The sequence below is a fragment of the Catellatospora bangladeshensis genome (genome assembly GCF_016862575.1).
Lineage (GTDB): Bacteria > Actinomycetota > Actinomycetes > Mycobacteriales > Micromonosporaceae > Catellatospora > Catellatospora bangladeshensis.
Window position 1 is genome coordinate 1 of sequence record NZ_BONF01000054.1, and the last position, 57,671, is coordinate 57,671.

Annotated in this window: 36 protein-coding genes (1 of these 36 running past the window's edge); 21 read left to right on the plus strand and 15 right to left on the minus strand. The window is 67.3% G+C overall.

The genetic code is table 11. The annotated features are described in order from the left end of the window. A partial coding sequence (locus Cba03nite_RS35860; protein WP_203756364.1) for a non-reducing end alpha-L-arabinofuranosidase family hydrolase occupies window positions 1-1,175 on the plus strand: 1,175 nt, incomplete at its 5' end. A gap of 123 nt (window positions 1,176-1,298) precedes the next feature. Here Cba03nite_RS35860 and Cba03nite_RS35865 read toward each other — a convergent pair. The 3 genes from Cba03nite_RS35865 to Cba03nite_RS35875 all read right to left on the minus strand — a co-directional run bounded on the left by Cba03nite_RS35865 (window position 1,299) and on the right by Cba03nite_RS35875 (window position 4,558). Continuing rightward, window positions 1,299-2,672, minus strand: a complete 1,374-nt coding sequence (locus tag Cba03nite_RS35865; RefSeq protein ID WP_203756366.1) for an alpha/beta hydrolase family protein — start codon at window positions 2,670-2,672, stop codon at window positions 1,299-1,301. 81 nt (window positions 2,673-2,753) lie between these two features. Continuing rightward, entirely contained in the window at window positions 2,754-3,425 is a 672-nt protein-coding gene (locus tag Cba03nite_RS35870; protein ID WP_203756368.1) for a response regulator, read from the minus strand. Beyond that, on the minus strand, window positions 3,425-4,558 hold the full coding sequence (locus Cba03nite_RS35875; RefSeq protein WP_203756369.1) for a sensor histidine kinase: 1,134 nt from the start codon (window positions 4,556-4,558) through the stop codon (window positions 3,425-3,427). The genes Cba03nite_RS35870 and Cba03nite_RS35875 overlap by 1 nt, the downstream gene beginning before the upstream one ends. Window positions 4,559-5,047: 489 nt before the next feature. On the opposite strand from Cba03nite_RS35875, the gene Cba03nite_RS35880 reads away from it, so the two are divergent. The 3 genes from Cba03nite_RS35880 to Cba03nite_RS35890 all read left to right on the plus strand — a co-directional run bounded on the left by Cba03nite_RS35880 (window position 5,048) and on the right by Cba03nite_RS35890 (window position 7,379). After that, window positions 5,048-5,632 (plus strand): hypothetical protein, encoded by a 585-nt coding sequence (locus tag Cba03nite_RS35880; protein ID WP_203756370.1) that lies wholly within the window; start codon window positions 5,048-5,050, stop codon window positions 5,630-5,632. Window positions 5,633-5,763: 131 nt separating this feature from the next. Continuing rightward, window positions 5,764-7,104 carry a S8 family serine peptidase gene (locus Cba03nite_RS35885; protein ID WP_203756371.1) on the plus strand — a complete coding sequence of 447 codons (1,341 nt, stop codon included), beginning with the start codon at window positions 5,764-5,766 and terminating at the stop codon, window positions 7,102-7,104. 38 nt (window positions 7,105-7,142) lie between these two features. Continuing rightward, window positions 7,143-7,379 carry a hypothetical protein gene (locus Cba03nite_RS35890; protein ID WP_203756372.1) on the plus strand — a complete coding sequence of 79 codons (237 nt, stop codon included), beginning with the start codon at window positions 7,143-7,145 and terminating at the stop codon, window positions 7,377-7,379. Window positions 7,380-7,491: 112 nt separating this feature from the next. Here Cba03nite_RS35890 and Cba03nite_RS35895 read toward each other — a convergent pair whose 3' ends face one another. The 3 genes from Cba03nite_RS35895 to Cba03nite_RS35905 all read right to left on the minus strand — a co-directional run bounded on the left by Cba03nite_RS35895 (window position 7,492) and on the right by Cba03nite_RS35905 (window position 12,425). Then, window positions 7,492-7,887, minus strand: coding sequence for a hypothetical protein (locus Cba03nite_RS35895; protein ID WP_203756373.1), 396 nt, complete (start codon window positions 7,885-7,887; stop codon window positions 7,492-7,494). A gap of 30 nt (window positions 7,888-7,917) precedes the next feature. Then, on the minus strand, window positions 7,918-9,921 hold the full coding sequence (locus Cba03nite_RS35900; protein WP_203756375.1) for a DUF8224 domain-containing phage-derived protein: 2,004 nt from the start codon (window positions 9,919-9,921) through the stop codon (window positions 7,918-7,920). A gap of 122 nt (window positions 9,922-10,043) precedes the next feature. Then, window positions 10,044-12,425, minus strand: coding sequence for an ATP-binding protein (locus tag Cba03nite_RS35905; protein WP_239126272.1), 2,382 nt, complete (start codon window positions 12,423-12,425; stop codon window positions 10,044-10,046). 464 nt (window positions 12,426-12,889) lie between these two features. On the opposite strand from Cba03nite_RS35905, the gene Cba03nite_RS35910 reads away from it, so the two are divergent. Beyond that, on the plus strand, window positions 12,890-14,005 hold the full coding sequence (locus Cba03nite_RS35910; RefSeq protein ID WP_203756380.1) for a trypsin-like serine peptidase: 1,116 nt from the start codon (window positions 12,890-12,892) through the stop codon (window positions 14,003-14,005). 692 nt (window positions 14,006-14,697) lie between these two features. Here Cba03nite_RS35910 and Cba03nite_RS35915 read toward each other — a convergent pair. Beyond that, complete coding sequence (locus Cba03nite_RS35915) at window positions 14,698-18,363, minus strand: NACHT and WD repeat domain-containing protein (protein WP_203756382.1); 3,666 nt, start codon at window positions 18,361-18,363, stop codon at window positions 14,698-14,700. Between the two features lie 305 nt (window positions 18,364-18,668). On the opposite strand from Cba03nite_RS35915, the gene Cba03nite_RS35920 reads away from it, so the two are divergent. The 7 genes from Cba03nite_RS35920 to Cba03nite_RS35950 all read left to right on the plus strand — a co-directional run bounded on the left by Cba03nite_RS35920 (window position 18,669) and on the right by Cba03nite_RS35950 (window position 29,028). Next, window positions 18,669-18,962: an MBL fold metallo-hydrolase gene (locus tag Cba03nite_RS35920; RefSeq protein WP_203756384.1), complete on the plus strand. Its 294-nt coding sequence runs from the start codon at window positions 18,669-18,671 to the stop codon at window positions 18,960-18,962. A gap of 411 nt (window positions 18,963-19,373) precedes the next feature. Further along, the gene (locus Cba03nite_RS35925; RefSeq protein WP_203756387.1) at window positions 19,374-19,928 is read left to right on the plus strand and encodes an RNA polymerase sigma factor; all 555 of its coding nucleotides are present in this window, start codon (window positions 19,374-19,376) and stop codon (window positions 19,926-19,928) included. Then, window positions 19,925-20,833 (plus strand): hypothetical protein, encoded by a 909-nt coding sequence (locus Cba03nite_RS35930; RefSeq protein WP_203756389.1) that lies wholly within the window; start codon window positions 19,925-19,927, stop codon window positions 20,831-20,833. Before Cba03nite_RS35925 ends, Cba03nite_RS35930 begins: the two co-directional genes overlap by 4 nt. 50 nt (window positions 20,834-20,883) lie before the next feature. Next, complete coding sequence (locus Cba03nite_RS35935) at window positions 20,884-22,446, plus strand: TIGR02677 family protein (protein WP_203756390.1); 1,563 nt, start codon at window positions 20,884-20,886, stop codon at window positions 22,444-22,446. A 53-nt stretch (window positions 22,447-22,499) separates the two neighbouring features. Continuing rightward, a complete protein-coding gene (locus tag Cba03nite_RS35940) occupies window positions 22,500-23,657 on the plus strand; it encodes a TIGR02678 family protein (RefSeq protein WP_203756392.1) in 1,158 nt (385 codons plus the stop codon). Beyond that, on the plus strand, window positions 23,654-27,775 hold the full coding sequence (locus Cba03nite_RS35945) for a TIGR02680 family protein (protein WP_203756395.1): 4,122 nt from the start codon (window positions 23,654-23,656) through the stop codon (window positions 27,773-27,775). The genes Cba03nite_RS35940 and Cba03nite_RS35945 overlap by 4 nt, the downstream gene beginning before the upstream one ends. Window positions 27,776-27,801: 26 nt before the next feature. Next, window positions 27,802-29,028, plus strand: a complete 1,227-nt coding sequence (locus Cba03nite_RS35950; RefSeq protein ID WP_203756398.1) for a TIGR02679 family protein — start codon at window positions 27,802-27,804, stop codon at window positions 29,026-29,028. A 188-nt stretch (window positions 29,029-29,216) separates the two neighbouring features. Here the strand turns inward: Cba03nite_RS35950 and Cba03nite_RS35955 are convergent, their stop codons facing one another. Further along, the gene (locus tag Cba03nite_RS35955; RefSeq protein ID WP_203756401.1) at window positions 29,217-29,906 is read right to left on the minus strand and encodes a DUF559 domain-containing protein; all 690 of its coding nucleotides are present in this window, start codon (window positions 29,904-29,906) and stop codon (window positions 29,217-29,219) included. 67 nt (window positions 29,907-29,973) lie between these two features. Here Cba03nite_RS35955 and Cba03nite_RS35960 point away from each other — a divergent pair, with 67 nt between their 5' ends. Then, window positions 29,974-31,815 (plus strand): PDDEXK family nuclease, encoded by a 1,842-nt coding sequence (locus Cba03nite_RS35960; RefSeq protein ID WP_203756403.1) that lies wholly within the window; start codon window positions 29,974-29,976, stop codon window positions 31,813-31,815. A gap of 10 nt (window positions 31,816-31,825) precedes the next feature. On the opposite strand, the gene Cba03nite_RS35965 is transcribed toward Cba03nite_RS35960, so the two are convergent. Next, on the minus strand, window positions 31,826-32,053 hold the full coding sequence (locus Cba03nite_RS35965; RefSeq protein ID WP_203756405.1) for a hypothetical protein: 228 nt from the start codon (window positions 32,051-32,053) through the stop codon (window positions 31,826-31,828). A 290-nt stretch (window positions 32,054-32,343) separates the two neighbouring features. Then, on the minus strand, window positions 32,344-33,234 hold the full coding sequence (locus tag Cba03nite_RS35970; RefSeq protein ID WP_373315801.1) for an IS5 family transposase: 891 nt from the start codon (window positions 33,232-33,234) through the stop codon (window positions 32,344-32,346). Window positions 33,235-34,072: 838 nt separating this feature from the next. Between Cba03nite_RS35970 and Cba03nite_RS35975 the strand changes: the two genes are divergently transcribed. Continuing rightward, window positions 34,073-35,116, plus strand: coding sequence for a macro domain-containing protein (locus Cba03nite_RS35975; protein WP_203756407.1), 1,044 nt, complete (start codon window positions 34,073-34,075; stop codon window positions 35,114-35,116). Window positions 35,117-35,131: 15 nt separating this feature from the next. Here Cba03nite_RS35975 and Cba03nite_RS35980 read toward each other — a convergent pair whose 3' ends face one another. After that, window positions 35,132-36,181 (minus strand): 5'-methylthioadenosine/S-adenosylhomocysteine nucleosidase family protein, encoded by a 1,050-nt coding sequence (locus Cba03nite_RS35980; protein WP_203756409.1) that lies wholly within the window; start codon window positions 36,179-36,181, stop codon window positions 35,132-35,134. Next, entirely contained in the window at window positions 36,178-37,983 is a 1,806-nt protein-coding gene (locus Cba03nite_RS35985) for an AbeC-like domain-containing protein (RefSeq protein WP_203756411.1), read from the minus strand. The genes Cba03nite_RS35980 and Cba03nite_RS35985 overlap by 4 nt, the downstream gene beginning before the upstream one ends. 632 nt (window positions 37,984-38,615) lie before the next feature. Here Cba03nite_RS35985 and Cba03nite_RS35990 point away from each other — a divergent pair. The 4 genes from Cba03nite_RS35990 to Cba03nite_RS36005 are packed head-to-tail and all read left to right on the plus strand — an operon-like array spanning window position 38,616 to window position 43,195. After that, window positions 38,616-40,400 (plus strand): KAP family P-loop NTPase fold protein, encoded by a 1,785-nt coding sequence (locus Cba03nite_RS35990; RefSeq protein ID WP_203756412.1) that lies wholly within the window; start codon window positions 38,616-38,618, stop codon window positions 40,398-40,400. Next, on the plus strand, window positions 40,400-41,182 hold the full coding sequence (locus Cba03nite_RS35995) for a Qat anti-phage system associated protein QatB (protein ID WP_203756414.1): 783 nt from the start codon (window positions 40,400-40,402) through the stop codon (window positions 41,180-41,182). Before Cba03nite_RS35990 ends, Cba03nite_RS35995 begins: the two co-directional genes overlap by 1 nt. Beyond that, window positions 41,179-42,450, plus strand: coding sequence for an adenine nucleotide alpha hydrolase family protein (locus Cba03nite_RS36000; RefSeq protein ID WP_203756416.1), 1,272 nt, complete (start codon window positions 41,179-41,181; stop codon window positions 42,448-42,450). Before Cba03nite_RS35995 ends, Cba03nite_RS36000 begins: the two co-directional genes overlap by 4 nt. Beyond that, window positions 42,437-43,195, plus strand: a complete 759-nt coding sequence (locus Cba03nite_RS36005) for a TatD family hydrolase (RefSeq protein WP_203756418.1) — start codon at window positions 42,437-42,439, stop codon at window positions 43,193-43,195. The genes Cba03nite_RS36000 and Cba03nite_RS36005 overlap by 14 nt, the downstream gene beginning before the upstream one ends. A gap of 258 nt (window positions 43,196-43,453) precedes the next feature. On the opposite strand, the gene Cba03nite_RS36010 is transcribed toward Cba03nite_RS36005, so the two are convergent. Further along, window positions 43,454-44,437 (minus strand): DUF7669 domain-containing protein, encoded by a 984-nt coding sequence (locus Cba03nite_RS36010; RefSeq protein WP_203756421.1) that lies wholly within the window; start codon window positions 44,435-44,437, stop codon window positions 43,454-43,456. A gap of 171 nt (window positions 44,438-44,608) precedes the next feature. Between Cba03nite_RS36010 and pglW the strand changes: the two genes are divergently transcribed. Beyond that, window positions 44,609-49,012: a BREX system serine/threonine kinase PglW gene (gene pglW, locus Cba03nite_RS36015; RefSeq protein ID WP_203756424.1), complete on the plus strand. Its 4,404-nt coding sequence runs from the start codon at window positions 44,609-44,611 to the stop codon at window positions 49,010-49,012. A gap of 3 nt (window positions 49,013-49,015) precedes the next feature. On the opposite strand, the gene Cba03nite_RS36020 is transcribed toward pglW, so the two are convergent. Beyond that, window positions 49,016-50,038 carry an ADP-ribosylglycohydrolase family protein gene (locus tag Cba03nite_RS36020; protein WP_203756427.1) on the minus strand — a complete coding sequence of 341 codons (1,023 nt, stop codon included), beginning with the start codon at window positions 50,036-50,038 and terminating at the stop codon, window positions 49,016-49,018. 95 nt (window positions 50,039-50,133) lie between these two features. Here Cba03nite_RS36020 and pglX point away from each other — a divergent pair, with 95 nt between their 5' ends. Beyond that, complete coding sequence (gene pglX / locus Cba03nite_RS36025; protein WP_203756430.1) at window positions 50,134-53,688, plus strand: BREX-2 system adenine-specific DNA-methyltransferase PglX; 3,555 nt, start codon at window positions 50,134-50,136, stop codon at window positions 53,686-53,688. 89 nt (window positions 53,689-53,777) lie between these two features. Here pglX and Cba03nite_RS36030 read toward each other — a convergent pair whose 3' ends face one another. Further along, window positions 53,778-55,061: a protein NO VEIN domain-containing protein gene (locus Cba03nite_RS36030; RefSeq protein WP_203756439.1), complete on the minus strand. Its 1,284-nt coding sequence runs from the start codon at window positions 55,059-55,061 to the stop codon at window positions 53,778-53,780. A gap of 117 nt (window positions 55,062-55,178) precedes the next feature. Between Cba03nite_RS36030 and pglY the strand changes: the two genes are divergently transcribed. Beyond that, on the plus strand, window positions 55,179-57,671 hold the 5' portion of the coding sequence (pglY, locus tag Cba03nite_RS36035; protein ID WP_203756441.1) for a BREX-2 system ATPase PglY. It continues 1,209 nt past the right edge of the window; only the first 2,493 of its 3,702 coding nucleotides appear in the window; the start codon lies at window positions 55,179-55,181; its stop codon lies beyond the right edge, outside the window.

A 57,671-nucleotide genomic window follows, 5' to 3' on the forward strand; every position in this document is an offset into this window, starting at 1 on the left:
CGAACGGCCGGGGCACCGCCAACGGCACCGCGGTGATCATCTACGACTGCAACGGGCAGCCCAACCAGCAGTGGAACGTGAACGCCAACGGCACCATCAGCGGCGTTCAGTCCGGCCGGTGCCTGGACGTGTGGAGCACCGCCAACGGTGCGCAGGTGCAGCTCTACGACTGCCACGGCCAGACCAACCAGCAGTGGCGCACCCAGTTCGGCAGCCCCGCGTCGCCGTCCCCGTCCGCGCCGCCCCCGTCGTCGCCGCCCCCGGGTGGCTGCACGCTGCCCTCGACGTACCGCTGGACCTCGACCGGCGCGCTGACGAACCCGCAGAACGGGTGGGTCTCGCTCAAGGACTTCACCAACGTGGTCTACAACGGCAAGCACCTGGTCTACGGGTCGTACGTCAACAGCGGAGGTTCGTACAGCTCGATGAACTTCGGCCTGTTCACGAACTGGTCCGACATGGCCTCGGCCAGCCAGAACGGGATGAGCCAGGGCACGGTGGCGCCGACGCTGCTGTACTTCGCCCCCAAGAACATCTGGGTGCTGGCGTACCAGTGGGGCCCGACGTCGTTCAGCTACAAGACGTCGAACGACCCGACCAACGCCAACGGCTGGTCCGCGGCGCAGACGCTGTCCACCGCCAGCCTCCCCGACGCCCCGTACGGCGTGATCGACCAGACCCTCATCGGCGACGACCAGAACATGTACCTGTTCTTCGCCGGTGACAACGGCAAGATCTACCGGTCGAGCATGCCGATCGGGAACTTCCCGGGCAGCTTCGGCTCGTCCTACACGACGATCATGACCGACTCGACCAACAACCTGTTCGAGGGCGTCGAGGTCTACAAGGTGCAGGGCCAGAACCAGTACCTGATGATCGTCGAGGCCATCGGCAGTCAGGGGCGCTACTTCCGCTCGTTCACCTCCAGCAGCCTGAGCGGTTCGTGGACCCCGCAGGCCGCCAGTGAGAGCAACCCCTTCGCCGGCAAGGCCAACAGCGGCGCCACCTGGACCAACGACATCAGCCACGGTGACCTGGTCCGCAACAACCCCGACCAGACCAAGACCATCGACCCGTGCAACCTGCAGTTCCTCTACCAGGGCAAGAACCCCAACGCGGGGGGTGACTACAACCTGCTGCCGTGGCGGCCGGGTGTACTGACGCTGCAGCGCTAGGCAGCATCACGAAGGCCCAGCGTATGAGTGCTCGATGAACGGCGAGGTCTCCGGTGAAGGGTTCAACGACCAGAAGAACCTGAACACCGGAGACCTCGCCCGCGACAAATACCCGCAGACGGATCAGGGGAGCAGCAAACCCCAGTAGAGAGACCAGGGCAGGAAGAGGACGCCGCCGGTGATCAGCAGACCGAGGCGCAGCCGGTCGCCGGTCGCGGTACGCCAGACGTACGCCGTCATCGCCGTCGCGATCACGGTGATCAGGGCGACGACCTGCAGCGCCAGCCAGAACACCGGCCGCCCGGCGAGCATCGGGCCGGGGGAGATGCCGCGCCAGTCCGCGCTGTCGACGACCGTGACGAAGTAGCCGGTGAAGCCGAGGACGGCCAGCACGCCCACGCCGGCCAGGACCCGGGCGGGACGGGTCACCTCGACCGTACGACGCCGGAACCGGCGGGCCGCCGCGATGACCGGGTAGGCCAGGAAAGTCACGAGCAGCACGGCGAGCACGGTCAACTGCGCCGGCCACGACTCCCACCACGCCGACGGGGCGAGGCTGCTGCTGAGCGCCGCCTGGCCCGGAGCCGGGTCGGCGTGCGCGGGCGGGACGTTCCCGGCGGCCACCGCGCGGACCCACTCGCCGACGATCTCCGCGTACCCCGGGAACAGGGTGTCGGTGTACATCCCGTCCTCATCGAGCACCCGCAGCGTGTGCCCGGCCCCGGGAAGGAACCGCACGGTCAGCGGCGCGGTCACGGTACGGCGCAGTTCGGCGGCGCTCTCGGCGGGCGGGACCTGGGTGTCGGCGGTGCCATAGACGGCCAGGACCGGCTTCGTGAGCGCCGACAGGGCCGGGGCCGGGTCGTGATCGGCCTGCGCGAACATGCCCGCGTCGTTCGCGAGCCGGTAGAGCCGGTCCGACAGCGTGTCGGCGAGGGCGCCGGTGACCCCGGCCGCGGCCAGCTTGTTGCGCATGTTCCAGTTCTGGACGCGCAGCGGGGACTGCGCGGGTGCGGACGCCAGCACCAGGAAGGCGATGCCGGGGGAGCGTCCGGCGGCGATCGGGTCGACCCAGCCGCCCTCGCTGATGCCCCACACCCCGACCGCGGCCGGATCCACGCCGGGCTGGGCCCGCAGCACCCCGGCCGCGGCCACCGCGTCGTCGGCCAGCAGGGAGTATTCGGGCTGGTCGAGCGGGCGCTTGTCGTAGACGAGGACCGCGATGCCCTGCCGGGCGAAGGCGAGCGCCTCCGGTGTGACACCGGCCCGCCGTCCGTTGCCGGAACCGTGCACGAGCACGAGACCGGGCAGCGGGCCGGCCGCCCCGCGAGGGGAGTAGACCGTACCGCCAAGGGTCTTGCCGCCGGAGGCGGGAATCGCGACCTCCACGGTCGTGAGGCCGGCGGTGGGATCGGCCGCCGCCGGACCGGCGGTCAGCGTGAGCGCTGCGGCCAGGACCAGCGGCAGAGCCAGGACTCGAAGGCTTCGTCGGAACATGGAACGATCATCGAAGAACTCGTGTGCCCTGCCATCGCCGCCGAGAGCGGACTCCGATCGGTGCCTAGAGGGATTAAGGTCTCACTCTCCAGAGGGAGACGGCCGGCCGGCCACCACGAGACCCGACTCGTACGCCGCCACCACGGCCTGTGCCCGGTCGCGCAGCCCGAGCTTGGCCAGCACGCTGCTGACGTGCGTCTTCACGGTGTGCTCGCTGACGACCATGGTTGCCGCGATCTCGGTGTTGGCCAGACCGCGGCCGAGCAGCTGCAGGGTCTCGCGTTCACGCGGGGTGAGCCGGTCCAGCCCCGCCCACACCCCGGCCGGAGCGCCCCGCCCGCGGACCGCCGTCTCGATCAGCCGGGTGGTGATCGCCGGAGCGAGCAGCGACTCGCCGGCCGCGACCACCCGGACCGCCTGGATCAGCTCCGCCCGCCGGACGTCCTTGAGCAGGAAGCCGCTCGCCCCGGCCCGCAGGGCGTCGTAGACGTAGCCGTCCTGGCCGAAGGTGGTCAGCATGAGCACCCGGACCGGCTTGCCGTGGAGCCGCCGGGTCGCCTCGATGCCGTCCATGCCGGGCATCCGGATGTCGAGCACCAGCACGTCCGGCGCGTGCTCGTCGACCGCGGCGATCGCCTCGGCGCCGTCGGACGCCTCGGCCACGACCTCCATGTCCGGCTCCGCGTCGAGGATCATGGCGAACGCGCCGCGGACCAGCTCCTGGTCGTCGGCGACGACGATGCGGATGCTCATCAGGCCGGCACCGCCGGCAGCATGGCCCGGACCCGGAAGCCCCGGCCGTCCGGCACGGGACCCGCTGTGGCTGATCCGCCGCAGCTCAGCGCGCGCTCGCGGATGCCGTTCAGCCCGCGGCCCAGGCCGTCACCGGCCGCCGTGCCGTCGCCGTCGTCGACGACCGTGACGGCGAGGTCGCCGCCGCTCCAATCGAGGGCCACGGTCACCGTACGGGCCCGCGCGTGCTTCATCACGTTGGTCAACGCCTCCTGCACGATCCGGTACGCCGCGACCTCGCCGTCGGCGGTCAGCTTGCCGGGGTTGCCGGACACGGTGAGTGTCACCGGCACGGATCCGCTGCTCGACACGCGTTCGACCAGCTCCGGTAGGTCGGCCAGGGTCGGCTGCGGAGCGCGCGGGCTCTCCCCGCCGGCCTCCAGCACACCGAGGATGCGCCGGAGCTGGCCCATGGCGTCGCGGCCGGCGGTGGCGATCGCGTCGAAGGCCGCTTCGGTGCGTTCCGGGCCCTTGCGCATCAGGACCGGGCCCGCCTCGGCCTGGGCGATCATGATGCTCACTCCGTGCGCGAGGATGTCGTGCATGTCGCGGGCGATCCGGGACCGTTCCCGCTCGGCCTCGAGCTCCCGCTCGCGTTCCAGGTGCAGCGCGCGTTCCTGCAGGAGCCGCACGTGCTCCTGGCGAGAGGCCCAGGCGCGGCCCATCGCGTACGCCGTGGTCCACAGCAGCGCGCCGCGGGCGGCCGTCTCCAGCGAGCCGGTGAAGAGGAACGCGCCCCACACGATGATCACGATGGCGCTGATCCGCTGCCACCTCGGCGCCTGCGCGGCGAGGGTGAACATGGCGATCAGCGCGCCGTACCACAGCGGCTGCCTTGGACCGTCCGGGACCAGGGTGTACGCCACCGCGGCGAGTTCGCTGGCCATCAGCACCGCGAACGGGAACCGCCGCCGCAGGATCACCGGCAGGGACACGGCGACCGCCACGAGATAGCCGCCCACCGGCCACGACCGGCCCGCCGGCGGATCCCCCGAGACGAACGGCGCGAGCTGGGCGGCCAGCGCGGCCAGCGCGAGTCCGATATCGACGACCACCCGCGGCAGCCGGCGGAGCCGCTCCGCTACGCCCACCATCGGCCCGGCACCCGGTCTCTGTCTTCCGGGATCCGCAGCCGACGCTCCTCACGCGCCACGCCGACCATGAGCAGCTCGCCGTACGCGGCGTTGCCGTATGGGATCGACGCGATCCCAGCCTCGAACACGTTCACCTGATCCCGGCAGACTCGGTTGCTTCGATCATGGGGGAGATCCTGCCGTCGTGAACCGCCGCGTGGCAAGCCGCGGGCACCACACCCGGCTGGTGCACCGTTTTGTCAGCAAGCTCGTGAAGTGCAGTTTTGTTTCATTTGCTGCGCATAGAATGTTGTTGCGGCCGCACCCGGAGATCCATCGCCATCCGTTTCCACTGATGACAGACAGACGGGATCCGCAATGACTACAATGCCGCACTCGCGACTTCTGAGCGCTCGCGGCCTGGGCCATCCTCACCATGCGGGCACCATCCCGAGCCGTCGAAGAACGCCACTCACGGCGCTGCGCCTGCGCCGTACCGCCTTGCTGGGCGTGGTCGCCGTCCTGACCGCGCTGCCGGCCGCGTGCAGGTCCCCGTCGGACACCCCTGCGGCGTCCAGCGCGGAGGCCCTTGCCGCCTCACCGCCCCGGGCCGCGCCGTCCGTGCCGGCCGCCACCTGCGCCGAGGTCAAGGACGCGATGGTGGCCGGCCCGATGGACCCGTATCTGGCGTTCGGCGACGACGGTGCGCCGCTGACCGACGGCATGTTCTCCGGCCAGGACGGTCTGACGCTCGCCGTGCAGGAGCCCTGCGCCACGGGCGACCTCGACGGGCTCGGCAAGACCACCGCTGCCACCATCATGAGCAGCGTCGTGAACACCACCGGCCGCTACTGGGCGGTCATGCTCTGCGGCAAGCCTGCCGAGCGGGCCCGGTGCGTCGTGCAGTTCGAGCTCGATGATCGCGAGCCGGTCGAGAAGGTCGGCTTCGCGGACGGGAAGCTGACCCTGGTCTACCTGACCCGCCCCAGTGATGCCGGTTCCGCCACGCTCAGCATCCGGCGCACCGCCGTGTACGCCCTGGACGGCGGCACGCTCAACGAGATCTCCCGCACCGACGAGCCCTACAAGCCGTGACCTGAACATCTCCAGCGACATCTGTGTCAGTGGGGCGAGCGGTCCCGGTTGTCTGCTGCCAGGCGGCCGCCGCATGAGGCACACCGGCTGCGATTCACCTGTCGGGCCACAAGGTAGAGAGGAACATCATCATGGCAGATTGGAAGCTTGGCGCATGGGCCGGAAACTCCGTATCCGGCAACGGCGGCAATGGTGCCGCCCATCCATCGACCACAGGGCGATACGTGGTGGTCTTCAACGACGAGGTGCGCGGCGACCACGCGGCGACCGCCGAGGCTCTGCGGGCGGTGACGGGGGTGACGAGCATCGCCAGCACCCGGGACTTCGCTGCCGGCGCGCTGGATTTCGACCAGGCGACCGCCGCGGACGCCATCGTGTTCGCCGAGCTCGGCATCGCGGTGGTGGCAGCCCACCCGGACCAGGCTGTGCGGTTGAGCGCCGCCGGGGCGGCCGACGATCGGATCCTGGCGGTGGAGCCTGAACACATCCTTCACGCGATCACGGAGGCGCCGCCGGTGCCGTCTTCGTACCTGCTCGGGTATCGGGATGCGGTCACCGACCTCTGCGACCGGGTGATCGCCACCGCGGCGGAGACGACCGGGCAGGCGAACGGGCATGGGTTCGCCGACACACCACTCCTGACCTGGGGGCTTCAGGCGACGAAGACCAACACGTCCAGTCGCACCGGCCAGGGCGTCTCCGTGGCCGTACTGGATACGGGATTCGGACTCGGCCACCCCGACTTCGCCGGACGCCAGATCATCGCCCAGTCGTTCATCCCCGGCGAGTCGCCGCAGGACATGCACGGGCACGGCACGCACTGCACCGGTACCGCATGCGGTCCGCCGTCCCCGTCCGACAGCCGCCGCTACGGCGTCGCCGGTGGTGCCCAGATCATGGTGGGCAAGGTGCTGAGCAACTCCGGCAGCGGCACCGACACCAACATCCTCGCCGGCATCAACTGGGCGATGGTCAACGGCTGTAAGGTGATCTCGATGTCGCTGGGCGCGGACGTCCCGACCGTGTCGTTCGCATACGAGCAGGTCGGCCGGCGTGCTCTGGAGGCAGGCTCGCTCATCGTCGCGGCTGCGGGCAACAACGCCCGCCGCAGGTTCGGCGACCCGGGCTTCGTCGGCATTCCGGCCAACAGCCCGTCGATCATGGCTGTCGCCGCGATCGACGAGATGCTGGACATCGCCCACTTCTCCGCTCGCAGCAACCCGGTTCCGGGAGGCCAGGTCGACATCGCCGGACCGGGCGTGAACGTCTACTCCTCGTGGCCCACGCCGCCGCACAATGCCATCTCCGGTACGAGCATGGCGACACCGCATGTGGCCGGTATCGCGGCGTTGTGGGCGGAGGCCACCGGTGAATCCGGCCGCTCGCTCTGGAATGTTCTCACCCAGGCCGCCCGTGAACTGCCGCTGCCGGTGCAGGACGTCGGCGCCGGTCTCGTCCAGGCCCCGCAGTGACCGGGTCACAGCCGCGGCATCGGGGGTGGGGTCAGCTCATGAGTGACCGAGTCACAGTGACCGTAAGCGATGATCACGTCGCCGAGATCGACGACCTCGCAGAACGGTTGCGCACCGTCGGCATGCGTGTCGAGCAGGTCCTCGGCGCTGCCGGGGTGATCACCGGAGTGGTGGACCAGACCGGGCGCGCGTCGATCGCAACGGTGCCGGGCGTCGCCGCGGTCGAGGATGAGACCTCGTTTCAGCTGCCACCGCCCGAGTCGGATATCCAATGAGCTCAGCCATGACACGGTAGCTCGGGCTCAGCTTCGGCAAGAGGCCCTGTGGCGGACACCTTATCCGGGTGTACGCCACAGGGCCTGTCAGCAGACGTCGATTGTCGGCAGGCTAGAGGTTGTTGATTCGGGCAAGCAGTTCTGCCTCGGTCAGGTTCTCCAGGACCGCGTCCTGCTTGCGCCCGAGGACTGCAATCAGCTTCTCCTTCTCCAGCTTCTTTGCCGCCGCTGCCTTCGCCGCCTGGTCCTCCGCGAGGCGGAAGGCGATGACGTGCTTGACGACCTCCAGCTTGGCCTCCAAGGTCGCCTTGGCCGGATTGGCCTCGGTGGCCACGAACGACTCGGTGTCGACGGCCTTGAGCTCGGCGTTGACGGCCTTGGCCACGTCATCGAGGCTGAACCCGGACTTGGCGGTCAGCGGAAGCTCCCACAGCTGTTCCGTGGTCAGCAGGCCCTTGGCCGACGGGTAGCGGAACTTCTCCCGCGTGGCCTTCTCGAAAATGGTCATGGTGGCCTCTCGGATGTCCGGGGTAGGGGATCAGAACTGGATGCTGAAGAGGTGACGCCGACCGCTGGTCATGGTCACCTTGGCGACCACGGAGTTGCGGACCGTGGAGCTGAAGCCGAGGCCCGACAGCTGATCCGGGGACGGCTCGCACTTGGTGCGGTCGCCGAGCACCTCGAACACCTTGCGGTGCGGTTGCAGGTCGCCGCGCAGGAACTCGTTGTAGATCCCCCGGGTCGGCTGGTCGTTCACGCACCCCTTCAGGATGAAGAAGTAGTGCCGGTTGCCGACCTCGCTGTCGTCGAAGTAGTTCGGCGAGTACATGACGGTGGACACCGGCACGAACTGTTCGGTGGTGATGCCCCAGAGGTCCTTGCCGGCGCTGCCCCGCCGCATGTCCTTGCCGGGCCGGAAGGCCGTGATCACTTCGTTGACGACCGTCATCCGGCCCACCTCCACGGTCTCCTTGTGACCGACCGCCCGCTCGTGGCTGTAGTGCTCGATCTTCCCGTTGCTCTCGGTCTCGATCACGAAGCCGACGTCGGTGCTCTCCCGCTTGCTGAACTGGTTCACCTCGATGCGGTACTCGCCGTCGGGGACGTGGCCGGTCCAGGTGACGTTCTCCACCGGCTCGCGCGAGAACCCGCCGCCCGCGTTCATGTCCACGTCCAGCTTGTTGCGCTTGTCCTGGTACCAGATGTGGACCCCGTTGGGTTCGAAAACGTGCAGGTCCAGGTCGTCGTGGTTGGACCAGGACAGGCTCACCCGCAGCTTGCCGGTGACGTTGCCCCCGGCGCGCTTGACCTTCTCCTTGATCGAGTCGGTGACGTTGCCGCGGTAGGACCAGGCGAAATCGTTGTCCCAGGTGAACAGCCGCGGAGCGGCCGGGTGCCGGCCGGTGGTGAGACTGACGAAGTTCGGCTCGTGGCTGTTGGCGACCCACAGGTCGATGGTCGCCGCGCCGGGCAGGATGTCCTTCATGAAGGTGACCACGGGAATCTCCTCCTGCTTCCCGTCACGCGCACCTGCGGGCCGGGTGGTGGCCGCCTGCATGAGCAGTCCTTCGATGCCGTCCTTCATCCGCGCCTGGGTGTCGTTGTCGACCCACAGCACGTTGGTGACCGACACGTCGGACAGCCGGGCGAACCGTCGCTGCAGCGACTCCTCGATGCCCAGCTCGTCGATGGTCTTCATGGCGGCCTTGACCATGGCCGGGGTGATCAGCGTCTTGGGGCGCTGGTAGTTCTGTGGCGCCACCTTCGCCTCGAACGACCGGACCGCCTGCTCCAGGTCGACGCCCGCGGAGAGATCCTGGACGAGGGTGCCGATCACCGTGTTGCGGAATCGGGCCGCCGGGTTCATGGCGTTGGCGAAGATGAAGGCCCGCGCGTCGGCCGCCTGCGTCCACCGGTTCTGCAGCGACCGGAACTCGGTCACCGCCCGCCGGTGCTCGGTGCCGCGGTAGAGCGCGTTGTCGTCGATGAGGTCGACGACGGTGTCCAGGGCAGGCTGGGTCAGCTCGGCCAGGCCACGCTGGAACACCTGCACCGCGGCGTCGAAGGTGGCCCGTGCCGCGCCGACGTCCTTGATGCGGTGCCGCTTCTCCACCCGGCCGTGCAGGTGGTGCCACACCTCGACCTGGCCGTCGCGCAGCGACCGGGTCGTCCTCGTCCCGTACTGCGCCTCGGTCGACCGGAAAACGGTCGACAGCGGCAGCGAGCCGACGAACTCGTCCATCGCGGCGGCGACGACGGAGAAGACCGGGTCGGAGGCAGACACCCCCGACCAGACGGTGCGAATCCGGCCGTCGTGGATCTCGACGACGTTACCGAAGCTCTTGATGAACCCGCGGCAGGTCGAGCAGTCGTACTCGGACCGCTCACGGAACCGGGGATTGGTGCCGGCAGGGAACGAATCGAGAAAGGTGAGCCAGAGTGAGTCCCGGTCGAGACCGTCGCCGACGACGTACAACTCGCCCTTGGACATCACCGACAGACGTGTGGTCACATCCGTCACGAACTGCTCGAAATCGCTCACCGTGTCATCTCCCTTGATCAGCGGAGATCCTATGGGGCGCACGCAATCAGACAAACGCATTTCCAGCCGTACACACGGCCATGGACGGGCGTCCGCGCCCGGCGGTCAGCCCACTCTCATCGTCATCCGGGGTCCGGTCCGGCACTCGTCGTCCTCGCCGTAGGCCCGGTGGCGTGGACCAGCCGGTCGCGCACCCCCTCCGCATCGGGATGGCCGAGGTCGTCGAAGATGCGCAGGGCCCGCTGCCAGGTCCGCACGGCGCCTGCTCGGTCGCCCAAGGACCATCGGCTGTGACCGAGCCGGTTCAAGGTGTCCGCTTCGTCGAATCGGTCACCGATCTGCGTGAAAAGGATCAGGGCCCGGTGGTAGCACGAGACCGCCCGGCGGTAGCGGCCGAGACGGTCGTGGATGAAGCCGAGACTGTCCCAGGTGTTCGCCTCGCCGTGCCGGTCGTCGGTCTGGCGCAGCAGCACCAGCGCTCGCCGGCAGTGGTCGAGCGCCGGGCCGTACTGGCCGAGTCTGGCATGCGCCCACCCCACCCCGTTGTGTGCGCTGGCCTCTCCGGACAGGTGACCGGCGACCCGGTACAGCTCCAGGCCTTGCTGCGCGTGGTACAGGGAATCGGCATGACGGCCGAGCAGGTCCAGCAGCGCGCCGAACGCCCGGTGGGTTCGTGCCTGCCCGGTGTGGTCACCGAGTTCGCTGAAGAGTTTCAGCGCCGCGTGGTAGTGGCCCTCCGCCTCGTCCGGTTCGCCGACTCGGACGAGCGCACGGGCGAGATCGCGGTGGGCGCTCGCCTGCCCGGGCCGCTCGCCCGCCTGCTGCGCCGCGGCAAGGGCGGTTCGCTGCGCGGCGACCAGGTCCGGCCAGTGGCCTCGGCGTTGCAGGAAGTCCACCAGGGTCCGTGCCAGCCGCCAGGCGTGCCCTTCGAACCGGGCGCGTTCCGCGTGGGCGACCGCAGCCAGGAGCACGCGGTACTCGGCGGTGAACCAGCCCAGCGCGTGGCCGTGATCGGCGATCTCCTCGGGTGTTACCCCGGGTGGGGCGTCGGCCAGGCTGATCGGATCCCAGCCAGGCTGCAACAGCAGCGCGGCCGCGTGTGCCGTGTGCAGGTAGTGGTCCAGGCCGCGCTGGATTGCCGTCCGCTGGGTATCGGCGGTGTCGAGGCTTTCCACCAGGTCGGCCGCATACCCCCGCAGCAGGTCGTGGAGGTTGAACCTGCCGGGCACGTGTTCGGTGACCAGGTGCGCATGGGCCAGTTCGGCAAGCAGCCGGTGCACCTGAACCCGTGGCAGCCCGGCCAGGCTGGCAGCGGCGGGGATCGTGGTGTCCGGCCCTGGATGGCAGGCGAGCAGCCGGAACAGGCGCGCGGCGGGCGGGCTCAGATGCTGGTACGACCAGGAGAAGACCGCCTGCACGTCGGTACCGGCGTCGCCACCGTCGAACGCGTCGAGCAGCCGCCTCGACTCCTGCAACTCGGCGGCGAGGGTGGACAGCGGAAACGACGGATGTGCCGCCCCTCGGGCGGCGACCACCGCCAGCGCCAGCGGCAGCCGTACGCACCGTTCGATCATCTCGTTCGCGGCTTGCGGTTCTGCGGTCAGCCGGTCTGCTCCGAGGCGCCGTGCCAGAAACTGCCACGCCTCGTCGAAGGAGAGCAGGTCGACGGTGACCGGCAGGGCGCCCTCGGCGGCGACCAGGCCGGCGAGGCGGTTTCGGCTGGTCACCAGTACGAGGCAGCTCGGGCTGCCAGGTAGCAGGTGTCGCACCTGCTCGGCGTCGCGCGCGTTGTCCAGCACGATGAGCATCCGCCGGCCGGCGAGCAGGCTTCGGTACAGCCCCACCTGCGCGGGCAGGTGTATCGGGAAGCGTTCGGGCGGCACGTCGAGTGCCTCCAGGAACCCGCGTAGCGCCTCGGCGGGCGTCATCATGGAGCCGCTGGGGTCGAACCCGCGCATGTTGACGTAGAGCTGGCCGTCCGGGTAGCGCTCGGCGGCGCGGTGGGCCCAGTGCACGGCAAGGGTTGTCTTGCCGACCCCGGCGGTGCCTGACAGCACCACGCTCGTCGCGGCCGGCTCGGCCGAGCTGCCTGCCCGACCGGTGGTGGCGTCGTCGAGCTGGGCGAGCAGCTCCGCGCGGCCGACGAAGGCGGTCAGGGCCGGTGGCAGCTGCTGCGGCACGGGTGCACCTGACGCCGTGCCGTTGGCCTGACCCGGCGCGGCACCGGCATACCCGCCGGCCGGATTCGTTCGACGTCGACCTTCTTCGACCTGGTCCCGGGCGGTGGCCAACGCGCCTTGCTCAGTGCTGGTGGCCCCGAGCAGCCGGGTCAGGATGTCGAACCGCTCGGTGGGGGGCAGGACGTTTCCCGCGAAGTACTCGCCGATGATTCCGTGGGACCAGCCGGTCTTCGCTGCCAGCTGCCGGTACGTCAACAGGTTGCCGCCTTGCTGGCGCGCGTGGCGCTGCCGCAGCTTGCGCAGCAGCAGGGCCAGGTCCTGCACCGTCTGCAGTTCGCGATCTACCGAGAGCGCGGAATGGTATGCGTCGGATGTCTGGTGCGACGCCCGTCGCGCACCGGGAGGCGCTGGTTGGTCGTACATCGTTTCTCCCCCTGCCGGTCACGCGGCAGCCACACGTGCTGGCAGCGCGAGTAGTCCAGCCTTTCTGGCATCACTGGAACATCGTCGTCTTATCCATCGACGAACGTGGATGTCGCACAGCCCGACTGCCGAAGGCCGCCCGTGGCCGCGGTCGAGTTCATGCGTCGCTTGGTGGACTACCGCAGCAATGCTCGACGGGGCCCCTACCGCCGCCGCCGGCGACGCACCGCGCCAGTGCGGTGGCTACGCCACAAGTCCAGGTGTCCAACTGTGTCCAACATCCCCATTGGACGGTTGTTGCATCGATAAGAGTAACCGTCTGAGCGGATGCCGCACGGGCTCCGCCACAGGTTGGGAGAACATGAATGTCAGTCTCAACGACCAGGCGACAGGCGGCCCGGGTCCTCGCGGCCGTCGCGCTGGCGGCCGGTGCGGCCCTGGCGGTGCCCCAGTCCGCTGCGGCCGTCCTCGATGACTCAGGCCTCTCGGCGAAGTCCGGCGTGACCGGAGGCGCGGTGGGGGTCCACGCCGAAGCGTGGGCGGCCGGACGTGCGAAGTACGGGCAGAACGTCACCGCGGCCCAGGCGATCGACGCGTTCTGGACGCCGGAGCGCATGCGTGCGGCCAGGCCGATCGAGGAGTCGCCCGAGTACGCCCGCGCGATGGCCGTGGGCAGCGAGGCGGCGAAGACCGCGGCACCGCAGGCGGCAACCGACGCCCGTAAACCCACCGTGATCCCGCCCTATGAGGGGGCCCTGGGCACGCCCAAGGGCAGCGGCATGTCGACGCTGGCCGTCAACCCGAACTTCGCGTTCTCCCACCCGACCGCGCGTACCAGCGGCAAGGCCTTCTTCGTGCTCGGCGGGGCCTCCTACCAGTGCTCCGGCACCGTGGTGAACTCCGCGGGCGCCGACACGGTGTGGACCGCCGGACACTGCATTCACAGCGGCGCGGGCGGCCAGGCCGCCTCCAGCTGGGCGTTCGTGCCCGCCTACGACGACGACCTGGCCAACCCGCGGCCGTACGGCACCTGGTCCGCGGTCAGCATCTGGACCATGAACGCGTGGATCAACTCGTCGGCGCCCGCCGAGGACATGGGCGTGGCGATCATGGGCACGCTGAACGGCAACCACATCGTCAGCTACCTCGGCGGCCAGGGCCTGTGGACGTTCGCCGGCACGCAGAACACGCAGAACGCGTTCGGCTACCCCGCCCAGGCCCCGTTCGACGGCGGCAACCTGTGGCGCTGCAGCGGCTATTCCTCGCAGGAGAACCCCAACGTCTGGACCGAGACGATCAAGATTCCCTGCAACTTCAACAAGGGCGCGAGCGGCGGCGGCTGGCTGCTGAACTGGGACGGCAACTGGGGCCTGGTCAACGGGATCAACAGCCGCGCCAACCTGCCCAACCCCACGATCGTGGCGTCGCCGTACTTCGACCAGACGGCCCTGGACCTGTACGACTTCACCAAGAACATGTGACCTGTCCGCAGCCGCGGGCCTATGACGATGCTGTGGGAGTTACCTGACTCCCACAGCATCGCCGTACGCCGGATGAGCATGCTTGTTGATGGAGATCATGCGCCCTAGCTGCCCACTGCCTCGCGTGTCGGAGCGCAGCCGGCCGGCGTCGCTGACCGGCAGGACGCCCGGCGGGCCGTGGACCTTACGCGCGGGAAACGAGCTCTGCGAGGTGTCACACGCGGGCAGGGTCCCATTGCCCGGTGGTTGAGCCGGGTTCCTGGGATGTCTACGCAAAGCGAGCTTAAACACCCACTGGAAACGTCATGAAACGGACACGGGGGGCGTGTGCGCGTCCCGCTTCAGAGTGCGCTACGCTGTACGGCCTGCCGCGGTGAGAGATCATCTCGGCAACGGGCTGTAGCGCAGTTTGGTAGCGCACTTGACTGGGGGGCTGGGCGTCACCGTCGACTGAGGCTCGATCCGATCTGGATAACCGCAGCTCACTCTCCCGTTGATATCGCCCAGTAATGAGCTTGATGACGCCCGCCCCTTACTGTTGGAGCGTTACGGGAGCGCAAGATCATTATCTGTTGCGTGCGCTGCCGACACCTCTGTGGCGATCTCGGCTGGCCCCGGACTTCTTGCGGTTTAGCCGTGTGAGGGGTCCGGAGCGAGCAAGGACGGTGGCCGCGACGTGTTCATGTCGTGGACTACGACCTCGAGGTCGAGGCGGCGGACAGCCCGAAACGTGAGCGGATGTCGTCAGCCGGCGACGCCAGGGTGTTAGGTAGCAAGCCGATGATGCTGTCGATCGACTCAGGCATGTGCCAAGTGAGCAACTGGCCACCATCCAGAGTCGCGTGCAGGCTTTGGCTGGTCGGCCACTGTAGCGCGACTATGACACCGCGCATGCCGTGACGCCGTGGTATGTCTAGCGCGGCGCAGGAGAGTCCGGTCTCAGCATCCCAGATAGTGACCGTGTGGGAGCCGGCAGTGGCCAGGTATGTGCTACACGGACTCCATGACAGAAGTCGACGTGCGCTAAAGAGCATGCCGTCGATGTCGTTGCCACCGATGCATCGCATTCTTATCGAGCCGTCTTCGGCGTTGCGGATGTACACGCCGGCCTTGCCCACCGCAGCGATCGATCGACCGTTCGGTGACCATGCCAGTTGCTCCGTGTGAGGCGTGGGTTCCCCGTTAGCGAAAACCTCGTTCCAGGTGCCGGTTTGCAGGGTAATTATCGTTCTCCGATCCGGAGACAATGCCAGTCGATCGCCGGTTGGTGACCAAGCGACGATGGCATGGCCCAGCCGTCCAAAACTGCGGGTCAGCGCGGGCTGCCCGGTTCTGGCGTCGAATACGACGACTTCCGCAGGGCTTCTGCCCCACCAATCGCTCGCGGCTCGCACGAGGTAGGAGCCGTCGGGAGACCAGGCCAGTTCGTGCGCGCCGGGTTGGAGATCGTCGATCTGTATGATCTTGTGTCGATCGTGTGCGTCCCAGACCGCCAGCGAGTCATGGTTGGAAGCGGCGATGCGATTGCCGTCTTGCTCCCAGCAAACGGTAGTGGGGGCCAGCCGCCAGGCGAACGCTGTATCGAGAACGGCGAATGACGCGGTGCCGATGTCGTGGATCATCGCGGAGTGACGCGTGGTGGTGGCCAGGCGCGTCCGGTCGGGTGACCACGCGAGGTTGCGGAGATCGGTGCTGGGCAGATGCAGAGAGTTGCCGGTGGTGATGTCGTGGATGCATATGCCGGAGGAGTCCGCGCAAGCGATCGCATGGCCGTCGGCTGACCATGCGACACACATGCTCATCGTGAAGACGTCATGCAGGGGGGACGCGTGTCCGGCAATCGGCAAGAGGACGCGGCGGAGTGGTTCGGTGGAGTCCAGAGCGAATAAATGGAATTCGGCTTGGATCGTCTCCGCTGTATCGGCATCCCTGTCGCGGAGGCTGTGGATCAGTAGGGCGACTTGGTCGCTGCCTGGTGACCAGCAGGCGCCGCTGACGCGGAAGCTCGAGTAAGCGGTCGTGTCGTGGCGGATGTGCTGCACCGTACGCCCGGTAAGAGCGTCGAAGACCTGGACATGCTGTGTGATGGGCTGGCTGGCGCGGCGATGAGCCGGGCTGGCGATACACAGGATGAAGCGTCCGTCAGGTGACCACATGAGGGCGTCAATCTCCGCTGCGGCCGCGATCCTGGCCGTGATTAGCGCGGAGCTGCTGAGCCGGACGCGTACCGTGGCGCCCATGACCCAGGCGATCCTGTCGCCCTGCACGGACCAGAACGGTAGGGCGGACTCGCCGCCCGGCACGAACGGTATCTCGGGGAGTTCCGCCTCGGACATGTCACCGACGGCGATCCAGCCGCCGGGCCCACCGAAGGCATACTGTTGACCATCGTGGCTCCAGCCGAGCTGGGCGCTGTGGTACGCCTTGAGGGCGCGACGATATCGGGCATCGCTCATCGGCGCGGTGTCCCAACGAGACAGCTCATCCGACTTAACGATCATGACGGCTGTGCCGCTGCCGGTCAGGCGCCGCCTATCGGTGGGGTCTAGCGGCAACTGTCGACGGTCCAGCAACTCACCCGAGCGCGACCAACGGCACAGCCTCCCTTCGCCGCCCAACGTCACGAGATCCTGCCCATTCCAGGCCAGACTGGCCACTCCCGGCGAGTGCGTCATGCTTAGCAACTGCATGTCAGGAGCATCCAGCAGCGACCATAAGGTCCACAGCGCTACTGGCGGTGTTGAGCCGGGAGCCTCGTCGACCGCCGCCAGAGCAACCGTGATCGCCTCGTCCGGGTTCTTCGCCCGGATCTGCTGTGCCCACAGCGCTGCGGCAGCAGCACGGGAGGCCGCTGACGCTGACGCTGATCGTCGCGATTCGCAGATGAACTCCGCCAGCAACGACGACACCCCCACAGACATGACGACGTCATCGCCGTCAGTGAGCGCTCCGCCGACGAGTAGATCGTCGGCGCGCCGACCGGCGCGATGCCAGTCCCGGGCACGTCGTTCAAGGGTGCTGCGAAGGCGTATCCGCCGGTCGGCGCGTTGCGCAAGGTGATTCAGCCGGTCCCAGCGTCGCAGAAGCGCGTCGTGCACGAACCCGACCGAACTTCCCTGGTCGAGGTCGACCATCAACCGGCTACTGCGGAACGTCGCGACGATGTCGCGATCGTTTTCGCTGAGCTCGGCGAAGGCAACCTGTCGTCGTGTAAGCAGGTCGCCGTCCCAGTCAACGAAACGCAGAAGCAGGTCATCGACCGCATCGGGGTCGTGGGTGCTCCCGGCGACGGCGTAAACCTGTTCGGCGTGAGCAGCGATGGCACCGGCAACCCGCCCGACTCGCTCGTAGTCCCGGTGGGTGATCACATCGGTGCGGTCGTCCCACAGTCGCCGCAAGAGCTGACTCAGCATGGGCAGCGCATCGCCGACGGTGGCCTCTGCGACTATGGTTTCGACGAGATCGGTTTCCAGATGCATGCCCGCGGCGCGGGCCGGGCGGACGATCACTTGACGTATCTGGTCCGGAGTCATCGGACCGACGACGATCGACGTGCCGTGGCGCAGGCCGGGGGAGAGACGATCGAGTGTGATGAGGTCGTCGGGTCGCAACGTGAGCAGGACGTGCAATGCGCGGTGGGACCGCAGCGCCGTTTGAAGATAGTTCAGCAGCATTGCCCCGTCATCCGCGGACAGATCGTGCAGTAGTCCATCGGCTTGGTCGACCGCGAGGAGCATTTGCGGCCTGCCTTCGCTTGCCGCGCTCAGGGCTGCATTCAGAAGGCGCGGCGTCTGGAAGGTCCCCGCGCATGTCTCCACGGCTTCCTGACGCAGCCGTTGCGCAAGGTCGAGCAGGGCACCCGGGTCGTCTGTGCCCTGACGTAATATCTGAGCCAGCGAGGCAAACGGATCTGCTCCCGGGACCATCGGGCCATACACCTTCCACCGCCTCGACAGTCTCGGTAGGACACCAGCACGGAGCAGGGAAGATTTTCCGCTTCCTGAAGGGCCGACGAGCAGTAGCAGTCCTCGGCGTTCAAGCGTTCCGGTTCGGTTGTTGAGGTGTGCCAAGCATGTCTCGGTTTCGCGATCACGTCCAAAAAACACCGCTGACCTGTCACTGTAAAATGGCTCCAACCCGGCATACGGGCTGTCGTCGCTTCGCCACGCGTGGGCGCGCGCTACCCGCCAACGTTGAACCGCCTCCCACACCAGCACCGCCGCGAAGGCAGCCGACAGCCAGATCACGGCCGTGTCGTCGATCCATCGAAGTGGGTGCCACCATGAGTCGGCGTGTGCTGTCACCAGATTTATGCCGGCTCCCATCACGCCGCCGAGCAACAGCGCACGCAGATCCATCGGAATTCGGTGGCGTCGGCCCATGAGAATCAGGGTGACACACGGGGCCAAGGAAAAGTGCTGCCCGATTCCTGGGGTGTGCTGCACCGATAGGTGACAGGGGTAGTCACGCGGCCTTCTGACCATTCGGCGACGAGGTGGTTCGAAGAATTAGGCAAGCCTTAGCCGACAGACAGCTGCGCCGTCGTGGTGACGCATCTCGGCGAGCTGGAAGGCTGGCCACTGGCCAGGGCCACTGGCCAGGGCCACTGGCCAGGGCCAAGGGCGGACTCCGCCATCGAGATCACCGAGCCGAACATGACCTTTTGTGCGCAGAGCACGCTCAACTCGGCAACAGTGCGGTCGAGCTGATCGAGGCCGCGTGGGCGCACGCTGAGGGTGACGTGATCCTCGATGTGCCTAACGAGGATGTCGTGTGCGCCGGTGGCGTGCTGTTGATCGGCGACCATTCGATCGTGTGGGATGGCGACATCGACGGCTGGATCGCCGCCTGCGATCGCATCCTCGTCACCGGCGCCAACACCATCGTCCCGGGCCACAGGCCGATGATCGACCAGGAAAGCGCGCTGGAATTCCGTGAGCGCCCATACTTTCGGTAGCTGAGCGCCCAAGCAGCCTTGGACGTGCTGGATGCGAGGGGTGCTGAGTCTGGTGTTTGCGAGCGAATATAACGAGTGTGTCGCCGCGTTGGTAACGACCCGATGCTTGTAAGAATCGCGACAATCTTCCCCTTTGACGATCATGGGGTTTCTCTCCACTTACATATGAGACTGTGTGGGAGGCCTGATGGATCACCTATGGGTCGCAGCCATCTGCGGCACACCACTGTGCGCCGTGGTTGTGGTGTGGATCCGCCTGCATTTTCAGCTTCGCGGCGAAGCGGCCCGCAGTCGGCATTTGAGGTTGGCGGCCCGTGAACTTCCACCCCGTAGCAAGCTGCGAGAGGTGCGGGCCGACGGAACCTTGCTGACCATCGCGTTGGGCGTCGATGGGAACTCCGGAGGTAGGCAATGACGACTCCGCGCGCGTACGAGCCGGGCCCGGAGACGAGCTGCGAAAGCCAGCCTTCGCCGACGACTGTTCGGTCGGTCGAGGTCGCCGAGTTCACCGCCTTCTACAAGGACGACGTTCACGCACTGGGCGTGTTTTTGCGCAGCCTCGGCGCCAACGCCACAGTGGCCACAGATATCGCGGCGGACGTCATGGGGGAGGCGTACCATCAATGGTCATCCATTCGGATGCCTCGGACGTGGGTGCGAACGGTGGCGCGGAGGAAATACCTCAGAGCGCTGTTCGCTGTCGACCTATCTGGCGAGGTGTCCGACGCGGTGGAGGCGGACCATGGCCGCGACATCGCAGATTCGGTCGCGCCGCATGTAGCGGCATGCGGACTACTTGCGCGCCTGCCGCTGCGGCAGCGCCAGGTCATGGCCTGGCACCTGGACGGGTATACCCCTACTGAGACTGCGCAAGAGTTGCAGATCTCGCCCGGTGCAGTGCGGTCGAGCCTTGCCGCTGCACGGCAAGCACTTGGTGATCTCTTGCGGGAAGGGACAGAGCAGTGAGCGGGAGCCGACCGCCGTACGACCGCGAGGCGGTCGACAGCCTGTTGCGCGACGTCCAAGGGCATCTGCTGGCCGAGATGCGCCAGGCTATCGACGTTGAACGGGGTCTGGCCGCGATTCTAGGCGCAGACGCCACGGCGCCATGCCGCGAGAGCTTCGCTGGCCGTGCCTCGTCGCCAACCACAGCCATGGACGGGCGGATGGTTGCCGACACATTGCCGCACGCTGATGCGCCAGCCTCAAAGAGCGCGCCCTGCCGCATCGCCCAAGTTGGTCAGCACCTGCACGCTTCCCCCGCAGGCTCTGCCAGCGTGGCCTTCTACCTGCTTGCCGCGATCGCCTTGGACGAGGATCTTGACCGCACGGGTGAGATCGCGCAGCTGCTGCGCATCAAGGTCAGCGACGATGAAGCACGTACGCGTCAGACGGTTCAGACCCTCGCGGCGGTGCAATCACGCGGCGCAAAGGGCGTAGGACGTGAGCACGCCAGACTCGTTGCGTCAGCTCATGCCCACGGCGTTCAGCATGTCCGGACCCTCGCTGATGCAGGAGCCGTCTTGCGGCGGCTTCGCTGGCCAGCGGTCATGACCGCCGACGGCGCACATGATCTCGCATCGAACTTGATTGCTGGTCTGGCGCACGCCACAGCACTCGTCTCAATAGTTGACCAAGTTGTCGGCCTTTGGGAGCCTCAAACCTGTCAGCCTTGGCTACCGAGCACGTCGATCGACCAGGTGCACCGCGCATTGCGTGAGGATCTAGCCGAATACGCCGCCCACATGCGTGCTACCGCTCGGCCGCGTCACCTCCACGAGGTCTACCGCCACCTCGAAGACCTGTTCGCCGACGAGGTGGCCGCCAACAGACGAGAACGGCCGTCCATCGCTCTGGCCGTGCCCCGGTAGCGGACAAAGAGATTGCTTGACCCATAGAGCGATCTGGGAGGATGTCACCCATGGCTGATGTGGCGTCGGATGCTGTACGTCCATTCGCGCACTTGCAGTCCGAGCACGCCGACCGATACCGCCTGGTGCTTGCGGCGTTTACCCGGGCCAAGGACCGGTTCGTGGTCCACTTGCGTCCCGAGGACGTACACGCAGACCTGGGGCACCTGCTGGACCTTGACGGTGTTACCAATGGCCTGGCACAGCTCACCACCTGGGGCAACCTTCGGGCGGACCCCGACACCGGACGGGTCACCACCCCAGAGGACTTCAACCGCGCGCGGTACCTGTACCAACTGACCAGCGAAGGGGAGGCCGCCGAACAGGCGATCGCCGTCTACGAGGAGGCAGTGGGACGGCGCGGTGTGCTGCAGTCGGTGGCGTTGACCGACATCGCGTCTCAGCTGCACGCCCTGCTGCACCTGCTGAAGGAAGCCAACGACGCCGGGACCTCGGCCGATGCAGCTAAGGCGCATCTGCTGCTGCTCAGCATCGTGGAGCGCTTCGCCAGTCTGGCCGACAACGCGCAGGCGTTCATGGCGTCGCTGCGGCGCACTATCGACTTCGCCGACAGCGACGTCGATGCCTTCGTCGCCTACAAGGAACGGCTGATCACCTACATCGAGCGATTCATCGCAGATCTAGCCAATCAGGGCGCGGAGATCGCCCGCTTGGCGCACGAGGTGGAGGCCGCCGGGGTCCGTGACGTCCTCGACGCCGCGGCACGACGTGAGGCGGCCGACGCGGTACCCGACGCCGACTCTGACACGGACGCATACGCCCTCACCTTCACGGTCGCCCTCGATCGTTGGCGGGCGCGCTGGGACGGACTGCGAAGCTGGTTCGTCAGCGCCGACGCCCGCCGGCCGTCGCAGGCCAAGCTGTTGCGCTCAGCGGCTATCGCATCGATCACCCAGTTGCTGGCGACGGTGTCAGCGATCAACGACCGCCGTTCGGGCCGCTCGGACCGCTCAGCGGACTTTCGCAGGCTTGCGGTCTGGTTCGCTGAAGCCACCGACGACGACGCCCACCGGCTGTGGCGGGCGGCATTCGCGATGTCGTCGGCGCGGCACCTGAGCGTTACCCCGGCGACGACCGCGGTGTGGGATGAGCAGCGGGTGCCAAGCTCCACGCCGTGGCGGGAGGCCCCCGCGCTGCGCATCAGTCCGCAGCTGCGGCGCACCGGGTCCTACGAGCGCCGGGGCACGCCCAACCGTGTGGCCGACCGCAGCGAACAGCGGCGATTCCTTGCTGAGCGGGCGGCGCGGGAGTCGGCGCAGACCGCGGCCGCGCGCGCCGAGTTGGCAACCGATGGCCCGGTGCTGCTGTCGCAGCTGGCCGAGCTTGATCCGCTGGCGTTCCGTCTGTTTCTCCAACTGTTGGGCGATGCGCTGGCCGCGCGAGGCCGTGACGGCGCCGAGGTCCGGGTGACCTCCAGCGACGGTACGATGCGGGTGCGGCTGACACCCGTGCCCCACGCGCCGGAGGTAGCCATCCGCACAGCCGACGGCGTGCTCCAAGGCCCTGAGCACCTGATCGACATCGCCCAGACCGGCCCGGCGGGGGACAATTGAACCGCAGGCGCGCCAGGCCGCTGTACGACGAGACCGCCCGCATGCAGCGTGCGATGCGGCTGCTGCTGGCACGGCCGCTGCTGGTCGCTGGCCTCACACCTGACGAAGACTTCCGGCTGGTAAGGGCGATGGCCGCTCCGCTGCGGGAGTGGTTCGATCGGGAGACAGGGTGGCGGCTGCACATCGACGCGCAAACCGCGCGCCTGTTCAAGACAACCACCGACCTGGATGATCTCACCCGGCCGGCACGCGATCCGAAGGCCGGCACCCCGTTCGGCCGCCAGCGCTACGTGCTGACGTGCCTGGCACTTGCGGTGTTGGAACGCGCCGACCGCCAGATCACCCTCGGGCGCCTGGCCGAGCAGATCCTGCTTGCCGCGACTGATCCTGAGCTTTTCGCCCTCGGGTTCCGGTTCGAGCTGGACCGCAGGGAGGAACGCGCAGATCTTGTCGCAGTGGTGCGCCTTCAGCTGGACTGGGGGACGCTGCGCCGGGTCGGTGGGGACGAGGAGTCATTCCTCAATGCCGCGGGCGATGTCCTCTATGACGTCGACCGCCGCGTCCTGTCGAACCTGCTCACCAGCGTCACCGGCCCATCGTTGATCCAGCACGACGACACCAGTGCCCGCGTGGCGGCGATGACGGCCGAGGCTGTTCACGACAGCGACGATTTGCGCAACCGTGCGTTGCGCCATCGGCTCACCAGGCGCCTGCTTGAGGAGCCGGTCGTCTACTACGGCGAGCTCACCGAAGCCGAGCTGGGCTACCTGCGTTCGCAACGTGCGCAGATCACCAGCCGTATCACCGAGGCGACCGGCTTGATCGCCGAGGTCCGAGCCGAAGGCATCGCGATGGTCGACCCCGACGACGAGCTGACAGATGTACGCATGCCGGCCCAAGGCATGCGTAGCCACCTGGCTCTGCTGCTGGCCGAACATATCGCCACCCAGCCCGACGGTGTGCCGTTGGCTGACCTGCACGAACTCACCAGGCAGCTGGCTGTCAAACACCAGGCGTACTGGCGCAAGGACGCCACCGACCCCGGCGCAGAGGTCGACCTCGTCGACGCCGCGCTGGCCACCTTGAGCAGCCTGAAACTGGTGCTCGTGCAGCGTGCACCGCAGCACAGGGCCGTACCGCGACCCGCCATCGCCCGATACGCGCTGGCCGAGCCCGAGATCCGCCAGCGTGGGAAGGAAGCGACCGCATGACGCAGAACCCCCAAGCTGGCACACCTCGACCGGACTCGCAGCGCTGGCGGCCACTGCGCTGCGGCCTGGTCGACATCTTCTACTACGACATCGAGGAATTCCATTTCCACAAGGGCGGCCTGCTGCTTCGAGGCAATAACGGCACTGGCAAGTCCAAGGTACTCGCGCTGACCATGCCATTCCTGCTCGACGGCGAGCTGTCGGCCTACCGCGTCGAGCCCGACGGCGACAAAGACAAGCGCATGGAATGGAACCTGCTGCTCGGCGGTAAGCATCCACACCCGGAGCGGCTGGGATACACCTGGATGGAGTTCGGGCGCTGTACCAACGACGGCGCCGAGCGGTATCTGACCATCGGCTGCGGGCTCAAAGCGGCCACCGGCCGGGGAATCGCCAAGCACTGGTACTTCGTCACCGACAGGCGCATCGGACAAGACCTCGACCTAGTGGGCCCCTCGGGCGTCGCGTTGACCCGCGACCGGCTCAAGGACACCCTCGGCGCGCGCGGCACGATCTACGACCGTGCCGCAGACTACCGCCGCGCCGTCGACGAGGCGCTGTTCGGACTCGGCGACCGCTACGAGCCGCTGGTGTCGCTGCTGATTCAACTCCGTCAGCCGCAGCTGACCAAACGTCCAGACGAAGCAGCCTTGTCACGCGCGTTGACCGGGGCCTTGCCGCCACTCGATCCGAACCTGATCGCACAGGTTGCAGAGGCCTTCCGCAGCCTCGACGACGAACGCACCACACTGCAGGGCCTGCAGGAAGCACGCAAGGCCGCCGATGACTTTCTGGGCACCTACACCCGGTACGCGAAGGTCGCCGCTAAACGGCGTGCGACAGGACCTCGACAGGCGCACAGCCGCTACGAAGCCATCGTGCGGGACCTCGCCGAGCAAGATCGCATTCATCAATCCGCGCAGCAGGCACTGGACGCTGCCGAAACGCGCCTGGGCGAGCTTGACCAGCTCGTGAGCACACTGCTCGCGCGCAGGGACGCGCTGCACGACAGTCCAGGCATGCGCGCGGCTAAAGACCTCGACCTGGCCGACCAGATCGCCACCGAACGCGAGCGCATTGCACACAAACAGCAGGACCTGCTCACCGCGGCCCTAAACGCCGGGCAGCGCCTGTCCGCCGCGGTCGAACGCACCGGCCGTGAGTTGACGGCGGCCACAGTCGAACAAGAATCCGCCACCGGCGCTGTTCGTGAAGCAGCACGTAATGCCCGCATCGAGAACGAGCACACCGAAAAGGTGGAACGGGCGCTCACTGACGACCCGCCGTATCAGCAAGGCCGGCAAGCCGCCTCAACACTGGCCCAGTGGCGCGAACAGTCGACCGTCAACCTCCGCTCCCTGCTCGCCAAGGCACGAGCTGCCGACGGGGAGGTCCACCGCGCCCGAGACGAAGCCGACCGCCTCACTGCAGAGCTCGCCCAGGCACAGGAACATGCCCAAGCAGCCGAGGACGACGTAGAACAGCAAACCGGGGCACTGGCCACGGCGCTGCACCAGTACCTCGGCGCAACCGCCGAACTGAAGGTCCCCGACCTCGACGTCGTCATCGCCGAAACCGACCAATGGGGGCGTAGCCTCGATGGCCCGAACCCCGCGACAACCGCTATCACCGCCGCCAGCGCGGCGGCGACCGCCGCGCTCGCGCATTTGGAGTCCAATCTCGGCTCCGCCCGTGCTACGGCACAAGCCGACCACGACCGCATCACCGCGCAACTGCAGCGCCTGACCAGCGGCGACCACGACGCCCCCACGCAGCCCTACACGCGCTCACCGCAAGCACGCACCGGCCCCGGCGCACCGCTGTGGAAAGTCGTGGACTTCGAACCATCCGTAAGCCCCGCGGACCGCGCAGGACTGGAGGCGGCTCTCGAAGCCGCCGGTCTGCTCGATGCCTGGCTACAACCCGACGGCACCGTCCTGGCCGCGGACACCGACGACGTGCTTCTGGTCGGCGGCCCACCCGTACCAGACAACCTCACCAGGCTCCTGCGCCCGGCCATAGACGCCGGCGACGAGCAAGCCGCGTCATTGAGCGACTCCGTGGTCATCTCCATGCTGAGCAGCATCGGTCTCGGCTCGCAGAAAGTTTCGGGCACGTGGGTGACGACCGACGGCCGATTCGCCAACGGGGTCTTGGCTGGGTCCTGGCGCAAGGACGCGGCGACGCATATCGGCGAGGGCGCCAGGGAAGCGGCGCGGCGCGCCCGCATCGCGCACCTGCGTGCCGAGCTGGCCGCTGCCGCCGACACGATCGCGAGCCTGGATACCCGTCTGGACGAGGTCGCCCGCCGCCAACGCGTCCTGGCACACGAAGCGCAGCACGCGCCCGGCGACGGCAAACTGCGGGAGGCGCACGCGGTGCTGCGCGAACGGACCGCAGCAGTGCGGCGCACCACCCGGCGCCAACTGGAAGCCAATGCGCAGGTCGAAGCCGCCCGCGAGAAGGCAACCCTTGCGCACCAGACAACACAGGAGTTCGCCGACGACGTCGATCTGCCCACCGACCCCGGCGAGCTCGACGGCGTCGCTGCCGCAGTCGGCCAGTACCGCACCACGCTTGCAGCGTGGTGGCCGGCTTGCGCCCAAGTCCTGGCCGCCCGTAGACGGGCCGACGAAGCCAGCACCGAGCACGCCACCGCAACAGCTCGCATCGAAGCCGCCCAGATCGACACGAAGGAGGCAGCCGAGACCGCGCGCGCAGCACGTGAACGCCACGCAGCGCTGCTCGAAGCCAGCGGAGCGACAGTTGCCCAGCTACAGCAACAGCTCAAAGACCTTGGCATCAAGATCGAAAATGTTGTCCGTGATCGCAAACGCACCCACGATCAGCAGACTGCGGCGGTAGCCGCACGCGGGCAGGCCGAAGGCCGCCGAAGCACCCTGGCCGACGAACTGTCAAAGGTCACCGAGCAGCGCGACAGCCAAGTCGACGCGTTGCGCCATTTCGCCAGGTCCGGCCTGCTGGAGATCGCCTGCCCTGACCTGGAGATCCCCGATCCCGAGACTCCCTGGTCGCCGACGCCCGCGATCGTCCTGGCCAGGACGATCGACCGGATCCTGGCCGAGACCGACGACAGCGAACGCCGATGGGAACGCGAACAGCAGCACGTCAGCAACGACAGCAAGACATTGACCGACATCCTGTCCAGGCACAACCACCAGACCAGTCTGTCGGTCCGCGACGGGATCATCCTCGTCGATGTCACCTTCCAAGGGCGCACCAGACCCATCGCCAGCCTCGCCACGGCATTGGCTGGTGAGGTCGACGAGCGCCAGCGCATCTTGTCGGCCCACGAGCGCGAGATCCTGGAAAACCACCTCGTCAACGAGGTCGCCGGCGCGCTGCAGGAACTCATCACCACGGCCGAGTCGCAGGTGCAGACCATGAACGACGAGCTGGAGCAGCGGCCCACATCGACCGGTATGCAGCTGAGGCTAGTCTGGCGAACCGCTAAGGACGCGCCCGAAGGGCTGGCCGAGCTGCGCGACCGTCAACTACGCCAGAGCACCGACGTATGGGACGACGATGACCGCACCAAGGTCGGCTGGTTCCTGCAGCGCCAGATCGCCAACGAACGACTGCGTGACGACTCCGGCACATGGCTGGACCAATTGACCAACGCCCTGGACTACCGCACCTGGCACGAGTTCAAGATTGAACGCCGCCAGGACTCGACATGGGTGTCCGCAGCCGGGCCTGCCTCCGGCGGCGAGCGTGTGCTCGCCGCGAGCATCCCACTGTTCGCCGCGGCTGCCTCCTACTACAGCTCCGCGAGCCCTCACGCACCCCGCCTCATTGCCCTCGACGAAGCCTTCGCCGGTGTCGACGACGACTCGAGAGCCAAGTGCCTTGGACTGATGGCAACCTTTGACCTCGACGTCATGATGACCAGCGAACGTGAATGGGGCTGCTACCCCCAGGTGCCCGGCCTCGCAATCGCCCAACTGTCCCGCTACGAGGGCATCGACGCCGTCCTCGTCACGCCATGGCGCTGGGACGGCAGCGGCAGCCGCTACCAAGTGCCACGACCTGCACCACGCGTACCCAGCCAAGCTACAGTCGCCGCCGATACTGACAGTCAGCCGACGCTGCTATGACAACAGACATCGATCGCCTACGCCGCGTGTTGGACAACGAATCGATCACGTGGGTAATCGACCGCGTGCGCGACCGCATGACCCGCGGCGCGAGTCTCACCGGCCTGGTCCGGCTGGCCGACCCCACGCCCGCGCAACGCAGCGCCGTCCAAAAGCTGTTCGGGCGCAAACCCGGTACGGGCGGCGGCCTCACCGTCTCACTCGACGCACTCGACGCATTGCTGCGCGAGAAGCAGCTCGCCGAGGGCTTGGCCGCGGCAGTAGTGACACTACGTGGCCCGATCACGCCGGCGAAGGTCGCCGCCGCGGCACTCGACGACGCCTGGCAGCGGGCCATGGCCCCGCTGGTTGAAGCCGTCAGCCGGCGGCCCGAGCTCGAGGACTGGTACAACAGGACGCAGACACGTGCCCTCATCCGCCGGCTGTTCAATACCCCGGATGCCGCCGAGCCCGAGCTGCGCCAGCTCGCCTCCGTCCTTACCGCGATGCCCGCGTCGGGGGTCTCGCTGACTACGTTCGCGAGCCGCACCGCAGGCAACGCCCACGCCCTGGACACCGGGAAACCTCTAGCGGCACTCGCCGAGTCAGCGATCCGCACGACATGGCTGGCAGAACCACCGCCCGCGACCGGGCGAGCGCAGCATCGACGTCTTCTCTGGGAGGCTGTCGGCATCCAACTCGACGAGCTGTCCTCGACCGTTTTAGCACTCAACCTCGCCGCGGCACCCGGCAGCTACCTGTACCGCTTCACGCAGCCGGCGCTCGAGTCCGGCGAGCCACTCGTACTCACGCTGCGCCAGCTTGCCAGGCACGAGGCGAAGTACCAGCCACAAGCCGTGTACGTGTGCGAGAACCCAACCATTGTGGCGGCGGCAGCAGATGAGCTCGGTCCAGCGTCGCCAACCGTGGTCTGCGTCAGCGGTCAGCCCTCGAGCGCAGCGATCCGCCTGTTGACGGGGCTTAACGACTCCGCTGCGACGTTCCACTACCACGGCGACTTCGACTGGGGCGGCCTGCGCATCGCCAACCTCCTACTCGCGAGGGTGCCGTGGACGCCGTGGCGCTTTCAAACAGTCGACTACCTCGCAGCAGTCGGCGACGCAACACGTCGCCTACGGGGTCGGCCGACAACCGCCACCTGGGACGAACACCTTGCAGAAGCAATCGCGTCCAAGGGCGTATCGGTCGACGAGGAGCTTGTCCTCGAGGACTTGCTTTCGGACCTTCGGCATGTGCAGTACACAGCGTCGTGATCAAAACGTGTAAAGGCAACGACCCTTGAAGCGGCGACTGTGGCGACCTGTCAAAACCCCCCAAGCGCGTCCTTTGAGTCGCCCACCAGCATGCAAGTCGGCGTGACGACAGTTGTGATGGATGCCGATCCACCATGCCATCGCACGAGGCATACCCAGCCGGAATGATCCGGTTCCCGCGGCGGGTCTCAGGCGGAGGCGTGCTGATCCGCAGCGTTGGAGGCTGCCGCTCGCCGCCGCTGTCGCGCCTCCAGGAGTCTCGCTTTACGCTGCGCCTCCCAGCGTTCGGTGGTCAGGAGCCGCCCGTCGAGCAGGCGGCGAGCGATCTTCCAGCAGTTCAGGCAATCGACATCCGCCCTGTCCAGTCGCCGTGAGTCGGACCGCAGCAGGCTCCCCAACGGCCCGTCCCACTCGTTGTAGTAGGGGTGGCCGTCGGGCTTCTCGAACCACATCTGTTCTGCGAGGTGGAACAGATGCAGCGCAGTCAGGCGGGTGATGAGTGCGGCGTCGGCCCGAGCCGGCACGGTGAGGTCCCATTCTCGGAGCCGGCCTAGCGGTGACTCCCGGATCCGCACGACGAAGAATCCGTAGTCCTCGAGGAGCGCGGCCTTACGCTCGTCGCGTTCTTCCTCGCCGGAGTGCCAGTAGGCCCCGTCGTACTCCAGCACCAGTCCGGCCCGCCGGGACAGGGGGAAGAGCATGTCGGCCCGGTAGCGTCCGACCTGCGCGCCGGCCCGACCAGGTCCGAGCGCGAAGTCGAGCGTCGCGAAGATGTTGCCCTCCAGCTTGGAGGTTGCCTCGTTGCCCCGCAGCGCGCAGTGGCCGTTGTCGCAGGATGCCGCGTAACGACCACTGGAGACAGACCAATTCTGGCGCACGCGTGCACCTTAAGCCCTCCGTCGGACACTTCCAGTGACGTTAATATGCGCTGCCAAGGGAGAGCGGATGCCAGGTCATCTGGGCCGCTCGTTTCGCGATTTCGGATTCGTCGGGGCTATGACGGACGATGTGCGGATGGCTCATGACCTGTCCCGTATCGACCCGCACCGCTTCGAGCAGATGGTGCTGGCGCTCGGCGTACGTGTGCTCGGCTACGGCCTTCGATCTTTCGGCGCGGGTGCCGATGGCGGGCGTGAAGCCACGTTCGACGGGCCGGTTCCTTATCCGGCGCCGGGGCCAGGTTCCTGGAACGGCTACATCGTGGTCCAGGCGAAGTGCCGCCGGACCAAGATCGGTGTCAAGGACGCCGAATGGCTGATCGGACAAATCAAGAGCGAGCTGCGGGCGTGGCTGAATCCTGCCAGCAGTCGCGCACGGACGCGCCGCCCCCAGTATCTAATTATCGCCACGAATGTTCAGTTGAGCAGTACCGCCTCCAGCGGCGGCATCGACAGGGTTGAGGCCGCCATGAAGGAGCAGGCTGCCGAACTCGGTCTGCTGGACTGGGCCGTGTGGGACGGCAACCAGCTGTCGACGTTCCTGGACGCCCATCCTGAGGTGGCCAGGACCTACGCCGACGTCATATCGTCGGGCGACGTCCTGACCAAGGCCCTTGAGACCATCGACGCACTGGGCCGGTCGGTGTCACCGACCCCGATCCGGTTGGGCCAGGGCCAGCCCGGCGCCGAGCGAAAGTTCCAGGCTGCGTACGACAAGGCCGGAGGCGCGGCTGTGCTAGGTATGCCGACAACCGAGGCTTATGAGGAGGGGCCGGGCTGGGTGCAGGAGTTTCCCCACGCGGTCATCTGCGCTGCGGCGGAAGGCCCGGCCGTAGCGGTGGACCTGCCGGTCTGGGAAGCGCTCCTGGATGCTGGCGCGGGACACGGTCGCCTGGCGGCGGTCGGCTACCCCATCGTGGACGCCCACACCCCCGCCTTCATCGACGACAGGGCACAGCCGGTCCGGCTGCACGGTGGCACCTGGAACGACGGGCACCTTCTGCAGAAGATGGGAGGCTGGCGGTGGGAACCGAAGATCACCTTCAGTTTCAACATCCGCGACCACGATCGATGGCGCCATGTGGAACCGCTGATGGACCTCAGGCTGCGATGCGCGTTACGGGTGAACTGGCAGGCCAGCCACGAGCTCACGATCGACGCCCAAGGTCGCAGGAACATGAAGTCATTTGTCGCTGGCAGTTGGCTTTCCGGATTCATCGTCCGCCAGGCTAACCGCTGGGGCCTCGACGGCAGCTCGCTGAAGTGGCAGCTTACGCCCGACGACGAGGGCTACAACGACAGCCGTTTCGCGTGCTACCGGGTGATGCTGGGCAGCCCCCCAGGCCCGGCCATCGGGGCGTGGCTACGGCTGAGCCTGCCCGACAGCCTGCGCGGTGAGGTCAGCTGCATCATCGACCTCCGCGTCAACTTTCCCCACCTTCAGCCACCGGACAGCCTCGCGGATGGACTCGCACTTGCTGCGGCGTCGCGGCCGCTCGATGTACAAGACCTCGTCGAATTCTTTGCTGGGGCCTGGGAGGCCAACGCCTGGTTCCTCCCGCGAGCTGCGAGCCCTAACCTGCTCTTCTGCAAGACCGTAGGCGCGCCTGTCATCGAATGCCACATAGTCGCCGAACGCTCGCCAGGACGCGGCCTGCCTTACACGGTCGACCTGCTGCAAGTCGTTGATCTGTCCATGTACGGCGAGGCGCCTGCCAACCCTCGGCCCATGATGGGCGCATCTGTGTCGGCGCCGACGTCGCTCGAGCTTCCCCAGATCACCACCACCGTCATCCAACTCCTGGCTCACATGGCATCCGGGTTTGGGTTCCTCGAGTCCGAGGATTAGCAGCGGCCGATCAAGCCGGTCGCTTCGCAGCGTGGTCTGTGCCGGCCGTCGGCTTGGACCGCCGCCCGTGCCGCAGCTGTGCGACGAAGACGGGCAGCGCGTCGGCGTGCGGTGAGTGGATGTGCAGGAAGTGGATGCCGAGCCCGTCGAGACGTGCGAGGGTCGCGCGCAGGCGGCGAGTCACCATCGCGCTCGCCGAGCAGGCTGCCCGCAGGCAGGCCGAGCACCTTTCCTTCATGTCCGCTCCTGGCACGCCGTCGCGACACCGATCACGCCGATCGCAGGTGACCCGACCCGGACTGTAACGATCTGCCCACCCTGCATCGAGGCCGCCTGTTGCGCCTCATTACCACGGTCGTAGGGTGTGGCCATCATCGAGTTGTCCGCGGCCACTCGCTGTCCCGGCTGGGCATCCGTTGGCCGGACAAACAGAGGTAGGCCGGGAAGTGATGGCCGACCAACCGGTCATCCAGATGCGCGACACCATACCCGAGGAGAGCAGGTGCTACCGCATCCCGGCCTCGACGCCTAGGTCGTGTATCGAAGTGCGTGTAGCCATTCGTTGATCGCGGTGATGTGGATCGTCGCCAGGTTACGGACGGCGAGCTTGTCGTACCGGGTGGCCATCGCACGATGGCGTTTGAGCCGGTTGATGCCGCACTCGACGGCGTGGCGCTGCCGGTATATGACCGGGTCGAACATCGGTGGTCGGCCACCGGCCTGGCCGCGTCGACGGCGGTGCCCAGCCTCATCGGCCGGGATCGGGATGGTGGCCTTGATCTTGCGTCGGCGCAGCAGGTCACGGTTGGCGCGGCTGCTGTAGGCCTTGTCGGCCAGGACCCGGTCCGGTCTCGTACGGGGCCGGCCGGGCCCTGGCCGCGGGACACGGATAGCGCCAAGCACGGCCGCAAACTGGGGACTGTCACCGGCCTGTCCGGCGGTGACCAGCATCGACAACGGCTTCTGTGCCTGTTCGCAGGCCAGATGCAGCTTGGTGGAGTAGCCGCCACGGGAGCGGCCCAACGCGTGATCGGCTGGTTCGCCGACGGGCGGCTCGAGCTGCGCATCGCCGTCACGTCGGGCACCGGCGGCGTGCTGATGAGCGCGCGCGGTCGTGGAATCGACGCTGACATCCCAGCCGATCAACCCGGCCGCGTCAGCCGTGGCCTGCAGCGCGGTCACGATCCCGAGCCAGACTCCGGCCCGCTGCCACCGCCGGAACAGCCCGTACACCGCCGACCAGGATCCATAGCAGTCTGGCACGTCCCGCCACGGCGCACCTACCCGCACCCGCCAACGGATACCGTCGATGAGCTGCCGTTTCGTCCACGCCGACGGCCGACCCGCCCCCACGCTGATCGGTAGCAACGGCTCCAGGACCGCCCACTGCGCGTCGGTGAGATCGTGCCGCCTCGTCACCGCTAAGGTGGCCGCGAGATCTCCGATATTGCAGGTTCTGCTTGGTCGCTGAACCCTTTACCGGAGACCTCGCTCCATATCGATCATCGACACCTAACGACTTCGACACACGCTCTAGTCAGGTGACAGCGTCCATGCCACCGGCGCCCCGTAGGCGGGCTCATCGGTTCTCGTGCGCTGGGTGTGCGAACGCCCATCCACAGGGGTACGGACATCTGCGTAGCCCTCTGTCACCCGCCGACCTCACCGTCCTGGCCGGAGGCGACTTCGCCGTGGTCGTGGTGCAGGGCGGAGACCGGTGGACCGGCCAATGGGACGATGAGGGGCTGGCTGCGGCGGTTCCCGGGCAGTGCGGAGCAGGTCCGGACATGTGATGGCTGCGGAGCGACCGCTGCCGCCGCCGAAGCGTTCGTCGGCGCGGCTGAGTACACCCATCATCTCGCGTATCGACTCGAGTTTCCGCCCCCACGAGCTCGGCCAGCCAGCCAACGTGGTCAGCCTGGCCGAAGGAGTCGCCACCGTCGCCGTCGCCGTCGCCGTCGCCGTCGCAGGCGCAGGATAACATCAGGGTGCGCCGGGTCACGCGGATCGAGCTCGCCGACCACGCCTACTTGTCACCGACACCCCGTCCTCGAGGTAGCGACTTCACTGCCCGAGTCTGCCTCGATCATGCCAACGCCCGATGCAACAGCGTCAACCCGAGAGACGCTCGATGGTGACGACGCTTGGTGCGCGTCACGTCACATTCGGGGTGGTCTTCGCCACCAGGAACCGCGACAATACAGAGCTGGCGGGCGATGCCTGCCGAACCAGCCCGAACTGAGGGAAGGAACAGGCTGTGCCGTCTGACAAGCTCGCCCTCGGTGCGGCGGCGGTGTTTATGGCGCTATGCTTGGCCACCTTCCTGTGGGCAACGCGGCCCTCGGCGGCCGGGCGACGCCAGGCCATCCTTGTCTTCACCTGGCTGTGCGCCGCGCTCGCGGCGACCCTCGTCATCTTCTCGCTGTTCCCCAACTCGCATGCCTACGGCGACCTGATGGGCGTCACCCTCGGCGGAGCCGGCGCGTTCGTCGTACTGGTGTGGACGGCGGCGCTGCGTGCGAGTCGCCGCAGTGAGCAGATCGACCTGTTGCAGGGGCAGCTTCGTGAACGCGACGACGAGATCGCGCGGCTTACGGAGGAGATCCGCGACCTGAATACTGCCGACCACCCGCGCCGTTTGGACTCTACCCAGCTCCTGCTCTACCGCGTGGTGGGCGCGCCGGGCCGCCGATGCGTCGGCATCGTGACCGGCGACATCCGCCGGGCCCGTTGCGCCGAGGTGTGGGTCAACTCCGAGAACACCGACATGCAGATGGCGAGGGCCAGCGACCACTCGATCTCGGGCCTGATCCGTTACGAGGGCGCGGTGCGTGACGAGACGGGCCGGATCGTCGACGACGTTATCTCGGACGAGCTCGACCGGCGTATCGGCGCGCGTCGGCCCGTGCCTGCCGGTACCGTCGTCGTTACCGGCTCGGGCGCGCTCGCGTCCGTGGGCGTGAACTGGATCGCCCACGTGGCCACGGTCCACGGCGAGCCGGGCGCCGGGTTCCGTCAGGTGCAGGAGCTCGGCCGCTGCGTCACCAACGTGCTGACCGCTGTCGGCTCGCCGCAGCACGACTACGCCGCGCGCAGCGTGCTGTTCCCGCTGCTCGGCGTTGGCCACGGCAGTGGCGACCTGCTGCGCACCGTGACCACGATGGCGACGGTGATCGCCGGTCAGCTGGCGACCGACCGCGACAGCAGCGTCGAGACGGTTTACCTGCTCGCGTACACCGACGCGGAGCTGCTGATCTGCTCGCAGGTGCTCGGCTCGATGACGGAACTGAAGGCCGAGTGATTCGTGCGCGACGGACTAGCGGTCGCTCGTGAGCGGATCGCACTCGGCCAGCAGGGCTCGCACGTACGCCGCAGCAACAAAGGATGCGTAAGGCCGCCAGGTCCCGTCTGTGCGGCTGTCGCCGTAGTCGCTGACGCCGCGCACTACGAACCATTCCAGGCCGTTGAGGAAGCCCGCCTTGCCGATCCCCCGACCCTCCATCTCGAAGGCGAGCAGGTTGTGCTTCTCCGCCAGGTCGTCTCGTACCGCGGCGTCGCGCAGGGACCGGTCGGCGCTGCCGATGAGGCCGTAATGCACCTTCGGAAACCCGGGCCGGTGCCCTGTGGCCACGGGGTCCGGATGGATCAGTGTTCTCCCCGACTCGTCGGTTGCGCGCAGCACATCCGTGGCTTCGGCGGGCCTTCCGAAGTCGGTGAGATCAGGTCGTGCGGTCAAGGCGAGCAGGTCCTCCCACGGCCGATGTCCGCGCATCGACCTGGCTCTCAGCCGCCGCGATGCGCCAGCTAGCGCCGGAGACGGCTGGGGGAAACCGCCGCGCAGCCGCACCCCGTCCGGCCGCACATCGACGTGGTCGTAGTCGACCACGCCCCACTCCGCCACGACGATGTCGCCCAGCCGGACGTGATGCGACGGTCTTGCCGGAGCCGGAACTCCGGCGGCGATCCCTACCATGACGACGTGGCGTACCTCTGGAAAGCTGCGCCGCAGGTTGGTGCAGGCCGTTGCGGCCGCGTCGTTACCCGCCTGCGGAAGCATCGTGAGAACCACGACGTGCGGCTGCCCGGGTAGGCGGCTGGGCATGGATCCGCGCTCGTAGGCGGCGTTGTCGCCAGCGACGCCTGGTAGCGGTGTGATGTCCTCGATGAGTGCCTGCACCGCCGACAACTCCTCCGGCAGTGCCGTGATAAGGCCGACCGTGGGGCCTATCGAGCTCTGCCCAGTCCGCGGGCCGGTGGTCCGCCCTTCGGCCCCGGGCTGGACACCATGGTAGATGTTGCCCGTCCCGAGATGCGATCCCCGGAGATCGTTGGGGCCGTGGAAGACGTTGGACGGCCGGTCGGTCACTGCTGGCTCCCGCCTGTCGGCGCCTGCTGGGAATAGTGGACGTCGCCGCTACCGAAGTGTGCGCCCTGCGCGTTGGTCGGCCCGACGAACAGGTTGCCGGTGTGGTTGAGGACCGTCGTCGCCCGATTGACGTACTCGTCGGTATCGAAGCCCATGTCATCGAGGAAGTCGAGTACCGCCGCGAGCAGACGGCGTTCGAGGACCTTCCAGTGACGCTTCACATCGTGCATCTGGAAGTAGTTGACCGCCCGTGCCGCCTGGCGGTTGAGTCGGTCGGCCTCGCGCACGGCCCGGAGTGCCGCCCGCTCGGTTGCCGCGTCGGCCTCCACGATCAGGAGCACGTCCCGCTGGTGGTGGCTTACCATGTCCTTTGGCTGCCGCGCCGCGATCGCGGCCACGTACCGGGAAATGGCGCCGTCCTCACGGACACTGAACCGGGTGCCGCTGCGCCGGCTGTCGTCACGCGGTCCGGTCCTGCCCAGGCTCACCAAAGTCCGGAATGCGTAGGGCACGGCGGACCACAGGTCGCCCGGGACGCGCTGAATCTCGTCAGGCAGGTTGCCGAGTCGCCGCAGCGCCAGGCGCGTGTGCGACCAGACCGCGCGCCAACCGTGGCCCACGCTCAGGTGGAAGTCCGGGCGGGTCGGCAGCAGCGCCCAGACCGAGAATTCCAGGTATAGCGTCCGGCCCTGCAGCGAGGCGGTGACGAAGACCGAGGTCACCGTCTCGCCGCCCCACCCTTCGACGACGCAGGCGAGGTAGTGGCGTGCTGGGCCGGTGGGGTCGGCGCGGGCTGCAGCGATGGCGTCATCGACGATCGGCGAGATCCCGTCCGCTGCGGACTCGACCACGTATAACCGGTCGTTGACGACGAGGCCGGGCAGCTTCGTCTCGTCCACCGGCCAGTAGTCTGGGATCAGGATCTCATCGACCTCGGCGCGCAGGCCCTCCAGTTCGGCACGGATCCGCCGCATCAGCTCCTCGCTACCGAACGGCAGGAACTCCTCCTCGCGCTCGGCTTCTGAAAGGCGCTGCGTAGTACCGGAAAGGTCATCCTGGCGCTTGATCAGTCGCAGTGGGAACGCCCACGTTGCGATCTCCTCGCCGCTGCCAACGAACGGCCGATACCCGGAGTAGAACGTGATCCGGCTACGCTGCGCCTCCTGCAGGTACGTCATGCGCCGGTTGAGGCGGCGTGCCGGAGCCGCGTCCTCCTCCATGAGCATATGCAGGGCGGCCTGCCGCATCGCGGCGCCGATCAGGACGGCGATAGTGGCTGCCACGATGACCAGGACGGCCGATGACGCCACATCGACCAGAGCGGTCGCTTCCTTCCCGGGCTGCCAGACCGCTGCCACCGCGCTCCCGCCAAGCGCGACAAACAGCGCCAGAAGGACCACCGCTGTGGTCACGAGTGACTTCATCGCGACGACTGACAGCCGTACCCGGAATCCAACGAGATCGCCCCAGCCCGGTCGGTCCCGCAGGTAGCGGCCAAAGTCCACGGCGATGAGGCGTAGCTGGTGCAGGATGTGCCAAATCATGATCATTCCACCGGCCAGCACTACCACCACTGGCGCGGCCCCTATGAGCAGGATCGCGCCTACCAGTACCACGTGCTGGGCTGAGTCGATCAGCCAGGCGCGACGCGCGTGCAGGGCTACCTGTGCGACGTCGAAGCCAAAGGAGGGGGCGACGTGGCGGGAGCGGTCCGCGTACGCGTCCAGCAGCACCCGCTGCGCGAACCTGCTGTCAAGGTAGACACCGGCACACAGGTTCCTGGTGCTCGCGCTGAGCTTCACCGTGCCTCCGGACCTCGGATGACACCCCGAACGTGAGGGATAGGTGTCCGACGGTAGCCGAAGAGCGGAGAGCTGTCAGTCCTCACCGCACGAACCCGACCGATCGTCCGAACTCGATTCGCTCATTCGCTCGTTCGCTCAGGCGGCCAGGATCCGTTGGGCGGCAACGACATGGACGTTCCCGCGAAATGCCGCCAGGCGCTGCAAGGGCGTCGGCGCGCCTACTCGTCGGCGTCAGGACCGCAGCGGTACGGCGAAGCTGCCTCTGTGATGGCTCGTGTGGAGTGCCCGATGCGGGGGCTACGTGGGCATCCAGGGCAAGCCGCGCAAGCTCGGGCACCGCGTCAGCGGCACTATGATCCAATGGCTGCTGCGGATCCGGCGTCTTCCGCCTGCGCCGCAGCGGTTACAGGTTACGTGCCGGGACTTCCTGCGGACCCAGGCGGGCACCATCTTGACCTGCGACCTCTTGCAGCGGCAGTCGTACACCTCGGCAACCTGACCGCACTGCCCGAACGCCGCGATGCTCGATATCGGCCAGCCATGTGGCTGTGGAGGACGGCCGGTGGCGACAAGGACCTCGTCCACTACAATACCGTGTCCTCGTCGGTGCGTTGAGTGATCATGTTGGAGTGCGGGTGACCAATCCTGGGCCTCAGGCCAGCTTCGCCGCGCCCCTGTTCGACGACAACCCGGCCATCCTCGACCTGCTCGGGTTCGACGCGGTGGCCGAGGTAGTGGCCAGAGTCGTCACTGCAGGTGGTCTGGACCCGGTAACGGTGGGCATCCACAGCGCCTGGGGTGGAGGGAAGTCCACCGCGCTGAATCTCATTGCCGGTCGCCTCGGCCGCGAGGGCCACGTGGTCGTGGTCCGGATCGACCCGTGGGAGTTCGAGAACGCCGAGGACCTGCGCGGTACTTTGATCACCCAGGTCCTAGACGAGTTGCAGAGCCGCGTCGAGTCCACTACAACGGAGCCGTCGAAGCGGGAACGGCTGGTGGCCCGTCTCGGTGATCTGCGGCGGCGCATCGCCTGGGGGCGCGTGGCCCAGGTGCTGGTGTCGAGTGCGGTGACCCTTTCGCCCAACTTCGATGGGCTGATTGAAGCGCTGACGCCCAAGCCGAAACAGGTGGAGTCCGAAGCGGGCACGGCTGGCGCTCAAGGTATGGCGGGCTTCCGGGAGGCTTTTGAGGCGCTGATGGGCGAAGTTGACGGCATCCAGAAAGTGGTCGTGCTCGTCGACGATCTTGATCGCTGTCTGCCACCGACGATCATGGCGACTCTTGAAGCGATCAAGCTGTTCTTGTCGGTGCGGCGGATGGCGTTCGTGCTGGCCGCCGATGAGGACCTGATCCGTGAGGCGATCGGCGTCCACCTGGAGGGCGCGGCCAAGGGCGGGTTCGCCAAGCTGTACACCGAGAAAATCATCCAGCTTCCGATCTCTCTGCCGGTGTTGTCGGTCGAGCAGGCGGAGGCCTACGTCGCGTTGCTGCTGTGCAAGAACGCTGGGCAGCTCACCACGCAGGCGTTCCAGGACGTCATCGACGCAGCGCGCCAGCGCCGGCTGGAGGGCAGAGCGCCGTACGTCGTCGCTGGCGAGAACGGATCCGACGGGCCGTCGGGCGAACACCTTGTGCTGGCGGCACGTATCGCTGAAGGACTCGGCGCTGACGTGTGGCGTAGCCCTCGGGCGATCAAGCGGTTCCTCAACGCGTTCGCCGTCCGCGAGCACCTCGCTCGTGCCGGCGGCGCAGAGCTGGAGCTTGAGGTCCTGCTCAAGTTGTACCTGCTGGAGATCAGACACCTGGAGGAATTCCGCCTGCTGAGCCAGAAGCCGTCCGCAGAACGCAACACGCTGATCGCTGACTGGGAGCGCTGGGCCGACGGCGACGGCGATCGACCGCAGGGTGTGCGCGAGGAGACAAAAGCGTGGGCACGCAGCAAGCCGTCACTCACGGGACTCGAGGCGCAGGTCGAGCGGTACCTAAGCGTCGCGGCGACGCTGCTGAGTGATGTCCGCTTCGGCGGCGCGGTCACCGGAGCGCTCATACGGATCATCGAGGCTCTGGCCGACGCCTCCGAGGCGACGCGTGGTGCGGCAGTACAGGAGCTGAAAGAGTTGGAGCTGGCCGACCGGCAGATCGTGGTCCAAGGCCTGGGCGACCAGCTGACCCGACTGGCGGATCCCGAGCCGGTGATCGCGTCGCTCGCCACGGTCAGCCAGGCTGACCCCGATTTGGCCGACATGGCGAGCCGGGCACTGAGCCAGCCGGCGGTGGTCGGGCGGCTGGAGCCCCACCACGTCGTGTACCTCGCTGGGTTCGAGCAGGTGCTACGGGTGATCGTCGCCACCAAGGGGCTGGATGCCGACGTCGTGGAAGCGGCGCGTGCTGAGCTCGCCGAGCCGCTGCGGTAATGGGCACCTCCGGCGCGTATGGCGGCAGCGGCTCCCAAACCTGGGACGCAGCCCATGAAGCGTACGGGGACGCCGCCGCAGCGGACGGGACGGGCCCGTCGGATGCGCAGGTTCAGGCGTTTGTCAATGCGTTCATGCAGGCCCTGGCGAAGAACTCCGGACCGGTGCCAGGACCGTCGTCGTACCCGCTCGCCTCGCTGCGCCCCCAGCGGGCCGGCGGCGGCGGGGGATCGAGCAGTTCGGCTGGCGGAGGAGGCGAACGCAACCTCGGCCGGCAGACCGCCCGTGGAGCCGCCGCGGTCGCCGGAGCTTCCGCACTGCGCACCGGCGACCGGGCGACACTCGCTGAACTCGGTCTCGACCTGAACCATCTCGACAGCCTGCCCTCGCCCCGGGCCAAATGCGCATACATCGTCGACACCCTGCTCGGGGCCCCAAGCCACCCCGACGAGGTGGCGCTGCGTGCCGCGACGTTGCGCACCATGGTGGAGATCCAGAAGGCTAAGGAGGCGCTAACCGCCGCTCAGCAGCTGGAGCTGTTCCTCCAGCACCTAGCCTACGAGCAGGTGCTCGTCGAACTGACATCGCAGCGGCGCACCGACCACATCACGCCACAGCGCGCGAAGGAGATCGAGGACAAGGCCAAGAAATACCTACGCGCGAGCGTGTCGGCGATGCGGCTACCGAAGATTGCGAAGCTGGCCGCACAAACCTTCGTCGCGTCCGCTACAACGCTCGCACACAAGGTGTTTACGGTCTTCCGGATCCGAGACGAGCGATGAACATTCTCGAACTGCTGCCAGACGGCTCACCGGCCACCCAACCCGACGCGGTCATCTACCCATGGCCCGCCACGCCCGGCCGCTCGGCCGCAGTGCACACAGAAATCGGCTGGTCGATGACAGAACTCGGACCGGCCGCGCCAGCAGCCAAAGACCTGTTGCGCATCGTTGCCGCCGCCTACCTGGCCGACCGGACCGTCTCGCGTCCACAGCTGGCCATGCACCGCGACATGCACATCATCGTCCACCTCGAGCAGCCGGAGACCTGGACGCAAGAATCCCTGGACCGGATAGCGGACCTGCTGCACTGGCTGTCCGGCGACACCTGGCGCATTGACATCGTTCCTGCGCAACCGGCGACCGCGCACACCCGGCCCGACGCCCTCCCTGCACCAGTCGAAACCGTCAGCCTGCTCTCCGGCGGCCTCGACTCGTTGTGCGGTGCCCTGCTGCACCTTGACGACGCTGCCACAACCGTCTTCCTCGGTCACCGCGACAGCTCCACCGCCGTGCGCCGAGCGCAGGACACGATCAAGGTTGCACTGCGCCAGCGCCAATCGGACAGCACCTACCTCCGATTCGCATTCAGGCCGATCACCACACGGCGCGAGTCGACACCCCGCACCCGCTCCCTGCTGTTCATGGCCATGGCCGCCGCGGTCGCATCCGGCCACGACGCCACTCGCATTCTTGTACCGGAGAACGGATTCACGAGCATTAACCCGCCTCTGGAACCGTCACGCGGCGGTCCGCTGACCACCAGGTCGACCCATCCGTGGACCTTCTACACCCTGCAGCAGCTGCTCGACTCGCTACCGCTGAATGGCATAACCATCACCAACCCTTACGCCACGATGACCAAAGGTGAGCTTGTCGCCGAAGCGCTGCGCCCCGACTCCGCCGACGACTTGCGCTTGGCCGCAGCCACACTGTCCTGTGCTAAGCCCAACGCCGGACGCCTGCCCGGAGGCAACCCCAACCTCAACTGCGGCCTTTGCATAGCGTGCCTCGTCCGCCGCAGCTCCTTCATCGCCGCGCAGCTGCCCGACGAGACAGAATACCTGGTCGACGTGCTCACCGAACCGACACGCGAACGGCTGATGCATCTACGGCGCCACGACATCGCTGCCTGGTCTTACGCTACCAGCGCCGGCTTCGATGAGTACCGCGTCATCGCCTCCGGACTGTGGCCCCCGCAGACCGATTTCGACGCAGTACTCGCGCTCTGCGACCGAGGGCTGGAGGAACTTGCCCGTGTCACTATCTGACCTTCCGGCGCTGGACTGCCACGCCCACATCGCACCCGATGTAACCGCTGCTCAGGTCAGAGCACTCAACGGCGGCATCATCTTCGCGATGACCCGCAGCCCAGCGGAAGCCGCCGCAGCCGCACGTCGAAACGACGCCACGATTCTCTGGGGCTACGGCGCCCATCCGGGCGTCGCAGCGGCAGTCGCCGCCGTCACCGAAGACAGCGTCAGACGAGGCGTTGAACAGCACACCATCGTCGGCGAAATCGGCCTCGACCGAAAGACCGCATTAGCGCCACAGCTAGCTGCGCTTGACATGATCCTCAAAGTCTGCGCCGACCAGCCACGCTTGCTGTCTTTACACAGCACCGGACGTACCAGCGAGTTGCTCGACGCGCTCACCCGCCGCCCACAGACCGGCGCGATCCTGCACTGGTTCAACGGCACCCGCGACGAAATCGAACGTGCCGCCGCTCTGGGCTGCTACTTCTCCGTCAACGCAGCCATGTCCGACGAACGACTCGCATGGATCCCTTGTGACCGTCTGCTGCCCGAGACCGACTTTCCGAGCAGCCGACGCACCACACGCGCTGGCATGCCAGGCGACATCGCTGCCCTCGAGCAGCGTATGTCCGCACTGCTGAACCAACCGGCACCTACCATCCGCGAACTGTGGTATCGCAACCTCGCCACGCTGGCGAAGCGAACCGGTGTCATCTCTCAGGTGCCGCCTACGCTCCGCGAACTTCTTGAGGGCGTCTGACTGCCGCCTCAGGTCTACCAGGGCAGCTGGATAAGAAATGGTGGCACGAGGACCGTGGTCAGTGCTGCCCTGGTGACGATGATCTGGCGCTGTGTCGGTAGCGTCGGAGCGCTGTATGACCATCAGGAGCTCACCGATCACGGCGGCCGGGCGCATCATCACCGCTGGACGTGCCGAGCCACGACCGCGAGGTCTACCCCGGCAACCTATAACGATGACTGTCGGTAGGGACGACGACCTCCCGGCAACTTGATCTGGCTACGGGCTGCCGGCTTGACGCGGGTTGAGTTGGTAAGTGGCGCGGTCCACCCGGACGAAGTCCTCATACGTAGTGGAAGCATTGTCGGGCGCGTTGACGCACATGTGAGAGCTGATCATCGTGCGGATCGTGGATTCGGCATACCTGGTGGCGCGGCGGCGCATCTCGGTCAGAACGTCCGTCAGCGTGAAGGTTGCCGCACCGGATCGAACCATGACGGCCGCTACGGCATCCAGAATCTCGGCGCGGACCCCACCAGTAGACCGGTTCGTATCGAGGGTAGACCGGTTTGTATCGAGCAACGACCGTGCCGACTGGCTGACCCTGCTCGACGACGATGTGTGCTCAGGGCGCTGGACGGGTAGCCGAGTCATTTTCCCGGCCACATGAACTGGGTCCACGATGAACGCGGTCAGCCGCAAGCGGGGACCGATCACAGTACTGAGAAGGCGGCGGGCCGTTACCTGCAAGCCTGCCATGCGCTGTCCGATGATCTGTGCCGCCGATGACGGCAGCCGTTCCAGAACCGCAGGGTCGAGCACTATGTCTTCGGCACTGAAATCGAAGCCATACCGCTTCCCAGAGCTTGCCAGGTAACGGCCGAGCCGATCGGTCTCGGCGAGGACGAACACACGATCGGCGGTCGCCGAGTACACGGCTAGTCGGTAGAAATCCTTGAGCACCTCGCCGAGCGCCATCGTCCAGGCGGCGTTGACCTCGTTCGGTTCACGGGGGAACTTGAACTCGACTAGAGCGCCCGGCATGCCAGCGCCGACGACAAGATCGATACGAGAACCCTTCAAGTCCGGATGCGGCCACTCGTACCGTAGCTGCGCTGGATCGACGCCAGCGGCTACCAGCGCTCGCGCGGAGGCGAACCGGACCACGTCTTCCGTGAGCAGATCGCCGAGACCTGCGTTACGGTGATGCGCGAGTTCCTGGGCTACTGCCTGCCAGACGTCGACACTGAGCCACGCACGCATCAGGTGACAATAACGCTGTTGTTGATCATCATTTATCCGCCAGTCGGTCGGAAGGATCGGGCGTAACGGCGGCGGTGTGCTTCCAGGCGTCGCGTAAGTCTGGCCCACCGTGAGCCGATGCGCAGGTAAGCAGCGCACACAGTGTCCGGCCCGGCGTCTAGGATGCCTCCCATGCAGGAGGGCCGGTGGACCACGATCACGCCGTCGCAGTTCGCGCACGAGCGCGAGGCGCTGGCACAGGTACAGGCACTGCTGCCTGACACCGAACCTTACCGTGCGTGGTCGAACTTCACGTTTACCGCGCAATCCGGGCATCCGCACGAGGTGGATCTGCTGGTCGTCGGGCCTGGCGGGCTCTACCTGATTGAGATCAAGAGTTTGACGGGTCGCCTTGTGTCGAGCGGCTCGAATTGGATGCTCACCGGCCCCAGCGCTACTCGAACTTTCGACAACCCGCTGCACCTGGCCGATGCAAAGGCCAAGCGACTGCGGTCGCTTCTAGAAGCAGCCAACCAGCGCAGCAAGACCAAGGTTCGGATCCCGTTCGTGCAGGCTGCGGTGTTCCTGTCAAAGCCGGGGCTGCAGATCGGCCTGTCCGACTATCACATGCACGGCCTGTATGGTCCGGAGCCCGCCACGGGCGCGCAGCCCGGCCCGCTGCCGCCTATCTGGTCGGCGCTGCTGCAGCGTCCGCCGCAGGACGAACGGCACCGGGTCACGCCGCAGGTGTCTCGCGCGCTGCCGGATTTGCTCGCGGCGGTGGGAATCGCCCGCAGCCGTCGCCACTACCAGATCGGTTCCTGGGAGCTCGCCTCGCGCCCGTTCGACGTGGGCCCCACGTGGCAGGACCACGAGGCCAAGCATCGCGAGCTGGAACGAGAGCGTCGCCGGGTGCGGATCTACCTGGTTGAGCGCAATGCGGTGCAGGCTGAGCGTGCCAGCATCGAGCGTGCGGCCAAGCGGGAGATGCTGGCGCTGCACGGCATCAACCATCCCGGCATCGTGCAGGTCGACGCGATGGAGTCGCACGAGGCCGGGCCTGCGCTGATCTTCCGGCACGACCCGCGGTCGATGCGGCTCGACCACTACATGGCGCAGTACGGCGAACGCCTAGACGCGCCGGCGCGGCTCACGATGATCCGCCAGCTCGCCGAGACGGTGGCGTACGCGCACCGGCGGCACCTGCACCACCGGGCGTTGTCGGCGCGCAGCGTCCTGGTCACCCCAGGCCGCAAGCGCCGCGGCGGCGGTGACGACGAAGCGTGGCTCTCGCCGCAATTGCAGCTCAGCGACTGGCAGGTGGCGACCCGCGGCACAGACTCGGGCAGCAGCGCCACAAGCGGCGGCGAGCTCGTGGCGATGTCCTCCCACGCGGCAGCACATCTGGAGCGGTCCGCCGAGGCGTATCTAGCCCCGGAGCTGACCACTCCCCGCCCGGACGCAGTCGCGATGGACGTCTTCGGTCTGGGCGCGCTTGCCTACCTAATCCTGACCGGGCAACCACCGGCGGCAAAGCGTGCCGAGCTGCTCGCCCGACTTGCCCAGGAGAACGGGCTGCGGCCGTCGTCGGTGGCCGACTCGGTGTCGGAGTTCGCCGACGAGCTGGTCCAGGCAGCCACCGCGCCGCTGCCGACTCAGCGCCTCACGACTGTCGCGGACTTCATCGAGATGCTGGAGGTCATCGAGGACGAGCTGACGGCGCCGCCGCCGGCCTCGGTGCACCCGGAGCAGGTGGAGCCCCAGATCGATCCGCTTGAGGCGCGCCCTGGTGACCGCGTCAATGAGTGGACGATCCGCAAGCGGCTGGGAACCGGCTCCACCTGCCGCGCCTTCCTGGCCTACAACGACCGCACCGGCCGGGAGGAGGTGCTCAAGGTCGGGCTCTCCGACGAGAAGGGCACCCGCTTGGCGCACGAAGCGCGCGTGCTCGGCCCGCTCACCGACTCGCGAATCATCCGGCTGGCCAGGCCCGAGCCGCTGCAGATCGCCAACCGCACCGTTGTGGTGCTGGAGCACGCGGGCGACCGGACACTGGCACGTAAGCTGCGTGACGAGGGCCGGCTGACCGTCGACGAGCTGGAGACGTACAGCGACTACCTGTTCGGCGCGCTGGACTACCTCGAGGGTGAGGGCGTCTACCACCGCGACGTGAAGCCCGACAACATCGCCATCCGGGTGCGCCCCAACCGCACGCGGCAGCTGGTGGTGTTCGACTTCTCCCTCGCCGGGGTCTCCGTCAAGGAGATCACCGCAGGCACTCCGCGCTACCTCGACCCCTTCCTGGGCAGCGCCACCCGTCAGGTCTACGACCGGCACGCCGAGTGGTACGCGCTGGCCGTCACGCTGCACGAGATGGCCTCCGGCGAGCTGCCGGTCTGGGGTGACGGCGGCACCGAACCCCAGCTGACCGACGGGCCGCCCGTGCTGGCCGTGGAGGCATTCGACCCGGCCGTCCGGGACGGGCTGGTCGACTTCTTCGACGTCGCGCTGCATCGTGACGCTCGGGCGCGTCACACGTCGCTCAAGGAGATGCGCGACGCCTGGCAGCAGGTGTTCCGACGCTCCGACGCGAGCGCTCCGGTGGGCACGGACCACCCCGAACTGACGGACGACGCCGACGTCCAGCAGGCTGAGGCGGCCCGCGACGAGGCCGCAGCGAAGGCGACCCGCGCAACAGCGCTGGATGCCGCCGGCCTCACGCCACGCGCGGTGTCGGCGGCGCACCGCCTCGAAGCCACTACTGTTGGCGAGCTCCTGGCCGTGGCGACGAAACTCGCCCACCTGCCCGGGTTGGGCGCCAAGACCCGCCAGGAACTGCAGCGGCGGGTCAAGGACTGGCGCAACCGGCTCGGTGACCGCGAGACCATCGCGACGTCGACGGCCGACCGCAAGGCAGCCCAGTCCGAGGTCGAGGACGCGGCCGCCGCAAGCGGCCATGCCGACGCCGAACTCATCCGCATCGGGCTCGACGCCATCGCGACGCTGCTCGTGCCGGCGAAGACCAGCCGCAACACCAACGAGGCCGAAGCCACCAGGCTGCTGCTCAACCTGCCTGACGAGACCGGGGCGCTGCCGGACCTGCCGCCGTGGCCGCAGCAGCCCCAGGTGGCCAAGATCCTGGGCGTCACCTCGGGACGTATCGCGCAGATCCTCGGCAGCCAGCGCAAGCGCTGGCACGGCACGCCGGTGGTCCGCAACGTCCGTACCCAGATCGTCGACCTGCTGCGCGACAACGGCCGGGTGATGGGCGTCGGCGAGCTCGCCGCCGCGCTGCTGGGCAGCAGGGGATCGGTACGCACCGGCGAGCAGGTGCGCAACGCAGTCGCGCTCGCAGCCGTGCGCGCCGCAGTCGAGATCGACGACCTCGAACCGGAGCGCTGGCTGCTGACCCGACGCCACGGTGACCGTCTGCTGGTCGCCCTGGAAGCCGCCGACGATGACGCACCTGACATCCCGACCGCACCCGCGCTGCTCGACTACGCCGACGCATTGGGCAAGGCGGCCGACAAGCTCGCCAGGAGCGAGGTCCTGCAAAGCCCTGCCACTGTGCTGCGCACCCTTGCCGCGGTCACCGGGCCAGGCGGTGCTGCCCAGGCCATGGACGATCGCCGCCGCGTGCAGTTGGCCGCGGTGGCGTCAGATAACGCCGCGGCAACGGCGCGGATGGAGATCTATCCTCGTGATCTCGCGCCGGTGCGTGCGCTACGGCTGGCCCAGGCCGGTGTGGTGCCGCCTGCGCCATCCCCGGACCAGCGCCGGGGCCTGACACCGGCGCAGGTCGCCGAGCGCGTGGCAGCCCGCTTCCCGGACCTGCCCCGCCTGCCAGGCGATCCCCAGCAGCTCGGCAAACTGCTGACCGAGGCGGGGTTCGAGCTGATCTGGAACCGGGATCGTTACATCTCGCCCGTACGACCCGGCTCGTCCTCGATGTCGATCGTGCTGCGCCGCCCGTCCGGGACCGCCCCGGCGAACCGGTGGACAGCGGAGTCGCCCGAGCTGGCGGCCGCGATGAGGGCCGAGGAGCAGCTGGCGGGTGCCGGCGCGGCTGGCGGGTTCCGGGCGCTGACGGTGCGGCTGTCCCGCTACGGCCTGGCACGCGAGGAGCTGGTCCGGCGGTTCGATGCCCGGCCGGTGAGCGTCGCCGGGCGCTTCCTGGACGAGTTGCACGCGCTCGTTGACGCCCGGCCCAAGCCGACCTGGGAAACCGTGCTCGGCGCCGACGTGGCCGAGCCCGGGTCGCGTTCGGCCATCAAGCTGGGGGAGTACGTCGAGGAGGCGTGGAAGCTCACTGAGCCGGCACTAGCCGGGCAGCTCCGCCGCGGCGATGGCCCTGTGCTGTTGCACGATGCCGGTGTGCTGGCCCGCTACGGTGCGATGGACCTGCTGCACAGGCTCGCCGAAGCTGCTCGCGGTGGCGCGGGCGACGTGTGGGTGCTGTGCCCGATGGAGGACCCGGCGCAGTTGCCCAAGATCGACGGCGCGGTGGTGCGCGTCGGCGACAACGAGTGGATCTCGCTGCCCGACCTGTGGGTCGTCAACGCCCACCGCAGCACGGCCGATGCCGCCGTGTCCTGAGGCTCACCAACCGGGGTATCGGTCCGACCAGTGCGGATCGTCGGCTTCGCCGTACAGGTTTCCTGACGGGTTCTCGGTGATCTGGCGCACAAAGTCTTGGGCAAGGGTGTCGGCTGCCCACGCCAGCTCCAGGCGTGACAGCCAGTCGACGGGAAGCGCGTTGGGACCGTGCATCGCGCCGAGGAGGGTACCCGCGACCGCGGCAGCATGGCCGCCGTCACCGGCCGATGCGGCGAAGAGCAACGCGTCGCGTACGCGTTCAGGCTCGGGGAACGACATTGCGGCATAGACTCCACCGGCGAGGGCGGACGTGGCCCGTGCATCGGAAGCGAGCTGTGACAGCACCGCAGGCTGGGCGGCGGGAGCCTGGGCCGCAGCGAGAGCAAGGCTCTTGCCGGCCGCGGCGGGCCACTGGCGCTCGGCCAAGGCAGCGGCGTCCGCAATGCCCCGGCCTCTGCTGACCTGGTGAATCATCATGGTGCCAACGGCGGCGGCGTCCACAGCCTCACCGCAATGGGTCAGTGCGGCGATCTCGGCGGCCAGCTGACCCGCCCTGTCGACCTCATCGGGCAACAGCGCGGCGGGAAGGCTCCGAACGACTGCATGAGCGCCGATACTCGAACCCACCGGTTCCTCGATCGTGCCGGACTTCTTGCCCTGCAGCGCCGCCACCGTGGCCGGTGCCGAACCGCGCCGCTGGGCCAAGACCGGTACGTGTACCAGCCAGCCATCGGGCCAGTTCTCATCGCTCCATGGCTTGATCCCAGCGATGCGCTGTGCCGTAGCCCAGCGATGGTATGCGTGCCAGACCACACCAGGGTGGTAACAGATGCCCTTGTGAGACAGGCGGACATCCGCGCGGATCAGGCCATCGACGGTGAAGCAAGCCAGCTGCCCACCGCTCGTGGCCTGCAACGGCTCATCGTCTGGCACATTGCCGGCCAGCGCACCGACCGAACTGCCCAGCACCAGACCGAGCACCGTACCGCGGGCAGCATAGATCCGCTGCGAGGTCGACCTATCCACCGGCCGATCATAGGGGCGCAGGCACGGCTGAGTGGAGGCCGTGACTGCTCTGGCGGGTGACACCGACGTACGGAGGTGACGACTAAGCTCTGCCTGTGATCGACCCGAAGCTGCTGCTCGCCGACCTGCAGAAGCAGGTCAAATCGTTAGAGACGGACCTGCGCGAGCAGGTAGAGACGGTCGAGGAGGTCCGCGGCAGGCTGCGAGGCGAATACGACCGCGCCTTCAAGGTCGAGCGTACGGCCGCAACCTGGGCTGCCTGGCGGGACGAACGGGTGACCCAGGTCGCGGTGGCCTGGGTGCTCGGCACGGTGTTCGTGCGCTTCTGCGAGGACAACGGTTTGCTCCGCGACCCTTTCCTGGCCGGCTCGGGTGACCGGCTGGTGTTGGCCGAGGAGGCGGAGGCGCAGTTCTTCCGCGACAAGCCGCAGGAAACCCTGCGCGGCTGGCTGCTCGCCGGGTTCGACGCGATCGCCGGCACGCAGGCCGGGCGCTCGCTGTTCAACAAGCGGCACAATCCGCTGTTCCAGATCCCGGTGTCGCATGATGCCGCCAAGGAACTGATCGGCTTCTGGCGCCGGCGCCGCGAGGACGGCGGTCTGGTACACGACTTCGCAGACCCTGATTGGGGCACGCGGTTCCTCGGCGACCTCTACCAGGATCTGTCTGAGGCCGCCCGCAGGACCTACGCACTGCTGCAGACGCCCGACTTCGTCGAGGAGTTCATCCTCGACCTCACGCTCACCCCGGCGATCGACGAGTTCGGGCACGACGTGGTCAAGATGATCGACCCCACGTGCGGGTCAGGGCACTTCGTGCTCGGCGCGTTCGACCGGATGCTGAAGCAGTGGGAAGAGCACGCCCCCAACCGCGACATCTACGAGCGGGTGAAGTTGGCGCTTGACGCTGTGCATGGCGTCGACATCAACCCGTTCGCCGTGGCTATTGCCCGATTCCGCCTCCTGATCGCGGCGCTGAAGGCCTGCGACTTTAAGGCCCTAGACGACGCGAATGCGTACGATTTTCCACTCCATCTTGCAATCGGTGACTCCCTTATCAAGCACCGGCAACTCGACCTCTTCGGCGGCATTGACGAACTTGCCGGGTTTCACTATGTGACCGAGGACGTCCATGAACACCCAGGAATCCTGGCTGAAAATACCTACCACGCAGTGGTGGGTAATCCCCCATATGTTGCCGTCAGTGATGAAGCGGCAAATGCCACGTATAGGCAAATGTATCGCGACGTATGTCATCGACAATACGCGTTGTCGGTTCCGTTCGCGAAGCGGTTCTTCGAACTCTCGAGGCGTGTCGGAGAGGACGGGGGCGGTGCCGGATACGTTGGTCAGATCACAGCAAATTCCTTCATGAAGCGTGAATTTGGCAAGAAGCTAATTGAAGGATTTTTTGCCCATAAGGTCGAGCTTACCCATGTCATTGACACTTCGGGTGCTTATATTCCGGGACATGGGACCCCAACTGTCATCTTGGTCGGCCGTCGCAAAGAGAAGAAGCGAGCAGAAACGCTTCGGGCTGTCTTGGGAGTTCGGGGCGAACCAGCTGCGCCCGCAAATCCGGCCGAGGGCCATGTATGGCGAGCAATTGTCAACCAAGTAAATGTACCAGGGTCAGAAAGTTCTTGGGTCAGCGTTTCGAATCTGTCGAGGAGCGTGCTGGCTACTTTCCCCTGGAGTCTGAGCGGTGGCGGCGCAATCGATGTCATGGAACTGATTTCCTCAGGTGCCTGCACCATGATGCGGAACACTGTTGAGAACATCGGCTTCATGGCAGTCACGCGGGCGGACGATGTCTATCTTGTCGGCCATTCGCGTGCACGGACAATCAGTTCTGATACTGGAGTTGTTCCATTCGTGACTGGAACCTTTGTCAGAGATTTTCTGCTGAGCTCAGAGCCATGCATATTTCCTTATGCTCCGGATGGAACAACGGCTCGAATCGGCCAGGCTGCCGCTCGTTTATTGTGGATGTTTCAGCCACAGCTGAAGTCGCGACAGGCGCTTTCGGGGACGCAGGAAGACCGTGGCTTAACTTGGTTCGAATATTCGGACTTCCATCCCGCCAGATGGTCGGCATCGTTCAAAATTTCGTTCGCAGTTGTCGCGACCCACAACCACTTCGTCCTTGACCGGGGCGGAAGGTTATTCAATCGGCACGCGCCGGTGATCAAATTGCCGGACTCGGCGAGCGAGGACGATCACCTGCGGCTGCTGGGCGTGCTCAACAGTTCGACCGCCTGCTTCTGGCTCAAGCAGGTCAGCCAAGGCAAATCCGGCAGCGGCGTTGGACGAGGTATCCAGCCCGAGGACTGGATGGAGCGCTACGAGTTCACGGGAACTAAGCTGGAGGAATTTCCGCTGCCGACGTTATACCCGCTGGAGTTGGGGCGGGAGCTGGATGGGCTGGCGCAGCGGCTTGCTGGCGTGACTTCGGCGGCGGTGGCGGAGTCCGAGGTGCCGACACGGGAGCGGCTGGCTACCGCGCATGCCGAGTATGTCTCTATCCGGGCGCGGATGATCGCGCTCCAAGAGGAGCTGGACTGGCAGGTTTACCAGCTCTACGGGCTGCTCGACGAGGCTTTAACCGCCGCGAACCCGCCAGAGCTGGCGCTGGGTCAGCGGGCATTCGAGATCGTGCTGGCGAGAAGCGAGGCGGAGACGCAGTGGTTCGAACGGCACGGCTCGACGCCGATCACCGAGCTGCCCGCGCACTGGCCCGCCGATTACCGGGCACTAGTGGAGAAGCGGATCGCGGTCATCGAATCGAACCGCAACATCGCGCTGATCGAGCGGCCGGAGTGCAAGCGCCGCTGGGCCACCGACGGCTGGGATGCGATGCAGGCCGACGCGCTGCGCAGTTGGCTCCTCGATCGATGCGAGGCACGTGAGCTGTGGTATCACCTCGTCGACGGCCTCGAACAACCGCGGCCGCTTACCACCGCACAGCTCGCCGACGAGCTGCGCCGTGACGCCGACGTACTCGGTGTCGCCGACATCTACGCACCAGGCCAGGACCTCGGCCGGGTGATCGCCGATCTGATCGCTGAGGAGCATGTGCCGTTCCTGGCCGCGCTGCGATACAAGGAGTCCGGGCTCGTCAAACGTGCTGACTGGGAGCACGTGTGGGAACTGCAGCGCAAGGAGGACGCGCAACCGGACGAGCAGGCGAAGCGAGCGGTCCGGGACGGCATCCCCGTGCCGCCGAAGTACGCCTCGGGTGACTTCCTGAAGGGCAGCTACTGGCGTCACCGCGGCAAGCTGGACGTGCCGAAGGAGCGGTTCATCTCATACCCGGGCGCGTCCAGGGACGGCGACTCCTCGCTGCTGATCGGCTGGGCCGGCTGGGATCACCGGGAGCAGGCTCAGGCCATCGCCACGCTGATCGTCGCACGTGAGCAGGAGGACGGCTGGGACGTCGACCGGCTCACGCCTCTGGTCGCGGGGCTGCGGGAGGTCCTGCCTTGGGTGCGCCAGTGGCACAAGGATTTCGACCCGATCTGGAGCGCCTCACCGGCAGACATCTATGCCAGCTTCCTGGCGGAGACGGCTGGCCGGCTGCACCTCACCGAAGACGCATTGGCGTCGTGGCAGCCGGCGAAGGCGGCTCGGGGGCGCAGGTCCGTTAGCTAGATCTGTTCCTGAACCCTGAGATGCCTCGGCTGAGGCATCTCAGGGTCGGTTGTCGTCTTCCAGCGATCGCGTACCGCCTGCAGCCGGCGTCAGTCTGCCTTGCTGAGGTCGACCTGGTGGAGGAACGGGCGGCTTGCGCCCATCGCCGTCGGGCCGTCGACGATACGCAGCGTCGGCGTGGAAAGCGCCGTCGTCACGACGGCCAACCGCCAGTCGGGTTCCTGCTTGGCCGCGCGTGCCTCGTTCGACGTGAGCAGGATCGTCGGCTTCGCGCCGCTCACGCCTTTGACCTCGACCAGGTGGACCGTTCCGGTCGGTGACGTACAGGTGAGGTCCCAGCCGAGGCACTGTGCCGACACGTCATCGGCCGTCCAGCCGCCGTCCTCGTAGTGGGACCTCACCGCGTCCATCGCCGCCTGCTCCACCGCGGCGCGGTTCGCTGGGCTTCCGAACCCGGCGCCGGACGCGGTGACGGTGACGTCTCGGGGCGGGGGCAGGTACTCCTCAAGTGCGGCGAGCTCGTCGGCGGTGACGAAGAGCGGATTGGCCATCTGGGGCTGGCGGAGCACCTCCATGCGGGCGAGTCGCGGATCTGCCTTCAGCGTCTTCCGAGTGATCGGTCGGCTGAGAAGCCGGATGTCGACTGGGACGCCGTAGGGGCTCGGACTCGACCTCTTCTCATCGATCCACAGGCCCGACTCGTCGGGGGAGTCGTCGTGGTAGGCGGGCCCGAGAATGACCCCGTCGCCCCACACGCCGGGCGTGGGATCGTCGTTGTCGTTGCCGAACACCCACAGCAACGCACGCTGCCCGGCGGCGAGCACCTCGGATGTCCGGTACGTCGGCTTGACCGACCAGCTGTCGATCGTGCTGCCGCCCCAGTCGAGGAATGTGGCGAAGTCGAAGCTGCCGGGATTGCAGGTGAACATCCAGGCGCCGAGGTTTTCGAGGGTCACCAGGCGCCCGTGTTGGGGTTCGTCGCCGGCGTCGCGGTTGGCGTCGATGACGTGGCGGACCTCCTGCAGCCACATTCCCAGGTCGTCGCCGCGTGGCCGGTTGAAGGGCGCCTGCCGGGCGAGGCGGTGGAAACCTGGGTAGGGTTCGCCGAGCCGCCCGCCCTGGTCTTTCTTGACGACGAGCGCGGAGATCATGCCGCGATTCTCGGCTTCCTCGCGGCGCGATGCGTGTTCCAGGATGTGCGGCATCGGACCCCCGTGGTAGGGAACGTCGAGTCCGTGCTCGGCGAGATGATCGCTGAGCTGGCGGTAGGTGATACGTGCGTCCGCCTCGTCACGAGCCGTCCGTGCTCGCTGACGTAGGAAGCTGACAGTGTGGTCGACGGCAAGGTCGAAGTCCGGGTCGCCGATTCGCATCGGTCTATCGTCGGTTCGGTCGCATGAGGGATCATCGGGTGAACGGTCCGGACATTCGGTACGCCGGTCGGGCACCGTGAACAGCGCGTGGCGTACCGGCCCGCTACGGTGATGGGCATGTCGCAGCCTGCCGCCCCGCCGTTGCTTCGTGAGCTCATCGACATTCCCGAGCACACGAGTGCCAGTGATCTGGTGCTCAAGCTTGCCGAGAGCGTCACTGACGCCGAGTCGACGCTGCGTGAGTATGTGATCACTGATCGGCTGGTGGGCAACTTCGACGAGGCGTTGGGCCTGATCAGATCCGCGGTCGAGGGGAGGGCGTCGAAGGCGGCGTACCTGCACGGCTCGTTCGGGTCCGGTAAGTCACACTTCATGGCGGTGCTGCACGCGCTGCTGCGGGGTGAGGCGGCAGCTCGCGGGCGCGACGAGTTCGCACCGCTGATCGCCAAGCACAGCGCCTGGCTGGACGGGCGCAGGTTTCTGCTGGTGCCCTACCACCTCCTCGATGCCCGCTCACTGGAGCAGCGGGTGCTGGGCGGTTACGTCGACCGGGTGCTGGCCCAGCACCCGGGTGCGCCGATCCCGTCGGTACACCGCACCGACGCGCTGCTGGAGCAGGCGGCCGACCTGCGTAAGAAGATCGGCGACCCGCAGTTCATCGAGGGCCTGCCCGGTGGCGACGCCGAGGACGAGTGGGGCGAGAGCGAAACCTTCTGGACCGGCGTCCGGCTCGACGAGGCGTTCGCCGCCGACTACTCCAACCCGCTGCGCCGCCGGCTCGTCAACGACCTGCTCGTCAGCTGGAACAAGGGGTTCTTCAGCAACGCACGCGAGGACGCCGAGGCGTTCATCTCGCTCGACCGGGGGCTGACCGAGATCAGTCGGCACGCCAAGGAACTCGGCTACGACGGCCTGATCCTCTTCCTCGACGAGCTGATCCTGTGGCTGGCCAACTCGATCGGGGACCAGCAGTTCGTCTCCCGTGAGATCCAGAAGATCACCAACTTCGTGGAGGGTGGGGGCACCCGCCGGCCGATTCCGGTGATCAGCTTCATCGCCCGCCAGCGCGACCTGCGCGAGCTGGTCGGCGAGGAGGTCACCGGCGCCAACGAGCTCAGCTACCAGGACACGCTTAACCTGGCCAGCGGCCGCTTCGATGTGATCAAGCTGGAGGACCGCAACCTGCCGGAGATCGCTCGCCGGCGGTTGCTGAAGCCCCGCGACGCTGAAGCCGCGCAGGCGATCGCCGGTGCGTTCGAAGCCACTACCAAGGTGCGCAGCGAGGTGCGGGACACGCTGCTGGGCTCCGACGCGGCCAGCGGTGCCGACCTCGACGCGTTCCGGGCGACGTACCCGTTCAGTCCCGCGTTCATCTCGACGCTGGTGCACGTGTCCAGCGCGCTGCAGCGCTCCCGCACCGCCCTGAAGCTTATGCGTCACTTGCTGGTGGACCGGCGCGAGACCCTGCGCCTGGGGCAGCTGGTGCCGCTCGGCGACCTCTACGACGTGATCAGCCGCGGCGGAGACCAGCCATTCACGGAGAAGCTCAAGGTCGAGTTCGAGACGGCCCAGAAGCTGTACGACGTGAAGCTGCGCCCCCACCTGCTCGGCCAGTACTCCCTGACCGAGGAGGACCTCGAGCGGGCGGCGCGGGGTGCGGAGATGGCAGCCGACCATACCGCGAGGGTGAGGGCGTTCACTGGCGACGACCGGCTCATCAAGACCCTCCTGCTCGGCGCGCTGGCACCGAGCGTGCCCGCGCTGCGGAACCTGACCGCCCGGCGGCTGTCCGCTCTCAACCACGGCAGCATCACCAGCCCCATTCCCGGCGGTGAGGTCGCGCAGGTGGCACGCAAGCTGGCCGACTGGGCGGGGCAGTTCGCCGAGCTCCGCATCAGTGAGGGCGACGACCCGGTGGTCGCGATCGAGCTCGTCGGCGTCGACGTGGACAGCGTGCTGGCTACCGCCAAGCACTACGACAATGACGGCGCTCGCAAGATCATGGTGCAGCACCTCCTGTGGGAGCAGCTCGGCGTGGCGTGGAGTGACACGCTGTTCGCCGAGGCGAAGCTGGTCTGGCGCGGCAGCCCGCGCAGCATCGAGCTCGTGTACGGCAACGTGCGCGATCCTGACGACATCCGGGAGGAGAAGTTCGCCCCGGACGACCCCACCCGGTGGCGTCTGATCATCGACTACCCGTTCGACAGCGGCAACCACGGACCCGCGGACGACCGACAGCGCGTCCAGCAGCTCACCGACCGGATGGCAGCGCAGACCGCTTGCTGGATTCCGGCGGCGCTTACCGCTGAGCGCCTCGCCGACCTGGGCAAGCTGGTCATCATCGACAAGGTTCTCGAGGGTCAGCGTTTCGACACCCACGCCGCCCACCTCAGCGTCGACGACCGCCGCCGTGCCCACGCCGCGCTGACTAACCAGCGGCTGGGCCTGCTGAACAAACTGCGCGGCGTGCTGCGCCAGGCATACGGGCTTGCCGCCAAGCAGGCGACCGACGTGAAGATCGGCTTCGACGACCACCTGCTGTCGCTCACCCGCACCCTGCATCTGACCTTGCCGATGGGGGCAGCCTTCGCCGACGCGCTGCGCGGCCTC

Excerpts from the sequence above, each read along its gene's own strand:
- Cba03nite_RS35865 (WP_203756366.1), bottom strand. The coding sequence starts at position 2,672 with ATGTTCCGACGAAGCCTTCGAGTCCTGGCTCTGCCGCTGGTCCTGGCC.
- Cba03nite_RS35870 (WP_203756368.1), bottom strand. The coding sequence starts at position 3,425 with ATGAGCATCCGCATCGTCGTCGCCGACGACCAGGAGCTGGTCCGCGGC.
- Cba03nite_RS35875 (WP_203756369.1), bottom strand. The coding sequence starts at position 4,558 with ATGGTGGGCGTAGCGGAGCGGCTCCGCCGGCTGCCGCGGGTGGTCGTC.
- Cba03nite_RS35885 (WP_203756371.1), top strand. The coding sequence starts at position 5,764 with ATGGCAGATTGGAAGCTTGGCGCATGGGCCGGAAACTCCGTATCCGGC.
- Cba03nite_RS35890 (WP_203756372.1), top strand. The coding sequence starts at position 7,143 with ATGAGTGACCGAGTCACAGTGACCGTAAGCGATGATCACGTCGCCGAG.
- Cba03nite_RS35895 (WP_203756373.1), bottom strand. The coding sequence starts at position 7,887 with ATGACCATTTTCGAGAAGGCCACGCGGGAGAAGTTCCGCTACCCGTCG.
- Cba03nite_RS35910 (WP_203756380.1), top strand. The coding sequence starts at position 12,890 with ATGTCAGTCTCAACGACCAGGCGACAGGCGGCCCGGGTCCTCGCGGCC.
- Cba03nite_RS35915 (WP_203756382.1), bottom strand. The coding sequence starts at position 18,363 with ATGGATCTGCGTGCGCTGTTGCTCGGCGGCGTGATGGGAGCCGGCATA.
- Cba03nite_RS35925 (WP_203756387.1), top strand. The coding sequence starts at position 19,374 with ATGACGACTCCGCGCGCGTACGAGCCGGGCCCGGAGACGAGCTGCGAA.
- Cba03nite_RS35935 (WP_203756390.1), top strand. The coding sequence starts at position 20,884 with ATGGCTGATGTGGCGTCGGATGCTGTACGTCCATTCGCGCACTTGCAG.
- Cba03nite_RS35940 (WP_203756392.1), top strand. The coding sequence starts at position 22,500 with ATGCGGCTGCTGCTGGCACGGCCGCTGCTGGTCGCTGGCCTCACACCT.
- Cba03nite_RS35945 (WP_203756395.1), top strand. The coding sequence starts at position 23,654 with ATGACGCAGAACCCCCAAGCTGGCACACCTCGACCGGACTCGCAGCGC.
- Cba03nite_RS35960 (WP_203756403.1), top strand. The coding sequence starts at position 29,974 with ATGCCAGGTCATCTGGGCCGCTCGTTTCGCGATTTCGGATTCGTCGGG.
- Cba03nite_RS35965 (WP_203756405.1), bottom strand. The coding sequence starts at position 32,053 with ATGAAGGAAAGGTGCTCGGCCTGCCTGCGGGCAGCCTGCTCGGCGAGC.
- Cba03nite_RS35995 (WP_203756414.1), top strand. The coding sequence starts at position 40,400 with ATGGGCACCTCCGGCGCGTATGGCGGCAGCGGCTCCCAAACCTGGGAC.
- Cba03nite_RS36000 (WP_203756416.1), top strand. The coding sequence starts at position 41,179 with ATGAACATTCTCGAACTGCTGCCAGACGGCTCACCGGCCACCCAACCC.
- Cba03nite_RS36010 (WP_203756421.1), bottom strand. The coding sequence starts at position 44,437 with ATGCGTGCGTGGCTCAGTGTCGACGTCTGGCAGGCAGTAGCCCAGGAA.
- pglW (WP_203756424.1), top strand. The coding sequence starts at position 44,609 with ATGCAGGAGGGCCGGTGGACCACGATCACGCCGTCGCAGTTCGCGCAC.
- Cba03nite_RS36030 (WP_203756439.1), bottom strand. The coding sequence starts at position 55,061 with ATGCGAATCGGCGACCCGGACTTCGACCTTGCCGTCGACCACACTGTC.